General features: G+C 52.1%; 44 protein-coding genes and 5 tRNA genes (1 of these 49 running past the window's edge). 10 read left to right on the plus strand and 39 right to left on the minus strand.

Translation table 11 applies throughout. The features are described 5' to 3' along the window. Positions 1-213 precede the first annotated feature (213 nt). Both B4O97_RS02975 and B4O97_RS02980 read right to left on the minus strand, forming a co-directional pair. Positions 214-285: transfer RNA gene (locus B4O97_RS02975), tRNA-Pro, on the minus strand. Between the two features lie 34 nt (positions 286-319). After that, positions 320-393: transfer RNA gene (locus B4O97_RS02980), tRNA-Asp, on the minus strand. A 152-nt stretch (positions 394-545) separates the two neighbouring features. On the opposite strand from B4O97_RS02980, the gene B4O97_RS02985 reads away from it, so the two are divergent. Together B4O97_RS02985 and B4O97_RS02990 are read left to right on the plus strand one after the other, a co-directional pair. Beyond that, positions 546-2078, plus strand: a complete 1533-nt coding sequence (locus B4O97_RS02985) for a peptidylprolyl isomerase (RefSeq protein WP_083048198.1) — start codon at positions 546-548, stop codon at positions 2076-2078. 2 nt (positions 2079-2080) lie between these two features. Then, positions 2081-3673, plus strand: a complete 1593-nt coding sequence (locus tag B4O97_RS02990) for a 6-hydroxymethylpterin diphosphokinase MptE-like protein (RefSeq protein WP_083048200.1) — start codon at positions 2081-2083, stop codon at positions 3671-3673. Here the strand turns inward: B4O97_RS02990 and lepA are convergent. The 19 genes from lepA to nadC form a co-directional block, all read right to left on the minus strand. Then, entirely contained in the window at positions 3670-5481 is a 1812-nt protein-coding gene (lepA, locus tag B4O97_RS02995) for a translation elongation factor 4 (protein WP_083048202.1), read from the minus strand. The two genes, B4O97_RS02990 and lepA, sit on opposite strands and share 4 nt — an antisense overlap. A 33-nt stretch (positions 5482-5514) precedes the next feature. Next, positions 5515-7416, minus strand: a complete 1902-nt coding sequence (locus tag B4O97_RS03000) for a hybrid sensor histidine kinase/response regulator (protein WP_083048203.1) — start codon at positions 7414-7416, stop codon at positions 5515-5517. A gap of 33 nt (positions 7417-7449) precedes the next feature. Beyond that, a complete protein-coding gene (locus tag B4O97_RS03005) occupies positions 7450-8103 on the minus strand; it encodes a response regulator transcription factor (protein WP_083048204.1) in 654 nt (217 codons plus the stop codon). An 18-nt stretch (positions 8104-8121) separates the two neighbouring features. Further along, positions 8122-9915, minus strand: coding sequence for a PAS domain S-box protein (locus B4O97_RS03010; RefSeq protein ID WP_083048205.1), 1794 nt, complete (start codon positions 9913-9915; stop codon positions 8122-8124). Between the two features lie 6 nt (positions 9916-9921). Beyond that, on the minus strand, positions 9922-10998 hold the full coding sequence (locus B4O97_RS03015) for a protein-glutamate methylesterase/protein-glutamine glutaminase (RefSeq protein ID WP_083048206.1): 1077 nt from the start codon (positions 10996-10998) through the stop codon (positions 9922-9924). A gap of 27 nt (positions 10999-11025) precedes the next feature. Continuing rightward, on the minus strand, positions 11026-11910 hold the full coding sequence (locus B4O97_RS03020) for a CheR family methyltransferase (RefSeq protein ID WP_083048207.1): 885 nt from the start codon (positions 11908-11910) through the stop codon (positions 11026-11028). Beyond that, positions 11897-14029 carry a chemotaxis protein CheA gene (locus B4O97_RS03025; protein ID WP_083048208.1) on the minus strand — a complete coding sequence of 711 codons (2133 nt, stop codon included), beginning with the start codon at positions 14027-14029 and terminating at the stop codon, positions 11897-11899. Before B4O97_RS03025 ends, B4O97_RS03020 begins: the two co-directional genes overlap by 14 nt. Further along, a complete protein-coding gene (locus B4O97_RS03030; protein WP_158084126.1) occupies positions 14022-14300 on the minus strand; it encodes an STAS domain-containing protein in 279 nt (92 codons plus the stop codon). The genes B4O97_RS03025 and B4O97_RS03030 overlap by 8 nt, the downstream gene beginning before the upstream one ends. A gap of 80 nt (positions 14301-14380) precedes the next feature. Continuing rightward, positions 14381-16135: a S1C family serine protease gene (locus B4O97_RS03035; protein ID WP_083048210.1), complete on the minus strand. Its 1755-nt coding sequence runs from the start codon at positions 16133-16135 to the stop codon at positions 14381-14383. Between the two features lie 29 nt (positions 16136-16164). Continuing rightward, positions 16165-17772 carry a tetratricopeptide repeat protein gene (locus B4O97_RS03040; protein ID WP_083048211.1) on the minus strand — a complete coding sequence of 536 codons (1608 nt, stop codon included), beginning with the start codon at positions 17770-17772 and terminating at the stop codon, positions 16165-16167. Next, positions 17723-19627 (minus strand): ATP-dependent zinc metalloprotease FtsH, encoded by a 1905-nt coding sequence (gene ftsH, locus B4O97_RS03045; protein WP_083048212.1) that lies wholly within the window; start codon positions 19625-19627, stop codon positions 17723-17725. Before ftsH ends, B4O97_RS03040 begins: the two co-directional genes overlap by 50 nt. Continuing rightward, a complete protein-coding gene (gene tilS, locus B4O97_RS03050) occupies positions 19617-20999 on the minus strand; it encodes a tRNA lysidine(34) synthetase TilS (RefSeq protein WP_158084127.1) in 1383 nt (460 codons plus the stop codon). The genes ftsH and tilS overlap by 11 nt, the downstream gene beginning before the upstream one ends. A 19-nt stretch (positions 21000-21018) precedes the next feature. Further along, positions 21019-21627, minus strand: coding sequence for an aminoacyl-tRNA hydrolase (pth, locus tag B4O97_RS03055; RefSeq protein WP_158084128.1), 609 nt, complete (start codon positions 21625-21627; stop codon positions 21019-21021). Beyond that, complete coding sequence (locus tag B4O97_RS03060) at positions 21617-22255, minus strand: 50S ribosomal protein L25 (protein WP_083048217.1); 639 nt, start codon at positions 22253-22255, stop codon at positions 21617-21619. Before B4O97_RS03060 ends, pth begins: the two co-directional genes overlap by 11 nt. A 106-nt stretch (positions 22256-22361) precedes the next feature. Next, a tRNA-Gln gene (locus B4O97_RS03065) sits at positions 22362-22433 on the minus strand. 35 nt (positions 22434-22468) lie between these two features. Continuing rightward, positions 22469-22759 carry a septation regulator SpoVG gene (gene spoVG, locus B4O97_RS03070; protein WP_083048219.1) on the minus strand — a complete coding sequence of 97 codons (291 nt, stop codon included), beginning with the start codon at positions 22757-22759 and terminating at the stop codon, positions 22469-22471. Between the two features lie 33 nt (positions 22760-22792). Beyond that, complete coding sequence (ispE, locus tag B4O97_RS03075) at positions 22793-23683, minus strand: 4-(cytidine 5'-diphospho)-2-C-methyl-D-erythritol kinase (protein WP_083048221.1); 891 nt, start codon at positions 23681-23683, stop codon at positions 22793-22795. A gap of 42 nt (positions 23684-23725) precedes the next feature. Next, positions 23726-25285: an L-aspartate oxidase gene (locus B4O97_RS03080; RefSeq protein ID WP_083048223.1), complete on the minus strand. Its 1560-nt coding sequence runs from the start codon at positions 25283-25285 to the stop codon at positions 23726-23728. After that, a complete protein-coding gene (gene nadC, locus B4O97_RS03085) occupies positions 25282-26121 on the minus strand; it encodes a carboxylating nicotinate-nucleotide diphosphorylase (protein WP_083048225.1) in 840 nt (279 codons plus the stop codon). Before nadC ends, B4O97_RS03080 begins: the two co-directional genes overlap by 4 nt. Positions 26122-26201: 80 nt before the next feature. On the opposite strand from nadC, the gene B4O97_RS03090 reads away from it, so the two are divergent. Next, a complete protein-coding gene (locus tag B4O97_RS03090) occupies positions 26202-26678 on the plus strand; it encodes a chemotaxis protein CheX (protein ID WP_083048227.1) in 477 nt (158 codons plus the stop codon). An 83-nt stretch (positions 26679-26761) separates the two neighbouring features. Further along, the gene (locus tag B4O97_RS03095; RefSeq protein WP_198947009.1) at positions 26762-27043 is read left to right on the plus strand and encodes a hypothetical protein; all 282 of its coding nucleotides are present in this window, start codon (positions 26762-26764) and stop codon (positions 27041-27043) included. On the opposite strand, the gene rsfS is transcribed toward B4O97_RS03095, so the two are convergent. The 12 genes from rsfS to B4O97_RS03155 all read right to left on the minus strand — a co-directional run bounded on the left by rsfS (position 27022) and on the right by B4O97_RS03155 (position 41692). After that, entirely contained in the window at positions 27022-27387 is a 366-nt protein-coding gene (gene rsfS / locus B4O97_RS03100; RefSeq protein ID WP_083048229.1) for a ribosome silencing factor, read from the minus strand. The two genes, B4O97_RS03095 and rsfS, sit on opposite strands and share 22 nt — an antisense overlap. After that, positions 27365-28558: an LCP family protein gene (locus B4O97_RS03105; RefSeq protein ID WP_083048231.1), complete on the minus strand. Its 1194-nt coding sequence runs from the start codon at positions 28556-28558 to the stop codon at positions 27365-27367. The genes rsfS and B4O97_RS03105 overlap by 23 nt, the downstream gene beginning before the upstream one ends. Further along, positions 28555-29139 (minus strand): nicotinate (nicotinamide) nucleotide adenylyltransferase, encoded by a 585-nt coding sequence (gene nadD, locus B4O97_RS03110; RefSeq protein WP_083048233.1) that lies wholly within the window; start codon positions 29137-29139, stop codon positions 28555-28557. The genes B4O97_RS03105 and nadD overlap by 4 nt, the downstream gene beginning before the upstream one ends. Continuing rightward, complete coding sequence (obgE, locus tag B4O97_RS03115; protein ID WP_083048235.1) at positions 29136-30119, minus strand: GTPase ObgE; 984 nt, start codon at positions 30117-30119, stop codon at positions 29136-29138. Before obgE ends, nadD begins: the two co-directional genes overlap by 4 nt. 11 nt (positions 30120-30130) lie before the next feature. Further along, positions 30131-30385: a 50S ribosomal protein L27 gene (gene rpmA / locus B4O97_RS03120; protein ID WP_083048237.1), complete on the minus strand. Its 255-nt coding sequence runs from the start codon at positions 30383-30385 to the stop codon at positions 30131-30133. Between the two features lie 6 nt (positions 30386-30391). Further along, entirely contained in the window at positions 30392-30766 is a 375-nt protein-coding gene (locus B4O97_RS03125) for a ribosomal-processing cysteine protease Prp (RefSeq protein ID WP_083048239.1), read from the minus strand. Between the two features lie 18 nt (positions 30767-30784). Next, entirely contained in the window at positions 30785-31099 is a 315-nt protein-coding gene (gene rplU / locus B4O97_RS03130; RefSeq protein WP_083048241.1) for a 50S ribosomal protein L21, read from the minus strand. 87 nt (positions 31100-31186) lie between these two features. After that, complete coding sequence (locus B4O97_RS03135) at positions 31187-32644, minus strand: glutamate synthase subunit beta (protein WP_083048243.1); 1458 nt, start codon at positions 32642-32644, stop codon at positions 31187-31189. After that, complete coding sequence (gene gltB / locus B4O97_RS03140) at positions 32637-37172, minus strand: glutamate synthase large subunit (protein WP_083048245.1); 4536 nt, start codon at positions 37170-37172, stop codon at positions 32637-32639. Before gltB ends, B4O97_RS03135 begins: the two co-directional genes overlap by 8 nt. 265 nt (positions 37173-37437) lie before the next feature. Beyond that, complete coding sequence (gene argS, locus B4O97_RS03145) at positions 37438-39210, minus strand: arginine--tRNA ligase (RefSeq protein ID WP_083048247.1); 1773 nt, start codon at positions 39208-39210, stop codon at positions 37438-37440. A 36-nt stretch (positions 39211-39246) separates the two neighbouring features. Continuing rightward, on the minus strand, positions 39247-39987 hold the full coding sequence (locus B4O97_RS03150; protein ID WP_083048249.1) for a polyphenol oxidase family protein: 741 nt from the start codon (positions 39985-39987) through the stop codon (positions 39247-39249). Further along, positions 39971-41692 (minus strand): DUF5312 family protein, encoded by a 1722-nt coding sequence (locus B4O97_RS03155; protein ID WP_083048251.1) that lies wholly within the window; start codon positions 41690-41692, stop codon positions 39971-39973. The genes B4O97_RS03150 and B4O97_RS03155 overlap by 17 nt, the downstream gene beginning before the upstream one ends. A 298-nt stretch (positions 41693-41990) precedes the next feature. Here B4O97_RS03155 and ilvB point away from each other — a divergent pair, with 298 nt between their 5' ends. Genes ilvB through cimA form a run of 3 tightly spaced genes read left to right on the plus strand, consistent with a single transcriptional unit; the run spans position 41991 to position 45847 of the window. After that, entirely contained in the window at positions 41991-43739 is a 1749-nt protein-coding gene (gene ilvB, locus B4O97_RS03160; RefSeq protein WP_083048253.1) for a biosynthetic-type acetolactate synthase large subunit, read from the plus strand. Beyond that, positions 43736-44245 carry an acetolactate synthase small subunit gene (gene ilvN / locus B4O97_RS03165; RefSeq protein WP_083048255.1) on the plus strand — a complete coding sequence of 170 codons (510 nt, stop codon included), beginning with the start codon at positions 43736-43738 and terminating at the stop codon, positions 44243-44245. Before ilvB ends, ilvN begins: the two co-directional genes overlap by 4 nt. Before the next feature lie 24 nt (positions 44246-44269). Then, the gene (gene cimA, locus B4O97_RS03170) at positions 44270-45847 is read left to right on the plus strand and encodes a citramalate synthase (RefSeq protein ID WP_083048257.1); all 1578 of its coding nucleotides are present in this window, start codon (positions 44270-44272) and stop codon (positions 45845-45847) included. Between the two features lie 89 nt (positions 45848-45936). Here the strand turns inward: cimA and carB are convergent, their stop codons facing one another. From carB to B4O97_RS03195, 5 genes are all read right to left on the minus strand, one after another. Then, a complete protein-coding gene (gene carB / locus B4O97_RS03175; protein WP_083048259.1) occupies positions 45937-49155 on the minus strand; it encodes a carbamoyl-phosphate synthase large subunit in 3219 nt (1072 codons plus the stop codon). After that, positions 49155-50330 (minus strand): glutamine-hydrolyzing carbamoyl-phosphate synthase small subunit, encoded by a 1176-nt coding sequence (gene carA / locus B4O97_RS03180; protein ID WP_233142889.1) that lies wholly within the window; start codon positions 50328-50330, stop codon positions 49155-49157. The genes carB and carA overlap by 1 nt, the downstream gene beginning before the upstream one ends. Positions 50331-50433: 103 nt before the next feature. Beyond that, positions 50434-50505 (minus strand) — tRNA-Glu (locus B4O97_RS03185). Between the two features lie 6 nt (positions 50506-50511). Beyond that, a tRNA-Gln gene (locus B4O97_RS03190) sits at positions 50512-50582 on the minus strand. Between the two features lie 63 nt (positions 50583-50645). Beyond that, complete coding sequence (locus B4O97_RS03195; protein WP_083048263.1) at positions 50646-51188, minus strand: adenine phosphoribosyltransferase; 543 nt, start codon at positions 51186-51188, stop codon at positions 50646-50648. Positions 51189-51366: 178 nt separating this feature from the next. Between B4O97_RS03195 and B4O97_RS03200 the strand changes: the two genes are divergently transcribed. Genes B4O97_RS03200 through B4O97_RS03210 form a run of 3 tightly spaced genes read left to right on the plus strand, consistent with a single transcriptional unit; the run spans position 51367 to position 56841 of the window. Continuing rightward, the gene (locus tag B4O97_RS03200; RefSeq protein WP_083048264.1) at positions 51367-52326 is read left to right on the plus strand and encodes a tetratricopeptide repeat protein; all 960 of its coding nucleotides are present in this window, start codon (positions 51367-51369) and stop codon (positions 52324-52326) included. Positions 52327-52341: 15 nt separating this feature from the next. Then, complete coding sequence (gene greA, locus B4O97_RS03205; protein ID WP_083048266.1) at positions 52342-55035, plus strand: transcription elongation factor GreA; 2694 nt, start codon at positions 52342-52344, stop codon at positions 55033-55035. A 6-nt stretch (positions 55036-55041) separates the two neighbouring features. Continuing rightward, positions 55042-56841, plus strand: coding sequence for a vWA domain-containing protein (locus B4O97_RS03210; RefSeq protein WP_083048268.1), 1800 nt, complete (start codon positions 55042-55044; stop codon positions 56839-56841). Between the two features lie 33 nt (positions 56842-56874). Here the strand turns inward: B4O97_RS03210 and B4O97_RS03215 are convergent, their stop codons facing one another. Continuing rightward, positions 56875-57671 carry the 3' portion of a HEAT repeat domain-containing protein gene (locus B4O97_RS03215; protein WP_083048269.1) on the minus strand. Its footprint extends 547 nt past the window's final position, so 797 of the gene's 1344 nt are visible here — the last part of the coding sequence; its start codon lies off the right edge, out of view; the stop codon is at positions 56875-56877.

Consider the following 57671-nt stretch of genomic DNA (forward strand, 5'->3'; position numbering starts at 1 on the left):
GCGAATCCGTCAGGATTCTGCCGATAGTACGCGAAGAAGCCCGATAAAAAAAGCCTCAGCCCTTCCGTATATTCATTTGAGGGCTGGGCCCAACGAATCGCAAAGCGATTCGCAAGCCAAGCGTACGGCAGGCGAATCCGTCAGGATTCTGCCGATAGTACGCGAAGAAGCCCGATAAAAAAAGCCCCATCCCTTCGGATGAGGCTTTTTTTATCGGGCTGGGGGGATTTGAACCCCCGACTTCTTGATCCCGAACCAAGCGCGCTCCCACTGCGCTACAGCCCGATTTTCCCTGTTCCTGGTCCAGGAAAAAAGGATACGGGAGTGACGGGACTTGAACCCGCGGTCTCCGGCTTGACAGGCCGGCGCGATAACCAGCTTCGCCACACCCCCGTAATTATGTGTGAGAATATATAGTATGACGAAATACCTGTCAAGGGCGGCCTTTTTTCAGAGCGGCGCAGCTAAATCGATTCATTGACAAAGGATAGGGCCCATGATACCGTTGTGCGGTTAAATAACAACTTGATTGATGAGGAAACTTTATGGCGAAACGGGATCCGCAACACGGCACAAAGCGGAATACTGAACTGGGCGGAAAAGATCATCCGCCAAAAAGCCGCATGCATCCCTGGATGTACATCTTCAGCGTAGCAATTCTTGTTATAATAGTGGTTACCTTCATCGGCGGACCGCTTGTTGGCAGTACAGCCGGTGGCGGCGGTATTGTGTTTGGAAGCTATGACGGTGAAGACATTGAATTTTATCCCGGGAACTACCTGGCACGACAGCGGGACACCATAGCCGAACGTATTGCCCAGTCCGGTATGGATACGAACCTTGAATGGATAGCATATCAGGTCTGGCGAGGTGCATATCAGAATACCGTTGTGCATACCGCCGTCCTTCAGAAGGCGAAGGAGAGCGATTTACAGATACCCGGCGAAGTGATTGATCAGGCGCTAACTGCGTATCCAGCTTATCAGGAAAACGGAGAGTTCAGCCCGGCCAGGTATCGCGACACCTCAAGAACCGAAAAGGCTTCCATTCGCAAGTATTACAGAGAAGAGCTTGTAAGCAGCCAGGTCAGGAGCGATATTCTCGGTGGGGTTAATTCTTCCTCCCAGGCCGTGGATTTTATCAAGAATATGGCAACTCCGGAGCGCAGTTTTCTCTACAGCAGAATCGGATTCTCCGCCTTCCCGGATGAAATGGTGGGAAATTATGCGGAGGAGAATGCGGATCTTTTCAGAAAGATCAATCTGAGCCGCATAACCATCCAGAGCAGCGAAGAGAGTGCAAAAACCGTACATCAGCAGTTGCTTTCCGACCCGAGTCTCTTCGACGAGATTGCACGCAACCAGTCGAAGGATGCATATGCGGAAAACGGAGGCTATATCGGACAACAGTATTTCTTCTCCCTCTCCACTGAACTGGAATCCGAAGAGAAGGCAGAGGAGATATTTTCTCTCAGCAAAGGCTCGATATCAGAGATAATGTCAACTCCCTTCGGATGGGTCATCTACAAATGCAACGAAGAACCCGTTGCGGCGAACAGAACCAGTGATGAGGATATCGATACCGTTCGCAGTTACATGGAGCGCTTTGAAAAGGGCAGCATCGAGGATTACCTCATTGAACGGGGACAGGCACTTCGAGCCTCGGTCGGAGAAAACGGTCTCAGCGGACTCGAAGCTGAGGGCTGGGAAGACGGAGAGACCGCATCGTTTCCTCTGAATTACGGTAATGTGGAAATCTTTAAAAGCGTGCGTGACGCCAATCAGGATTCCGGAGCCTTTGAGGGTGCGGCCTTCAACGAGTCTTTTCTGGAAACCCTCTTTTCGCTGGAACAGGGAAGTATCAGCGAACCTCTGGTTTTGAACAATATGATCTATCTTTTTGAACTTAAAGAAGAGACCGAAATTTCAGATGAGAATCTCAGCATGCTGGAAAGCTATTACCCCTATCTGGGTCAGCAGTATGCAGAGACTGATATGAGGGCCCTTATCCTGTCCTCCGACAAGCATGAAGATAATTTTGATGCGGTATTCAGCCGCTATTTCCTGAACGGCGAGTAAGAATGTCCACTCCCCGACAATTAGATACCGGGTCGGGGATTACCCTGGAATATCAGGGTAGATTGCTCTATTCGCGGGTCGATCCGAAATCAAGGCCTCTTCGGATTGCCCGCGAAACAGAGCTTGAACCCGAAACCCTCTATCTTATTCCATCCCCTCTGCTTCTCTACGGAATTGAAGAACTCCTTGTACGGCTGCCCGCAAGCTCCTTTGTAGTGCTGCTGGAAAAGGAAGAGTCCCTGGAACAGCTTTCAAGAGAGGTGCTTTCTGGTAAGAAATTAAAGAATTACAGATTTCTCTTTGCAGAACGGAAAGATGCTGAAGGAATAATCGATACCCTGAACGGGCTTTCTCTTTGGCCTTTCAGACGTGTCAAACAGCTTCTTTTAAGCGGAGGGTATAATCTTAACCGTGAATACTACTCCCAGGTTTTCAAGACCCTGGAAGAGGCAGCGCGTATATCCTACCAGGACAAGCTGACGCAGGTCTTCTTTGCCCGCCGCTGGATGAAGAATTTCTTTGCCAACCTCTTCAGCTATGAGAGCCCCCTTCCCTATACCAGCCTGCAGAGTGAAAGACCGGTGCTTGTAGCGGGGGCCGGCGAATCGCTGGAAGCTAACCTTAACCAGATCAAAGAGGCCCGGGACAGGATTTTTCTGCTTTCCGTTGACACGGCCCTGCCTTTTCTGGCCGCAAAGGGTCTTGTTCCGGATGCAGTTGTCGTTCTTGAATCCCAGTTTATCAACCTCAGGGACTTTTACGGGATTCCCACAAAGGACATCCTGTTAATCGCTGATCTTTTTTCCTACCCGAGGGTGTGGCGTCTTCCCTGGAAAAAGAAAATCGCCTTTTTCAGTCGTTTTGCACCCTTACGCTACTTCAATACTCTGGAAAAACATGCCCTGGAGGAGTATGTGCTGCCCCCCTATGGGTCGGTTGGTGTTGCTGCAGTTGCAATAGCGGCATCCATCAGTCAGAATACCGTCTACTGCAGCGGTATCGATTTTTCCTACAGGCTCGGCAAAAGCCATGCCAGGGGGACCCAGTTTCTGTTCGAGGAACTCTGCTCTTCCACCAGGGTATCTCCTGCGGGTTTATTTGTTCCTTTCTTCAAGCGTCCCCTGCTCCGCACCACGGGGAAGGTTTCGAAGGTCCTCAGCGACCTGATTCTTCTCAATTACCGTTTGACCCTCAAGAATTTTATCCGCGGGTCGGAAAATATCTACGACTTGAATCCCCTGGGTCTGGATATCGGGGCAACGTATACGGACAGGATCGATGTTTCGGAAGTCTCCCCACAGACTCCGGTATGCAGGGAGACTTCCTTCAGAAATGTTTCGTTCAGCTGGAAGTATCTGCTGCGACAGGAGCATGATATGCTCTCCCGTATATACACCAGCGGGCTGCGTTACCTGAAGGGAGAATCAGTGGATACAGACTTTTTCGGCCTCATCGAAGAACGGGATTACCTGACTGCCCATTTTCCGGACAACCTGCACAAGCTGCCTCGAAATCCCGCTTTTGCCAAACGCCTTCTGCTGGCCGTTGAAGGGTACCGGATTTATCTGTCCAGGCTGCTCGGCATACCTTCCTAGGAGTCATCGTCGGCTTTCAGTACCGAAAGAAACGCATTCTGCGGCAGTTCCACGTTTCCGACCATCTTCATGCGCTTCTTACCCTCCTTCTGCTTTTCCAGAAGCTTCCGCTTGCGGCTTATATCTCCTCCGTAACATTTTGCGGTAACATCCTTTCTGAGGGCCGATATAGTCTCCCGCGCAATAATCGTCGCCCCGATAGCTCCCTGTATAGGAATCTTGAACTGGTGCCGGGGAATTTCGTCCCTCAGTTTTTTGCAGACCTTCCGGGCACGATATGCGGCGTTCTCACGAAAAACCAGCTGGGACAGAGCATCCACGGGATTCCCGTTTATGAGGATATCCAGCCGCACCAGGTCCGTTGGCCTGAAATCGGTTATCTCATAGTCAAAGGAGGCGTATCCCCTGCTCAGGGACTTGAGCTTGTCGTAAAAATCAAAAAGGACCTCCGCCAGAGGCATGGAATAGACAAGCTCGACCCGTTTTTCATCCAGGTATGTCATGCTCTCCTGGACACCCCGTTTCTCCAGACAGAGATTGATGATGGGCCCCACATATTCAGCGGGGGTAATAAGGGTGGCTTTTATATACGGTTCTTCCGCATGCTGAATCTGTGACGGATCCGGAAACTCAAGAGGATTGTCGATGGACAGTTTTTCGCCGTTGGAAAGGGTAACCCTATAACGTACAGAGGGAGAGGTAAACACAATCGAAAGGTCGAACTCCCGTTCAAGCCGTTCCTGTACTACCTCCAGGTGAAGAAGTCCCAGAAAGCCGCAGCGAAATCCAAAGCCCAGAGCAACGGAAGAGTCTTTTTCGTAGATCAGTGAAGCATCGTTAAGCTTGAGTTTCTCTATTGCCGACAGGAGATCCTCGTAGTCATCCGAGTTGACCGGATAGATTGAGGAGAACACAACGGGTTTTACTTCCTTGAATCCGGGCAGGGGTGTGGTACATCCGTTCCTGGCGCTGGTAACGGTATCTCCCACTCGAACCTTCCCGATATCCTTGATACCGGCAATAATATACCCTACCTCACCGGCCCTCAGTTCCTCACGCTTTTCGTTACCGATACGGAAGACTCCGGTCTCCTCGATGACGTAGCGGCCCCCGGTAGCCATAAAAAGGACTTCCTGTCCCAGCTTGATTCTACCGGCCATAACACGTATATGAACAACGACCCCGCGGTAGGGATCATAGTGGGAGTCGAATATCAGGGCCTGAAGCGGATTGTCTATGAGGGGTTTGGGAGGAGGAACAAACTGCACCAGGGCTTCAAGCAGCTCATCAACCCCCTGACCGGTTTTGGCGGATATGGGTATAGCAATATCCATATCCAGTCCCAGATCATGGTCGATCTGTTTTTTTACAAATTCGATATCCGCACTGGGAAGGTCTATCTTGTTAATGACCGGAAGGATTTCAAGATCATGTTCAATGGCCATATACATGTTGGCCAGCGTCTGGGCTTCCACTCCCTGGGAGGCATCTATTATCAGGAGTGCGCCTTCGCAGGCGGAGATAGCCCTGGACACCTCGTAGGAAAAGTCGACATGACCCGGGGTATCAACAAGGTTCAGATGATAGGTTTTTCCGTCCGAAGAGGTAAACGGCAGAGAGACCGCCTGGGATTTTATGGTAATTCCCCGTTCCCTTTCGATGTCCATGCTGTCGAGGATCTGGTCTTTATACTCCCTTTCAGAAACAAGCCGTGCTTTTTCTATAAAACGGTCGGCAAGGGTGGATTTACCATGATCAATGTGCGCAATTATGCAGAAGTTGCGTATTAATTCGGGTTCGTATCGCATTGAGGGTACTATATCCTAACGAGGCCGGTTACTTCAATCCTGGGAATCGAGAACAGTGCGCACCAAGCGTAATAATTCTTCTGGTTTGAAGGGCTTGGACAATATTGCATCCGTTTCAAGTTTTTCGGAATTCACCCTCTTCATGTATCCGGACATTATTATACTCGGCAGGCCGGGAACGATACTGCGCAACCTGAGAATCAGCTGATCCCCCGTCATGTGGGGCATTATATAGTCGGTAATGAGCAGCTGTATTTCGGAGCCATTCTGCTCACAGATTAGCAGGGCTTCTCCGGCGTTTCCTGCTTCGACTACCGAATACCCCGCCCTCTTCAGAATACTCATTGCAACGGCTCTGACTGCGTTGTCATCTTCCACCAGAAGGATATTCTCGCTGCCCACATATTTTTCTATTTCGGGTATATCAATCTGCTCCTTTCTCAGCAGTTTGTCGGTAACCGGGAAAAAAATCTGAAAGCTGGTCCCCTTGTTTATCTGACTCCGGACGTTGATAAAACCCCGGCTCTGCTTTACTATCCCGTATACCGTCGACAAGCCCAGGCCCGTACCTTTATCTGCCGGTTTTGTGGTAAAAAAAGGTTCGAATATGAGACTGAGCTGATCCTCAGGAATCCCCTTTCCATTGTCTTCGACTTCAATCACGCAGTAATCTCCCTCGGGGATCGAACCAAGAGGGCTGGCTATGGGCTCCGTCAGCCGCTCATTACGGCTTTCAATGGTCAGTTTTCCCCTGGCGCCCATGGCATCCCGTGCATTAACCACCATGTTCAGAAGAACCTGTTCGATCTGTCCGGGATCCACATAAATCTTAGGGTTTTCGGCAGCGGCAAATATGCTTAAGTTTATGTCCTCATGAACAAGGCGTCGAAGCATTTTTTCCAGATCGTTTATCAGCACGTTTGTATCAACGACCTCGGGATTAAGCACCTGCTGCCGTGAAAAGGCCAGAAGCTGCCGTGTCAGCCGAGTGGCTTTGCCGGCCGCTGTTCTTATACCTTCCAGTTCGTTCTCAAGAGGCTCGTTTTCCAGATACTTTTCGTTGACCAGGGTAATGTACCCCAGTATAACCGTAAGCAGGTTGTTGAAATCATGGGCGATACCCCCGGCCATTCTGCCGATGGCTTCCATCTTCTGAGCCTGCCTCAACTGTTCCTCGAGACTCTTTATCTCGGTGGTATCAATTAGATATCCATGCAGATTCTGAAGATTTCCCTCTTCATCAAAATTGCCCACCATATTTCCCAGAACCGCAGCGACGCTTCCGTCCTGCCGGAGGATTTCGAACTCCTGCAGCCGTATTACCCCTTCTTCTCTTAACGCTTCCCACCGCTCTTCATGACGTTTCGTCTCAGAAAAAAGAGTATTGATATTAAGTCCAAATACATCTTCCCTGGACCTGAATCCGAAGAGAGACAGAAACGCTGGATTACAGTCCAGAATTTTCCCCTCTCCGTCGGCAATAAAGTCCCCGGACAGGTCTTCTTCAAAGAGCCTCCGGTATCTTTCTTCGCTTTCGTGAAGTCTGACCTCCATCCGATGTCTGTACAGGGCCATTTCTATGGTTGTCTTCAGTTCCCGTTCATTAAAGGGCTTCAGGATATAGCCGAAAGGTCCGCTCATCTTTGCCCTGTCCAGGGTCTGGTCATCCGCAAAGGCTGTAAGAAGAATCACCGGCCGATGATACTTTTCTCTGATAATCCTGGAGGCCTCGATACCATCCATATTGCCGTGTATCTTGATGTCCATCAGCACAAGGTCGGGAACCTGTCTGTTAATCTCGCTGAAAGCTGCTTCTGCAGACGAGACAGGTCCCATGGTCCCGTAGCCGAATCGTAAAAGATGGTTTTTTATATCAAGAGCAACTATTGATTCATCTTCAACGACCAGAATGACCGCAGTACCGTCCTTTTTCATTACATCCTCGAATTATAAAATATTTTTATCTGTTCAGCGAACATTCGTCAGATACCATTCCACGGCGTACTGCATCAATTCAGTGCTGTTTTTTAAGGAAAGTTTCTGTTTCAGATGAGATTTATAGGTCTCGATAGTCTTGATACTCAGGTTCAGATCTTCGGCAATGGTTTTGGTGCTTTCCCCGCGGCCAACCGCCTGCAGCACCTGCAGTTCCCTGTCGCTCAGATACTCTTCAATCTTTTTATCCTTTCGCAGGTTTCCCCCCGATGTTATGGAATGCAGGAGACGATTTCGCATACTGTCACTCAGGTAAATATCACCCCGCAAAACCGCGCGTATGGCCGTCATGACATTCTCGGTCGCTTCGGCCTTCATGATAAAACCCTTTGCCCCCGCCCTGAGGGAACGCTCTGCATATACTGATTCCTCATGCAGAGAGATTACGAGCATCAGAAAGTCGGGATAAATCCGGGACAGATCCTTAATTAATTCTATGCCGTTGGAATTCTTTAAAGACAGATCGATGAGTGCCAGATCAGGTTGTAATTTTTCAATCAGTTCAAAGGCCCCGGCAGCATCTTCAGCCTCACCCACCACAATCAGGTCGTCCTCCTGATTGATCAACTGTGTAAAGCCCTGTCGGACAATGGGATGATCGTCAATAATAACAATCCTCTTTTTCACGCCCTTACCACCTGCTTATTACTGTGTTATAGGGACCCTGCATATAACAGCAGTACCCCAGCCTTCGTTACCTATTATCGACAGGTGTCCCCCTACCATGTTAGCCCGATACTGCATGATTCTCAATCCCAGACCGGACGTGCTTTCTTCTGATATCCCATTGCCGTTGTCACGAATTGTCAACACAATCTCCGTTGTATCCTGCTCCAGGGAAACGATAATGCTTGTTCCGCCGGCGTGCTTGATTGCGTTGGTTAAGGCCTCCTGACATATATGATAAAGCTGAACCTCCGCAATGGGCTGAAGGTCGACAGGATCACGATGACCTTCAAAGGAGGTTGCCACACCGTACATTGACTGGCAGTAGAGACTCAGCTCCTGAAGAGCTTCTACAAGTCCGTTGGTCTGCAGTGTTACGGGAATTAGCCCCTTTGCCATTTCCCGCGTCTGTTCCACCGTGTTTCTCACAATCTGCTGAATATCCCGGGCATCCTCGACACAAGTACTGTCCTTCTCTTTCAGAAGTTTACCTTCCAGTGCCTTTACCCGAAGAAGGATACCCGTTAATTGCTGTCCCAGGCTGTCATGAAGATCCTGTCCTATCCGTGATCGCTCGCGGTCCTCGATTTCCAGGATTTCCTTTTCCAGCTGTTTGCGCTTGCTCATGTCCCGGGCGATAAGCGAAACTGCAATCAGGTTTCCCCGGGAGTCCCTGATGGGAGAGATCTTTACAGACATGTCTATAATACCCCCGTCCTTACGGGCCCGCAGAGTTTCGTAATGGTCAATAAGCTCTCCATTGCGTATTCTGTCGAGCATTTCGGGGATCTCGTTGGGGTAGAAATCGGGAACGAGAATCGAAAGATTCTTACCCCGGACCTCGCTCTGATCGTATCCGAACAGGATCCGGGCTCCCCGGTTCCAGCTTATTATGGTGCCTTCGGGCGTTGAACCGATTATTGCATCTTCGGAGGTCTCTACAATGGAGGCAAGACGTGACTGCATCTCCTGAACCTGGTACTCCTCCTCGATGTTGCGAAGAATCACAATGTATCCGGAAATCTTCTCATGTTCATTTTTCAGAACTGATACGGTACAAAAAACGTGGAAACGGCTCTGCTCCAGAACAAAGAAATATCTTCCTGAGACTTCTCCGGTATTCTCATAGGAAGAAAAATCCAGGGGATCCGGAGGATTCTCCTCGAAAGTGTTCTCTATTCTGACAGGCAGGTCCCGGGTCGAACGCCCCACATAATCATCCTGTTTTAGATCGAGCATTCTGCAGGCGGCTATGTTAATCAGCTGGATCTTCCCCTCTTTATCGCAGGAAATGACTCCGTCGGAGATTCCGCTGAAGGTGGTGGAAAGCAGGCGTTCGCTTTCAAGAATTTTCTTTTCCATATCATGACGGTCCAGAGCCATCTCAATGGAGAAGAAAAGATCATTCTGGTCAAAGGATTTGATGATATACCCGTAGGGACGGGTATTCTTTGCACGGGAGAGGGTATCCACATCAGAATAGGCAGAAATATAGATAACAGGGATCCTGTGCGTCTGCTGGATAATCTCCGCCACCTGTATTCCGTCAAGTTCTCCCTTCAGGTGAATATCCATCAGGATAAGATCGGGTTTGACTTCATTCAGAAAACTCAACACTTCCGGACCGTTATCCTGGGTATCGAGTACGATATACCCCAGGGAATCCAGAATATTGCAGATATCAATCGCCAGAATGGCTTCATCTTCCACAACAAGAATACGAGGAGGATCTGTCCTGGGTTGAATCTCTATATTGTCATGATGCTCCTGCATAGAAGATTATTTCCGCTTATCGCTTTTTAGAATTTCCGCCGCAATACGGTTGAGGGGCAGAATAAGATCTACGGCGTTGCGTTTAACAGCCTCTTGGGGCATTCCGTAGACGACACAGCTCTCCTCGTCCTGGGCAATTGTATAGGCTCCGTTCTGATGCATTTCAAGCATCCCGCGGGCACCGTCATCACCCATTCCCGTCATTATAATGCCTATTGCATTCTTTCCGGCATAACGGGCAACAGAGCGGAAAAGGACATCCACTGAAGGACGGTGACGACAGACAAGAGGTCCGTCCTTTACTTCCACATAGTAACGGGCCCCGCTGCGCTTCAGAAGGGTATGTTTGTTTCCCGGGGCAATGAGTACCCGTCCCCGAAGCACAGAGTCATTGTTTTCCGCTTCTTTTACACCCACGCTGCAGATGGAATCGAGACGCTTGGCAAAGGCGGCGGTAAAGTGTTCAGGCATATGCTGGACAACCACCATCCCCGGTGCATCCACCGGCAGAGCCTCAAGGACCTCCCGCAGGGCTTCGGTACCACCCGTAGAGGCACCCACCGCGACAACCAGCTCGGTTGTTTCGATTCTAACATGCTCTTTTCCCAGCGGCAGAACAGCATCGGCGGTCAGTTTGGCAGACACCTCAGGTTTGGGCTTGAATTTTCTGGTTTTTGCCATGTGGGCAGCCCGGACGACGTCCGCAATGCGAAGCCGTGATTCAGTAAGAAACTGTTTTGTTCCCAGTTGAGGTTTCCTGATTATTTCGACAGCTCCGTAATCAAGGGCATTAAGAACATTCTGGGAGCCCTCTTCAGCTTTACTGGAGCAGATAACCACAGGAATGGGAAACTGCTGCATCAGTTTCTTCAGGAAGGTGAGGCCGTCCATTCGGGGCATCTCAATATCCAGAATTATTACATCGGGTATCTCTTTTTCCAGTTTCTTGGCGGCAATAATCGGATCCGAGGCCGTCCCCATAATTTCTATATCTTTCTCCGATCCAAGAATCTCGGACAGAGTCTGCCTCACAACCGCTGAATCATCGACAATTAAAACCTTTATACTGGTGGCTTCAGACATTTGTTAAAATCTCCCGATTGTAAGGACTCATGCAAGTTTCCGGAAATTGTTTTTAAGGGCATCGGAGCTTTTTTTATATACAGTAGCCGCAACGTTATGAAGGTCAGTTTCGATTCCGGTCAGGGATTCAGAATGCCCGAGAAAAAGATACCCGCCGGGTTTCAGATGTTCGCAGAGTTTAGATATAATCTTTTGTTGAGTCGGCTTCTCAAAGTAGATCATTACATTTCTAAAAAATATCACATCGAGATTCTTTGGCAGGGGGTACTTTTCACTGAGAAGGTTCAGTTGATAAAATCTGATTTTTCCCCGGAGTTCCGGCTTAATTCTGACCTGACTCCTTGCACTGTCCCGGCTCTTCAAAAAGTATCTCTTTATAAGATCCATGGGCAGGTTTTCAATTCTTGGATATTCATAAATACCGGAACGGGCGTTTTCAAGAACACGGGAAGAAATATCGGACGCGAAGATTTCGTAGACAAAACGCCGGTTCTGCCGAAAGTACTCCTCCATGACCATTGCGATCGTGTAGGGTTCTTCTCCCGTCGAACACCCGCACGACCAGATCCGAAAAACCTCGCCGGATGCAGCGGAGAACTTCGTCAGTACTGAAGAAGACAAAAAATCAAAGTGTCCGGGTTCGCGATAGAAATCAGTTTTGTTTGTGGTAATCAGATCCACAAACTCCTGGATGTGTTTTTTCCCCTCGTTGCTGTCAAAAAGAAAATCACAATAATCGCTGAAACCTGATTTTCCAAGCCTTATAATATGCTTGCGCAGTCGGGACTCAACCATAACCTGCTTTGCCGCGGGCAGACGAATACCAAGGTTTTTTTCAACATAGGTTTTGATTCGAAGAAAGTCTTTACTGCTCAGTCCCGGCAGGGGAGCTAATGTATTACCCTGCTGCATCTTTTTCCAGGACCTCGGTGTCCATGGTACTGACCAGGCCGTTAATATCGAGGATCAGAGCGATAGACCCGTCCCCCAGAATCGACGCACCGGAGAAGCTCTTCTGTCCCTTGAACATGTTTCCCAGACTCTTTATTACCGTCTGATGATCTCCAAGAACCTCGTCGACCATAATTCCCATGCGCCCGTGACTGGTTTCTATAACCACCATCTGTTTACGCCGGCTGTCCTGTTCCGGAATATCCAGGAACCTCGCCAGATGAACGTAGGGTATCAGGCTTTCCCGGTAGGAAATCAGGCGACGGCGGGTATCAACCTCATCGATGCGTATTTCCATACATGATTCAACTGACGCCAGGGGAATAATAATGGTCTCGGTTCCCACGGAAACCGCAAGACCGTCGATTATGGCCAGGGTAAGAGGAAGGGTCAGAATGAAGCTTGTACCTTTTCCAGGTTCGCTCTGGATTGTCACAGATCCGGACAGGGACTGAATATTTTTTTCCACAACATCCAGTCCCACTCCGCGACCGGATAGATTTGTAACCGCTTCAGCGGTAGAGAAGCCCGGAGCAAAAAGCAACTGGTAAGCATCCTCATCGGAGATCTGCTCCCCGGCGTGGATCAGACCTCGCTGAACAGCTTTCTTTCGAATAACATCCGGATCGATGCCCCGTCCATCATCTCTGACGACTATCATGACTGCAGCCCCGCTGTACTTTGCTTCCAGGGTGATGGTTCCAGTGGCTGACTTGCCGGCTTTCATTCTGACTGCCGGGAGTTCGATGCCATGGTCAGCGGAGTTTCTTATTATATGGACCAGGGGATCATGGATCTTATCAAGCACAGTCTTGTCCAGCTCAGTCTCTTCTCCAATGGTCTTTAACTCAATCTCTTTTCCAAGATCCACCGAAAGGTCCCGGACCATACGCCTGAACTGGCTGAAGGTACTCCCAATAGGCAGCATCCGAAGGCTCATGGCATTGTCCCGCAGATCGTCGATCAGACGTTCCAGCTCTTCGCTGACGGTCAGAAGATTTTCTTCCTCCATCTGGGCCGATATCTGTCCAAGCCGTGCCTGTACGGTAACGAGTTCTCCCACAAGATCAATGAGCTGATCGAGTCTCTGGGAGCTCACCCGAAGGGTGTTCGAGACCTGCTGGGTCTGATTCTGTGTTCTGGATTTCTTGAAGTGCTCCTGAACATGAAGGGCCGACTCAATCTCCGACTTGTCCGCCAGACCCGCATCTTCGATTCTCTGTCCGATAAGCTTCTGGCTCTCAAGCAGGGATTTCAGCTCCTTGGGATCAAGGATGCCGCTGTCCACCAGGATTTCTCCAAGCCGCTTGGGCTCTCCCCGTGAATCGATATAATCGGAACTTTTCAGTTCCTGAATGATTATATCGGATTCGGATTCTACAAAGATAAAAACATCCCGCAACTCATTATATTCGCAGCCTCCGGTCAGGAAGATTTCCCATCCCAGGTAGAGGGTCTCCGGATTAATTTCAGAAAGACGGGGAATCTCTGCAATATTTGCAAAAACCGTAACCTTTCCAAGATCATGGAGTTCCCGGATAAGAAGCAGCGGATTTGCCCCGCTGGCAAAGATATCCGAGCGGGGCTTGAAGCTGATCCGGAAGGTCGCTTCTTCCTTTTCCAAACCGGTCCCGCCGGCGGTGTCGGAAACGACCGGGGGAGCCTCGTTATCTTCAGATTCCCTTTCCATGCCGGAGATCCTGGAAAGTTCCTTCAGGATAGTCGAACCCTTCTCTTTCAGAGCAGCGTTCCCGGATCCTGTTTCGTTATTCCGGGTCGCATCGAGAAGATCCCGCAGATGATCCTTTCCCCGGAGGGACAGGTTCATCAGTTCCCGGTTGATTTTGAGGGTTCCGGAACGGACCTCGTCCAGCACCGTCTCGAAGGCGTGGGCGAATTCGGAGATCTCCTGAAAACCGAACATGGCAGCGGAGCCTTTTATCGTATGGGCGGCGCGGAATACAGCCTGGATATGCCCTTCGTCATCCGGTTCAGCTTCGAGAGCCAGAAGTTCCTTCTCCATGGAATCCAGAAGTTCATAGGATTCTTCAATAAAGGTTTCGATGAAGCGTTTATCCATTAATCTGTTCCCCGTATCGAACCCCGCTCAACTGAAATTGTTCCAGAACCTTTTCGTTCATGGGGCCCTTGAATTTCAGTGGAATTTTTCTTTTTTCCACCTCGTTGAACAGAGAGACGAAGAGTTGTATTCCTGCGGTATCGATCTCTTCTATTTGAGATACATCCAGAAGGACTCCCTCGGAAGACTCGTTCAAGGCTTCCAGTAATGAGGATTTCAGGTCCTTAACAGTATCAATAACGCATCTGGTTCCAATGGGCACAGTAAGCACAGCTTCCTCCACACCGACAGCAGTTCCTGTTACACTGAAAGTATAGCAGACAGGAAAAGCAAACGCAAAAAAGGGCTCTTTTAGATAAAATAATCGACATCTATATAGGATGCAAGCTGAATGGAGGATTCCAGAAAACCGGCCTTTCGTTTTTTAATAACCATGCGCAGCAGGGCTAGCTTGTTTTCCGGATCGATCTTGAGTCCCCGCCAGTAGAAGGGATCATTTGGGGAAAGACCTGTCTCGTCGGCAATAGTACCGGGGTACACCTTCTCCACTACATAACTTTTTTCCCACAGTGCAGCCCCTGTCTCCTGAATCTTCATACCGAACAGGGGGAGTACAAGTTCCTTTTCAGCTCCCATCCTGTGGGCTTCCAGCACCGGGGAATGGGGACGTTCAGCAAGCACCATATATACCGTTTCCCGTGTCCCGCCCTGTTGTTCCCATAGGGTTTTGAGCAGATTTCCCGGTCGTTCCCGTACAAGTATGGCGTTTACTTCCCGTAAACTGCTGACTGCCTGTCCATTCACCGAAACCAGGCGGTATCCCTCTTTTATCCGTGCATTATCAGCAGGGGATCCCGGGACTGTATACAGATTGATCAGGCCATCTGCCCCTTCATGCAGTGCAGAGCCTATCCAGGAATGCCGGACCTCTCCTCCCGCATACATTTCAGAAAGAATGGCCTGGAGCCAGTAGACGGGAACGGCGAAATTGATCCCCTCAAAGAATTCAATCCCCGCAAAGACTATTCCCACAAGGCGGCCCTGTTCATTCATGAGCGGCCCCCCGCTGTTTCCCTGGTTTATGGGTACATCTATCTGCATGGCCTCGCCAAGCTGAAGAAGACGACGCTCAGTAGCAGAGACAATACCCGAAGTGATGGTTTTTTCCAGCCCTCCGGGACTACCAATGGCATAAATGGTTTCACCCAGACGCGGTGTCCGTTTACCGGGACTGAATATATAACCGGGAGTGATTTCCGCTTTCAACAGGGCAAGATCCAGTATAGGATCCCAGCCCACTACCCGGGCCGGAATTCTGGGAGAACGACTGTCACCCCTTCGAATAAACAGGCGGGAGTATCCTTCGTATTCCGGATCAACCTCGCTGGCTATTACATGGTAATTGGTTATAAGGTAGCCGTTTTTATCGACAAAGAAACCACTGCCTATAACCCGGTCGGGGTATCCCATTCCTCCCTCGATCCGGATACCCCTGTTTACCCAGATCGTTACCGTGGAATCAATTATGCCCGGCAAATCTCCGGTTATTTTTTCCTCAGGATCATCAGGCTCAGCCTCCAGGTATTCAGACCATTCCCGGTACCCTGAATTCCTTGCAGCCTCAGCAAGAAAGCCCAGATCGTCATATCTTACAAGCCCTGAGGAAAGTGCCTCTGCGGCCTGGGCGAAAGCCGGAATCAGCATCTCCTTTTCTACCAGTCCATGAAGCATGTCCAGGTACAGTTCTTTTCTATCAGGGCCTTCCTCCAGAGACAGCTCCAGTAGTTCCGCCGCCCGGGAAAGACGCAGGGCCGCGTTGAAATCCGAGGCCTCAACCGCCTTATGGAACTCCTCGGAGATCATCTGGTCAATTTCTTTACGGTAGGTACTGTGTTCGTCTCTTCCAATGAGACCGCGCTTGTGCAGAATATCAACGGTTTCCAGGGCCCGGAGGGGTTCCCTGCTATCCATCAGACGCTGCAACTCCTGAAGATTGATTTCCCGTACATCCGGGATTTCCGGGAGGACAGGTCCGCTGGCACAGGATACGAGAATAAGAAGAATAATCAGTATGGATACGAACTTACACCGTTGAATAATAAGCATGCTTTAATCGTCCTTGCTCGTTAAGGGCTTCAGTTGCCGTTATAACTTTGATAATCGATTTCTCCGTCCTGATCCCAGTCCCATTCATGCAGCCCCCGGGAGGGATAATAGAGATATTCTGATATCCCGTTCTCATCCTGATCAAGATAAACTCCATAGAGGGAATTGTCACGGTATATTTCACGTATCTCCGGTTTTCCATCCCCGTCGAGATCCCGTTCAATGCGCTTATCGCTGCCTTCCGTCAGGCTCCTGATGCGTGTGCCGTTCTCTTCCCTTACAGTCATCCCCGAAGCATCACCCCGGGTAGTTCCGCGGGCGTCATTCTCGACATAACGGTAGGCAAGTTCCCGCAGTTCCGTATCGGCGGGGATTTTCCCTGAATCTGTCCCGACGAAGGGCGGGAGATGCTCATGGTCCACAACATCCAGGTTGAGAACCGATTCGGCGAAATTGAACTCCCATACAAGATCGGAGTTGTCTATTTTTATCCCCCGGACTTCAGGATACCTTCCGTATTCAATGGTATATCTTCTGTCATCTTTCAACAGAAAAAGGGTTTCAGGCTCTGATAAAACTTCACGGTTTTCAGTAAACTCGATGATAATCTCCTGCACGGCATCCTGATCCAGGTCTTTTCTGACCTCTGCCAGCTGCCCGTCTTTCAGGATATACATGCCGTCATCGTATTCATCGCCGTTCCGGTCTTCGTATACGACAATGCGCCGATGAGCGCAGAAATCCCGGAACTCCTCCAGCCGTTGTGCGTCTTCGAAGAGAAGGTATATCTGGCGAAAAACAGATAAACGCCTCAGGTTTTTCTCTGTCAGCAGGACGCTGATGTCCGGACTGCTTTCTTCTTCACCTTCAGTCGTGCTGAAATCCCGGAGAATAATAATTCGCGGATCCCCATAACCAAGGTCCAGGTAACGCTGCAGAAGCTGCATTCTCAGATCGCCGGTGGATTCGAGGACAAGAGTACGAAGCAGGAGTTCCGAGGTCTGGCTGCCCCCCGGAGCCAGGGCTTTATCGATCAGGGAGCGTCTGTAAGCCGGGTCAATTTCGGATCTCAGGGCTTTGATCTCCTCATGCCTGGGGAACAGTCGGGTTCCCTTCCTGGCAAGCTCGCCGGCATCATCCAGCCGGCCTGTGGCTAAGGCGGAGCGCAGGGCGAAATAGTACCAGCCTCCGTCAGTCCTTTCGGACTCAGTCAGCGAATGCAGCGTGTTCCACATATCATCGTAACGCATGAGTTGATCGTACTGTTCAACCAGGAGGAGCAGCGCGCTTGCCGGATCCGTAAAATGCCAGGTATCGCTGTCCAGGGCGTTTTCCAGTTCCTCCGCGGCCTTTCGTATTGACGATCCCTCTTCCAGTATTCTTCGGGCCTTGAGATACCGCGCGTCGGAGTTATCAGGATCAAACTCCAGAGCCGCCTCTATAAGCGAGGAGGCGGCGTCCGTCTCCGTACTCAGGTCAAGAGCAACCTGAACGTAGGCTCTGGAAAGAGCTTTGTCCCTGTCAAAGCCCGACTCTGTAAACACGGAAAAAGATCCCGCCAGAAGCAGTATCAGGGAGAACAGGGCTTTAAACCTTGCCGGGAGGCTCCAGAAAACTTGTCTGTTTGCTATTATCATCAGGAAACCCCAATAGTTGCCGGATTTCTTTATCGTCAAGACTCTCTTTGGCCACCAGGTGCTCGGCAAGCCTGGTCAGCTGATCTTTATGCTCGCTCAGGAGTTTGGTCACGGAATCAAGACAGGATCGCAGAATATCATGTATCTCGCCGTCTATTTTCTCGGCGGTTTTTTCAGAATAGTCCTGGTGTCTGGCTATCTCCTTGCCGAGGAAAATGGGTTCCTCCTCTCCCCCGAAAGTGACAAAGCCGAGGGAATCACTCATGCCCCATTCACAGACCATTCGCCGGGCTATTTTTGTAGCCTGTTCAATGTCGTTCTTTGTTCCTGTGGTCGTCTGATTGTAAATCAGCTTTTCGGCCACATAACCGCCCATGGTAATCTTAATCCTGTCCAGCAGCCAGTTTCGGTTGCGGGAGTAGGTCTCTTTTTCGGGAAGACTCATGGCAAGTCCCAGAGCCTGCCCGTGGGGAATCACCGTAACCTTGTGGAGAGGATCGGCATTCTCCAGATAGTAATGAAGAAGAGCATGGCCTGCTTCGTGGTAGGCGGTCATCAGCTTGTCTTCCGGAGAGATAACCCGGGATCTTCGTGCAACCCCCAGGAGGAGTTTATCCCGGGCCTCCTCAAAGTGCTTCATGTTAACGGCACTGGAGTTCTCCCGGGCGGCAAAAAGGGCTGCTTCGTTTACGAGATTTGCCAGATCGGCTCCCGAGGATCCCGGTGTGGCCCGGGCAATCCGGTTTATATCCACATCCTCGGAAAGAGGGACCTTGCGGGAATGTATATTGAGTATCGATTCCCGCTCCTTGATATCCGGCATATCAACAACAACCTGCCTGTCGAAGCGTCCAGGTCTGAGGAGGGCGGGATCAAGAACATCCGGACGGTTCGTCGCAGCCAGAATTATCACCCCGTCCTTGGTGTCAAAACCATCCATCTCCACCAGCATCTGGTTGAGGGTCTGTTCACGCTCGTCATGACCGCCCCCGTAGCCGGCTCCCCTGGTCCTGCCGACGGCATCCAGCTCATCGATAAACAGAATGCAGGGGGCATTCCGCCGTCCCTGCTCAAAGAGGTCCCGGACCCTGCTTGCACCGACGCCGACGAACATTTCAACAAAATCCGAGCCGGACATATGAAAAAACGGTACCCCCGCCTCCCCTGCGCAGGCCTTCGCCAACAGGGTCTTTCCCGTTCCGGGCATACCAACCAGAAGCACTCCCGTTGGAATACGGGCTCCGATTTTGGTAAATTTCTGGGGGTTCTTCAGGAAGTCCACAACCTCCTGGAGTTCGTATTTTGCTTCGTGCTGCCCGGCAACGTCGTTGAAGGTAATCTTTGAATCGTTTTCCAGGTACTGCTTTGCCCGGCTTTTTCCGAAGGAGAAGGCTTTGTTTCCACCTCCCTGGACCTGTCTGAACATGAACCATATAAGGAAAAAACCGATAAGCCATGGCAGGGACTGAAGAATGATCATAAACGGCGAAGGTGATTTCCGTCCCCCCCGGACAATAACTCCGTTGTCCCGCAGAAGAGGCATCAACTCCTCGTCAGGATAGGGTATCCTGGTAATGAAACTTCTGTTCGTACCATACTCGCCGCCCCGAAGGGTACCCTGAATCTCGTTGTAATCCAGAATCGTGACGGTATCTATCTGTCCATCCGTCAGATACCGGAAAAAAGTGGAGTACGGCAGCTCCATGTCGCTGTTCCCTGTATCAAACAGAAAAATGAGGGCAAAAAACACAATGAGACTCGCCACAAAAATCAGGGCAAAGCGGTTATTGTTAAAATTGAAAGGAAACCAGTCAGGTCCGCCCTGACCGCCTCCCGGCTTTTTCTTATCGTCCAATCCCTGTCTCCATCCGTTGTATACTCAGTACATCCCCTGCCTGCGGGGCCGGAAAATCCTGATAGCCCTCGGCAAGAACATCCCGGTATCCGAAAAGCGATCCGAAGACGGCCGCGACCTCGTCTCCAACCTGCAATACCGGTATTTTATCCCGGGAATCCTCGGAAACACCGAGTTCCCTGTATATGTCCTTAAGTCGTTTGCTTCCCCCGGGGGTCCGAATTGAATCAGACAGCCGTCTGCTTCGCAGGAAAAGAGTCTTTCCGCGACTGCTCTCCGTCAAGGCAAGTGCAGTCCCGTGCCCCTCAGCAGGCATCCGGGACCCCCAGGAATAGCGGAACTCAGCAATGGTACCGTCACTTCCCCGGAATATTCTCTTAACATATCGTGTTTTAACGGGAAATACAACCGAGGGGACAAAGATGAGTCGGGCATCCTCTTTGCGGAGGGTAAAACCGTGGCCCCGGAGCAGAACAGCATTTTTTCTGTAGTATGAAAGCTCCTTTACGGAAAGAAAATCCCGGGGCACCCGGGAGCTTCCTGGCAGATAGTAATGAATCAGCGATAATAGACTCCTTACCCGCAACGCTTCAGGGGCGGAGAAAAAAACCGGGACATCCGTCTCGGCCCTGTTCTTACCAAGGGACCAGGGGATTCTTCTGAGCGCCTCCTCCTGTAAAACAGCCTCTTCCTGGCGGAAAAAGCGGGCCGATTTTCCCAGACTCCCGGCCATGGAGGGAAACTCCCGGGCCAGCACTGGTATGAGTTCGTTTCGAATCCGGTTTCGCAGATACCAGTCCTCCCGATTGCTGCTGTCCTCGCTGAAGGGCAGCCCGAGCTCCCGGACAAGCTCTCCCAGTTCTGCCTTGCTGACTTCAAGAAGCGGTCGGATTCTGTTGCCGCGAAGGGGGGGAATACCGTGTAAACCCGAGACACCGCAGCCCTGAAAAAAACGCATAATCATGGTCTCCACCAGATCATCCAGGGTGTGCCCCAGGGCGATGTATCCAAGATTCAGCCTGTTCAGCCAGACATCAAGGGCTTCATATCTGGCCCGGCGTGCCGCAGCTTCCACACCTTCGTGCAGCGCGGAGGCGGATCGTGCTATGTCATTCTCCGGAACATCGATTCGATGTACTGGTACCGAACACAGCCGGGCTGCCGCGCGCAGTCCGCTCCAGTCTTCTTCTATCTCTTCTCCGGTTCGAAGATTGTGGTTTACGTACAGGGCATGGAGAGGCAGTTCCTTTTTGTTGAAGTCACGGTAGCGGGCCAGGGCAGCCATGAGGGCGGTACTGTCAATTCCGCCCGAGGCAGCTATGAGAATGCCCTTCGCGGGATCTATATTCCAGCGTTTGAAATAGACGGACACAGCCCTGTATACTTTCGAACTACTCTTTAGCGGTTCCATTATATTTATTCATTACCCGGTCAAGGGGAAGTCGGGTCATTTCCAGTACAGCATCCGCTGCTCTGCTGATACCCTGCCTGAATTCGGAAAGCTCTTCCCCGAGGGGAGCCGACAATACCCAGGAGATAACCTCTTTTTTCTGATCCGGTCTGCCTATTCCTACAAAGAGGCGTTTAAATTTGTCCGTTCCCAAAACGGAGATGATGGACTCGAGCCCCTTCTGACCGGCGGAAGATCCCCTTTGTTTTATCCGTATAATCCCGGCGGGAAGATCAAGACTGTCGCAAACGACAATTATCTGTTTTGGTGCCGCCGTATAACGCTGCAGAATATCGGGGACCACCTTGCCGGAAGCGTTCATGTACGTCAGGGGAGCTGCAAGTACCAGGCGACAAAAGCCTTCCCCGGTTGTAATATCGGTACATGCAGATCGCCACGGACGAAAAAAGGGCTTGGTAAACTTCAGGGAAAGCCTTTCTGCAAGTTCTTCCAGAACAAGAAACCCGGCATTATGCCGGGTTTTCTCATATTCCCTTCCAGGATTTCCAAGTCCGAAGACTATCAGCACATCTCGGGGATTACTCTTCACCCTCACCTTCTGCAGATCCAGCCGCCACTTTGGCTTCAGCAGTTTCTTCCGCCTCCTCTGCTGTTTCTACGGCACCGACCTTAACAGCGGTAATAGCTACAATGTCGTGATCTTCAGGAGTCAGAATCCTGACGGAATCGCTGACAGGTATATCGGAAACATGAAGGGCGTCACCGATCTGCATTGCCGCTATGTCGAGGACAAAAGACTCCGGGATATCCTTGGGAAGGCACTCGATCTCCACATCGTGAAGCTGTACTTCGACAATCCCGCCGTTCCGCACACCCTGGGGCACACCTTCAAAATGGACAGGCACGTTGGTACGCAGAACCTTTCCCTGCTCGATTTCGTAAAAATCGATATGAAGAATACGGTTCTTGATCATATCTTCCTGGTAGTCCTTGACCAGAACATCGTATTTTTTGCCCTTATCTACCGAGATGTTGATAATTGTGTTTTCACTGACATTGTGGAATTTCTTCTCGAATTCCTTTGAACTTATACTTATGCTGACAGGTTCGCTGTGTCCGTAAATTACTGCGGGGATCATGCCTTCATTGCGCAGCCGCCGGGTTACGGTTTTCTTTGTGTCGGGCCGCTGGTATCCGGCCAGGGTTTTCTGTTCCATGAATCGTTCTCCTCATTGCTATACACCATTTAAGGCGTTCTGTTTTCAATATCATTCTACGCCAGCAGATCCTTTTCGAGGATCCTGACGGTGCAGACTTGTTATCCTGGGACGGCAGGAATCGAACCTGCGAATGCCGGAACCAAAATCCGGTGCCTTACCGCTTGGCGACGTCCCAAATATTTTAAGATTTTAGACTGATAAGCAGCGGAATCAGCTGTCTTCGTCTTCGTCGTAGGCCGGGCTGCTGTCAGCCTGGGCCTTATATTCTTCCAGAATGCGTTCCTGCAGTTTTCCCCGGAAATCCGAATTAATCGGATGCGCCACATCCTTGTACTCACCGGTTTTCGTCTTTCTCGAAGGCATGGCAATAAACGCGCCGTTCTTCCCCTCGATCACCTTCACATTGTGAACAACAAAGGAGTCATCAAAGGTTACGGTTACGTAGGCCTTAAGTTTACCGTCCGCTTCGACACGCCGAATCCGGATATCCGTGATTTCCATACTTTCCTCCACTCATGTTGCATAAATATTACGTCATTGTAATATGCTATCCGGAAATATAGCAAGTGTTTCTATTGTAAGCACTTGTTTTAGGTTTTTTTTACCTTTTAGAACTAATGCCGCCCTCCGGGCAGCGGCTTCATCGGTAAAAACACCAAAGATGGCAGAACCGGAACCGGAAACATTCGCGTACAGGGCCTGCGAGGAGAGCAGGGTATCAATCAGCTGGCCAATCAGGGGATATCGTTCCCGTAAAACCGGCGTAAAGGAGTTGAAGAATGTCCATTTATCCGGAGTGCGTTCATACAGGGAGGCATAATCACTGCCGGCAGAAAGCATCGGATAATCCCCTCCACGCTTTTCATCCAGCCATCGATATGCATCCGCAGTGGAGACCGGGAAATCAGGCAGAACAAGGACCAGAGGAAGAGTGCGGGGTTTGTTCAGGGGAAGCACCTTTTCACCTCGACCGGTGACGAGAGCCAGGGGACTGCGGCAGAAAAACGGGACGTCGCTCCCCAGTTCCGCAGAGATCCGTGCAAGTTCCGCATTATCCACAGGAACGGAAAACAGATCCCTCAGACTTTTCAGCATTGTCGCAGCATTGCTTGATCCGCCTCCCAGTCCGGCCCCCTCGGGTATGCGCTTTTCAACAGTGACTTCCACGGAAGTCTTGAGCCCGTAACGCTCCGAGAAGAGCCTGTATGCCCTGCATATAAGATTATCCTCAGAAACACAGCTGAAACGGCCGTGAATACTGCAGGTATTGTTAGAATCTTTCAAAGAACGTACCGTGATCGTATCCGCAAGGGAGACAATCTGAAAAAGAGAGCACAAGTCATGAAACCCGTCGTTTCGTCTGTCCCCGATCTCGAGATGCAGATTCACCTTGGCCGGGGATTGAAGGGTTACGGCCCTCATCATAATGCTGATGTATTATACATATCTGCCGCCGTCTGTCAAACCCTAGCCCTGCAGATAATGGCAGCCGATGGACTGTCCGTTGTTAAGGGCTGATCGGGTAACCACAAGGGCGCTGATAATTGCATTTCTCAGCTCGACAACGTCCCTGCGCAGCGTGGCAGAACGATAGAAGCGCTCAATTCGGTGGTTAAGGTAGTTCAGGTCCGCAAAGGCCCGGGAAAGCCTTTTTCTGGTCCTGATTATACCCACATAATTCCACATGGTACTCTGAATCTGGTTCAGATCGCTCCGTATCAGCACCGGATCGAAACTGGTTTCCCCGGGGGGAGATACCCAGGGGGGTATACTGCGGATAAGACGGTCGGCCAGGTCACTGGAACAGCAGAGAATAGCATCAGCGGTTCGCACCCCGTAGTAAAGCCCCTCCAGCAGCGATACTGAAGCCAGCCGGTTGGCCCCATGCACCCCGGTACAGGCCGTTTCTCCCACAGCGTAGAGTCCTTCCAGGGAAGTCCGCCCTTCGAGATCGACCTTTATCCCTCCGCAGGAGTAGTGGGCGGCGGGAACCACGGGAATAAGGTCCTTTCGGATGTCGATATTCACGGCGGCACAGGCCGCGAATATAGAAGGAAAACGCTCCTTCAAATCATGGTCCCTGATGCCCCGGGCATCCAGATAGACGTATCCCGCCTTGTCCTTTTCTATCTGCCGGTAAATTCCCCGGGCAACCTCGTCCCTGGGGGCCAGGTCCTTCAGCCGCGGGGCGTAACGGGACATGAAGTACTCCCCTTCCCGGTTTAAAAGCTTCGCTCCCTCGCCCCGTACGGATTCGGAGATCAGAAAGCGATCGGAATCCCGGTGAAACAGGGTCGTTGGATGAAACTGTACAAATTCCGCATTTATTATCTCTACGTTGGCCCTGTACGCCATGGCCATACCGTCACCGACCGCACCCCTGGGGTTGGATGTATGCTGGTAGATGTCTCCCAGTCCCCCGGTGGCAAGAACCACGGCGGAAGCGAAAACAGGAAGAACCTCACCGCTCTCGTTGTTCAGAAGATACATGCCGAGGGCACGGCTCGGTTTATAGCGAACCTGGTAATCCACGGAATGGTGTGTCGAGGTTATAATGTCGATGGCCGTGTAATTTGTCAGACGGCTTATACGTTCCTCCGCCTCGGCAGCCCCGGCCAGGTGCTCCATGATCGAGCGTCCTGTATAGTCGTGAACGTGGAGAATCCGCCGTACAGAATGGGCCGCCTCACGGGTCAGCATATATCCGGATTCATCCCGGATAAAAGGCACCTCTAATTCACGGGCGAGAAAATCGAGTACCAGATCGGGACCTTCGGCGGCGAGAGTCTCCACGGCCTCGATGCAGTTTATGCCGTCTCCGGCCTCGAGGATATCGTGCTTCAGCAGTTCTGGGGTGTCCCCTTCCCCCCTGGCGACAATACCACCCTGGGCGTAGCGGCTGTTGCATTCCAGGGGATCCGCGCTTTTTGAAACCAGACAGACGTCGGCACCCTTCCGCGCGAGCCGGATGGCCGCACTGATACCCGCTATTCCTCCCCCAATGACAAGGGCATCAAACCGCATCATGCTTCAGGTCCTGCGATTTTCAGAGAGAAATCGAAATTCTTAACTGAATGGGTCAGTTTTCCCACGGAAATATAATCCAGACCGATCTCCATATACCCGGCAATCTTCTCCAGAGACATGTCGCCGGAGGCTTCGAAAGCAACATCTCCTCTTCGCTGCCCCAGGCATTCCGCCGCTGTTTTTGCGTCCATATTGTCCAGCATGATAATATCCGCCCCCGCATCCAGAGCTTCACTGACCTCTTCGGCATTGCGGCATTCCACCTCTATCCTGTAGCGACTGCCCCATTTGTCCCGTACCATGGAAACAGCCCGTTGAATGGATCCGGCTGCATCGATGTGGTTGTCCTTGATCATAACCATGTCATAGAGTCCCATTCGGTGATTGGTTCCACCCCCCACTGAAACAGCGTACTTGGCAAGTTCCCGGTACCCCGGCAGGGTTTTTCGGGTATCCAGTATCCGTGTTTTACCCCGCTGCAGACGGGAAAATTGCTGCGTTACTGTGGCAATACCGGAAAGATAGCCCAGAAAATTGAGGGCGATCCTTTCAGCAGTCAGGATGGAAAGGGTTGATCCCCGAAGCTCTGCGACGATATCTCCAGGCTTCAGGCTGTCTCCATCGCTGAACAGGCATTCCACCTGCGTGGACGGATCTATGCGGTGAAATACCCGGGTAAAAAAATCAGTGCCCGCAAGAATTCCCGTATCCTTGCTGTGCAGCCGGGCAAGGACCTGATCATCCCCGAAAATCGCGCGGGATGTAACGTCCCCCGCCTCGGCGAGGTCTTCTTTTATCGCCAGTTCCAGCAGAACCTCAAAGCTTGTCTGTTTCATGGGCGAAATAGTACGCTAACTTTATGCTATTTTCAACTCTCATTTGACTTTTCAAGAATTACCGTCCTATACTGCTTTCTATGAGCGATTATTTACAGCAGTTTACCGGTGCCCTCAGGGAAGTTGTACGGGAGATCGGTTTTGAAGATACAAGCATTTCCGTGGAGGATATCGATCCATCCTCGGTGGAGCTGGTCGCCAGTGTCGGGATAACGGGAGATCTCCACGGCTTCATGATGCTCCGTGCGGATATGCAGAGCGCTCATAATTTCGTCTCCAAGATGCTCATAAATATGGGCATTGAACCTGAAGAAGAAGAGGGGTTCGGCCAGTTCCACAAGGAGGCTATTGGAGAGATCGTGAATCAGGTTTCCGGTCGATCCACCATGATGCTGGCGGATCAGAATATCGACTGCAATATTACTCCCCCCACAATTATCTCGGGGCAGAGTATCTACTCCGACATAGCCTCCTGCGAGTCCTCCATTTCTCATATTCTGAGTGGAAATTTCGGGAAAATAGGACTTTTTGTAGGCATAAAAAACAGCTCTCTTTAATAATAAACAGTTGACATAGTATTCACCCCTGACTTAGATTAGCAGTATATCGCGTTAGATTTTTAGGGCGGAGAGGAAACCGGATGGAGTATTACGAGTTGGAGAACGATGATATCTATCCAATGTCGATGGATGACGCCGACGATGACGAGAACGGGTTCTACAACGACAACTTCGATGATTACGACGACGAGTTCGATGATGATCTGGATGATTTCGACGATGACGAAGATCTGGATGACGACCTTGATGATGATGACATGGACGACGACGAACTCGAAGAAGACGATTTTGAAGACGACGACTACATCGAAGACGACTATGACTTCGACGACGGCCTGGATTACGAAGATTTCGACGACTGAAAAACAGTTTCTCCGGAATACCACAGTTTTTCCAACTCGTAGAAATTCCGGGTATCCCCGTCCATGAGATGGACAACCATAAAACCGCAATCAATCAGCACCCATCCTTCCTCATGAACTTTTTTATGACGATGGAGGATGGGTATATCGTTTTCCTTGAGAAATATCTGTATGTTTCGCACAAGCCCCTTGAGATGTCCCGTGCTGCGAACTGTGGTAATTATAAAGTAATCCGTCCATGAACTGACCTGAGAAATATCCAGGACCATGGTTTCAATCCCCTGGTGATCCTGAATGAACTCTCCCAGATCCTTTGCCAGTTTACTCTTTACAGTAGCGTCCATCAAAATCCTTTCCTAATATGATTAATACATCGATTCTGGTATCAATTTCATCTTCGAACTCTTCGATACCCGTCTGAATCAGGATATTATTGCACTTTATGACATCCGCCACCCGTTTTACGGCCTGCTGATTACCCATACGATCGATAATTACTGTTTTATCGTAGTTTTCTTCCGCGTTTCCGATACGGGCTACGTCATAGCCGAAACTCTGATAAAGCTGAGAGGTTCTGCCGGCCAGACCGGTTACGGAAGTTCCGTTCCTGATCTCCAGAGCCACCTGGAGATCTCCCTCCGAGAGGACCTCCTCGCTTTTGAGACTGTTGATAGTCTGCGCTATTGTCTCCCGCAGCAGACGTCCGTCGGAATGGGGAAAGAGGAGCTCCTGGTCGTCGACACTGCGGGAGGTACCCCGCAGCCTGAGCTGTACCATATTCTGTACATCCAGCGCCTCCATGGCTCTGGTAAGGGTTACAAGACTTCTCTGGGAGAGGTTAGTGGTAAGCGATTCCTCCAGAACCCCCGCAACCTCCGGATTAGAGATACGCTGTGCGGAGTTCCCCAGACCGTCGAGCAGGCTCTTCAGAAAGCTCTGAGCCCTGGATACTTTTTCGGATTCGCTTTCTCCGGGATCCCCGTAACGCAGATAAATCGCAGCCTTACTCCCATCCATAATAAAACCGCCGGAGGGCAGCAGGATGTATTTTCCGTCTATCTCCGTGTCCACCGGATTGGGAATGAATGTTTCAACCCCGCCGACCAGGTCAACGACTCTGCCCAGGTTTTCAAGATTCATAATGAGATAAAAAGGGATTTCCAGCCCCGAAAGGCCGCCGACCATGTCCAGATAGCTCTGGGGGTCCGCAGAATCGAAGAGAGTCTCTATACTGCCTATTTTTTCATACCCGGGAAGCAATGCACCGGTATTCGCCGGAATATCGATGAGCGCGCCTTTTCCGGTGGATAACTGGTACAAAAAGACCTGGGATGTCAGGATCTCCTCCCCGTCGGTTATAATCAGCATCAGGGGAACCGGCTCTTCCTGGTCAAAGGCTCTTTCAAGCTTGTTTACCCTGACCTTTCCGTATAGAAAAACCCCGGTTGCGGATAGAATCAGTACCATTATAAAAAGCAGAATAATTCCGGGATCGAAGATCGATGTTTTCTTCATGATGCAACCCCCGGCTGTTTCGAATAGAGACCACGATCTCTGATATACGATTCAATTTCAGGCGGTACAAGAAAACGATACGGACGGCCGGAGGCAACCCGCTCCCGTATATCTGTAGAGGAGACGGGAAAATCCGGATTCCCCAGCCGCGTGTAGCGTATATCCTGACGGTCTGTTCTTTCCGGTCCCCTGCGGGCCAGAAGAAGATCGACCTTTGAAAGAAGCTCGCGGTAACGACGCCACTTATGGAAGCCCGCCAACAGGTCTTCCCCAATGACAAGCCCCACCCTGCCTGAAGGTTTGTAGTGTTCCGTAAGGTACTCTATGGTATCGATGGTGTAGGAAATTCCGCCTCTGCGTATTTCACAGTCGCAGGTTTCAAAACCGTAGGCCCCGGCAACCATGCGCACCATGGCAAGGCGTTCTTCGGGAGAATCTCCCGGCACAGGATCCTTGTGCGCCGCAATATACGCCGGAACAAGAACAACCGTGTCGTATCCGGCGGCGACGCATTCATCAGCGAGCTGCAGATGACCTAAATGAAGGGGGTTGAAACTGCCCCCGAGCATGGCTAATCTCATTTTTCCCGTATTACACGTATAAATTCTTGCTTCAGCGCATCAAGACCGAAACTGGTATAGCTGGAAACGGAGACAAGCCTCTCTGCACCCAGTCTGGTCCGGAAGGATTCAAACTTTTCCCCCGTCTCATCCAGGTCCGCCTTGCTGGCCACCACGATATGGGGCTTTTCCGTCAGATCCTCATTGTACTGCTTTAGTTCGTCCTGAAGCGTCCCGTAGGTTGTCGCAGGATCTTCATCCTCGATATCGATTATGAAAGCCAGCCCCTTTGTCCGGGATATGTGCTTGAGAAAACGAAAACCCAGGCCCGCTCCATGGGATGCACCCTCGATAATTCCTGGTATGTCCGCCAGGATACAATCGGTAAAGCCCAGATCCACCACGCCGAGGTTGGGTATTTTTGTTGTAAAGGGATAATCCGCAATCTTCGGATGGGCATTGGTCAGGGCGGCGAGAAGACTCGATTTTCCCGCGTTGGGAAATCCTACGAAACCGATGTCCGCAATGATGTTCATCTCGACCATCAGTTCCCGTTCCTGTCCGGGCTCCCCCTCCTGGGCATAACGCGGGGCCTGTCGAACGGAACTGCGATAATGCCAGTTCCCCTTCCCTCCATGGCCGCCTTCAATAAAGGTCCATTCACCGTCGAGGCCAAGGTCTTTAATAACTTTTCCGCTTTCTTTTTCCCGCAGGACCGTTCCCGGGGGGACAGGGATAATCACATCCTCACCATTGCGGCCGTGTTTTCTCCGTCCCTCACCGTTACGTCCGTTACCGGCCCGGTATACGCGGGTAGATTTTAAACGGGCAAGGGTTTTCAGGTTTTCCTTGACCTTGAAAACCACGCTGCCGCCGTTTCCGCCGTCGCCCCCGTCGGGTCCGCCCTTGGGGACATACTTCTCCCGCCGGAAAGACACGCTTCCGTTTCCACCCTTGCCGGACGAGACGACTATTTCAGTTTCATCTACAAAGCCAGTCACCGAAGGTGATCTTACGCCTCCGTCTGGATTACAATGTATTTACGGCCCAGGCGCTCAGTAAACTGAACGACTCCGCTCTCCTTTGCAAAGAGAGTATCGTCTTTTCCTCGACCTACATTGGAACCGGGATGGAATTTGGTTCCCCTCTGGCGAACCAGGATTTCTCCCGCTTTTACAGTCTGTCCACCGAAGCGCTTTACACCCAGACGTTTGGACTCGGAGTCGCGTCCGTTTTTGGAACTTCCACCGCCTTTTTTATGTGCCATATCAGTTTACTCCTTGCTATTTTCCCGCTGAACGTCATGATGAGTTTTGAGACATCCCTCTGACACCTCAAAACGACACAGACGCGGATTCTCACGGCTCGCAGCCTCGAGACCCCGGATCAGTGTGTCCAACACTCCCCGGGCCCTATCGAGGGGCGCCCCGTCTCCATACCGTACATAAAAACGGAGCACTCCGGGTCGCGGAGCGCTTCCGTCAATTTCAAGATCATCAAGATCCTTCAGAGCCTGGGACGAACTTCTGCACAGCAGACTTACCGCGGCGCAGATTGACGCGTCCTTTTCGGCACCCTTGCTGGCATGACCTTCCGCCTCAAGACTGAGCAGAAGCCCCGAATCGACCTTGAGCCGTACCCGGATCATACCATTACACCGGACACATTATGCGCCGACAATATCCTTGACTTTGATCACCGAATACTGCTGCCTGTGACCCTGCTTCCGCCGATAGCCTTTCCGCCGCTTGTATTTGATGATGGTAACCTTGTCACCCTTTGTGTGATCCTCGATTGTGGCGGTAACCTTTGCATTCTTGACATAGGGGGCACCCACATTGACGCCCGCCTCGTCGCTGGTCATCAGCACCGAGTCGAACTCAACATCCGAGCCGGCATCGCCTTCGAGCTTATCAACCTGAAGCACAGACCCTTTTTCGAGCTTGTACTGTTTTCCTTTAATCTCTACCAGTGCGTACATTACGACAACCTCAACTCAATCTACTAGAAAATTCGTAAGCGTCTATATACCATAGGGATACGGGTATCGTCAAGGGACACAGCCCTATTAGGGCAGATAAGTCCTTCCCATAAGGTACCTGTCCACCTCTCGTGCCGCTCCGCGTCCCTCATTTATAGCCCAGACAACCAGGGATTGTCCCCGACGCATATCGCCGGCGGAAAAAACTCCTTTTCTGGAGGTGGCAAAACGGCCGTATTCCGCGGCGACCGTGCCGGTTCCGGTCGTATCGATGCCGAAACTTTCCAGAATCGGTTTTTCGGCGCCGATAAAGCCCATGGCCAGAAGAACAAGATCGGCCCTGAAGATCTCCTCGGAGCCGGGAACTTCACTCATCTGATAGCGCCCGTTTTCATCCTTTTTCCACTGGACCCGAACGGTTTTTACAGCCTCTACCCTTTCATCCCCGATGAACTCTTTTGTAAGGATATTGTACTCCCTGGGGTCCTTTCCGAAGCGTTTGATGGCCTCCTCATGCCCGTAGTCGACCTTGAGGAGCTTCGGATACATAGGCCAGGGAAACTCGTCAGTCCTCTCCGTGGGCGGCTGGGGCAGCAGCTCAAAGTTAACCAGCCCCGCACAGCCGTGACGCAGGCTTGTCCCGATACAGTCGCATCCGGTATCTCCGCCTCCGATCACTATAACATGTTTTCCCTCTGCGGATACAGGGGCCTTTTCGCAGTTTCCGGTATCCAGTAAAGTTCTGGTATTCCCGGTAAGAAAATCCATGGCGTAATGAATGCCCTCCAGCTCCCTTCCGGGCACCGGAAGATCCCTGGGGACGGTGGAGCCGCAGGTGAGTACAACAGCATCAAATTCCGCCTCCAGCGCTTCCGCCTGAATATCGACCCCTACCTCGATACCGGTGCGAAACTCCACACCTTCCTCTTCCATGATACCGATTCTGCGAAGAACAACATTTTTATCCAGTTTCATATTGGGGATACCGTACATCAGAAGCCCCCCGGGACGGTCTGCCCGTTCGAAAACCACAACCCTGTGGCCGGCCTGATTCAACTGGTCCGCCGCTGCAAGACCCGCAGGGCCCGATCCTACCACCGCGACCTTCTTTCCCGTACGGAGGGCAGGAGGATTGGCACTGACGTAACCTTCGGCAAAAGCCTTTTCTATGATAAAGTATTCGTTGTTCTTTATGGTGACCGCCGGTTCGTTGATGCCCAGCACACAGGCTGTTTCGCAGGGGGCGGGACATACCCGACCGGTGAATTCCGGAAAGTTATTGGTCTTCATAAGACGCTTGAAGGCGTCTTTATCCCGTCCCCGGTAAACCAGGTCGTTCCACTCGGGGATAAGGTTGTCCACGGGACATCCGAAGGAGGAGTGACAGAAGGGTACGCCGCAGTCCATGCAGCGGGCTCCCTGCTCCCGTCGCTCCCCGTCGCTTAAGGGAACAAGAAATTCGTTATAATCGCCGAGGCGTCTGTCTGCGTCGGCATACGGTACAATCCGTCGTTGATACTCCATGAATCCTGTGGGCTTACCCATGTACAGCCTCCATTTGTTCGGCTTTCTGTTCTTCCAGTACCCGCTTATAGTCCCGGGGCATGACTTTTCTGAAATTCTTCAGGCAACTTTCCCATTCCTCCAGAACCCTGATGGCGAGGTCGGATCCGGTATATTCACAGTGCTGTTCCAGCATTCCCCGCAGATATTCGGTATCGTCCTTATCGAGGTCGTCCAGATCCACAAGCTCCCGGTTTATCCGTTCATCCAGCTCCATACGGGGGTCATAGACGTAGGCTATTCCTCCGCTCATGCCGGCGGCGAAGTTCCTCCCCACCGATCCCAGGATGACGGCACGACCGCCGGTCATATACTCGCAGCCGTGATCTCCCACACCTTCGATTACCACCTGGGCTCCGGAATTCCGCACGCAGAAACGCTCGGCGGCCCGTCCTCGAATAAAGGCGCTACCGCCGGTTGCCCCGTAAAAGGCGACATTACCGATGATTATGTTCTCCTCTGCCGAAAATAGACTCTCTTCAGGGGGATGAATAACCAGGGTTCCTCCGGACAGTCCTTTTCCGACGTAGTCGTTGGCATCGCCCTCGAGGCTGAAGTTAACCCCCTTCGCAAGCCAGGCGCCAAAACTCTGCCCCGCGCTGCCTTTGAAGTTAACCGCAAGGCGGGTCTTCGGAAGTCCGTCGTTACCGTAGCGTGAGGCGATGGCATTGCTGAGGATTGTTCCCACGGTGCGGTCCGTATTGGTTATGGGATAACTCAGAACCAGGGAACTCCTGCCGTCCAGGACATCCTCTGAATCTTCCAGAATACGCCGGTCAAGGACGAACTCCAGGCCGTGGTCCTGCTTCCGGGTACAGTATACGTCTGCCTCCGGATAGGGCTTGCGGGCGGACATCAGCAGGGGCGCCAGATTCAGCCCCTGGTCCTTCCAGTTCAGTACCTCCGGATCGGCCTCCAGCATATCCGTATGCCCGATCATATCGTCCAGCCGGGTAAAACCCAGGGAGGCCATGACCTCTCTCACCTTTTCCGCGAGATAGGTGAAATAGGTTACCACGTCTTCCGGACTTCCGCGGAACTTTACCCGGAGTCTGGGGTCCTGGGTGGCGATACCCACGGGACAGGTGTTCTTGTGACATTTGCGCATCATGATGCATCCCATGGTCACCAGGGCGGCGGTGGCGACGCCGAATTCCTCGGCCCCCAGCAGGGCTGCGATGACGACATCCCGGCCGGTCTTGAGCTGTCCGTCGGTCTGGAGCACCACCCGGCTCCTCAGGTCGTTCATAACAAGGGTCTGATGGGTCTCAGCGAGCCCGAGCTCCCAGGGAAGCCCCGCGTTTTTGATGCCCGTCAAGGGGGAAGCACCGGTTCCGCCGTCGTGGCCGGAAATGAGGATATGGTCCGCGTGTCCCTTGGCGACCCCCGCGGCGATGGTACCTACGCCCACCTCCGAGACGAGTTTGACGCTTATCCGGGCCTTTTCGTTGGCGTTTTTCAGATCATAGATAAGCTGGGCCAGGTCCTCGATGGAATAGATATCGTGGTGAGGCGGCGGACTGATAAGTCCCACCCCCGGGGTTGAGTACCGGGTTTTTGCGATAAAGTCGAAGACCTTGTGACCCGGAAGCTCTCCCCCTTCGCCGGGCTTTGCCCCCTGGGCCATCTTTATCTGGATTTCGTCGGAGTTTGCCAGATATTCGATGGTCACCCCGAAGCGTCCCGAGGCGACCTGCTTGATGGCAGACCTCTTTGAATCACCGTTGGGCAGGGGTTTGAAACGCTCCGGATCCTCTCCTCCTTCGCCGGTGTTCGACTTTCCGCCGATGCGGTTCATGGCGATGGCCAGGGTTTCGTGGGCTTCCCGGGAAATCGAGCCGTAACTCATGGCCCCGGTTACAAAGCGCTTCATGATGTTTTCTGCGGGTTCAACCTTTTCAAGGGGTACCGACTCAGCCTTTTTGAAGCGCAGCATACCCCTCAGGGTAGACTGCTGAGTTGAACGGGCATCCAGACGTTCGCAGAACTTGTCAAAAAGGTCCCGCCGTCTGTAACGGGTGGCTATCTGCAGGTTTGCAATGGATTCGGGGTCCCACATGTGCTTTTCCCCATCCGTCCTGAAGGCATAATCCCCGTTATTGAGAAAATCCTCCCATACCGGTGCGTTTCCTGAGGGGTAGGCGGTATCGTGACGCATCATAGTCTCCCGGGCAAGAACATCGAAGCCTGCGCCTTCGATGCGCGACGCAGTTCCGGCAAAACAGCGTTCCACTACCGGCGAAGCGAGGCCCACGGCCTCGAAGATCTGGGCCCCCTTGTAGCTCTTCAGGGTTGAGATTCCCATCTTGCCGAAAACCTTCCTCATTCCCTTGGCCAGGGCTTCCCGGTAGTTTTCCACCAGCTCCTCCTCGGAGAAGCTGCCGTCCAGGTAGCCTTCGCTGTTCAGGTACGAGAGACTTTCCAGGGCAAGGTAGGGGTTTACCGCGTCAGCCCCGTAGCCCGTGAGAAGACAAAAATGGTGAACCTCCCGGGGTTCCCCGGTCTCCAGGACCATACCGATCTGGGCCCTTTTTGCCTGCCGCACCAGATGATGGTGCACCGCTCCCTGGGCAAGCAGCATACTGACGGGAACCCTGTCCCCGGAGGCTGCACGGTCGGAAAGAATGATCAGGGCGTAGCCTTCCCGGATGGCCTTTTCCGCTTCAGCGGTTATCCTGTCCAGCGTGGAGACTAGTCCGGCCTCCCCCTCTTCCCGGGGATAGGTTACGTCGATGCACAGACTCCGCCAGCCGCGATGGTCCATATTCTTGAGGGCCAGGAGCTCCCGATTGCTCAAAACCGGCATGGGTACATGCAGACGATGGGCGTGGGACTCTTCCACGGACAGCAGGTTTCCCTCGGGACCGATAAAGGAGTCCAGGGACATGATTATCTCTTCCCGGATTGAATCGATGGGAGGATTGGTGACCTGGGCAAAGAGCTGCTTGAAATAATCGTAGATCAGTCTGGAACGGGATGAGAGTACCGCCAAAGGGGAATCATTCCCCATGGACCCCAGGGGCTCCTTATGGTCCTCCGCCATGGGCTTGAGGATCACCTGAAGATGCTCAATGGTGTAACCGAAGAGCTTGAGCCGCCGGGTAATATCCGCCGCATCGAGGCCGGGTTGCTTTTGGGGTGCGGGCAGCTCTGAAAGGGAGATCTTCTGCCTGTCCAGCCACTCCCGGTACGGGCGCTTACCGCTTATTCTCGATTTCACCTCTTCGTCGTCGACGATACGGCCTGCTTCAAAATCGACGAGAAACATCCTTCCCGGCTCCAGGCGTCCCTTCAGGACAACCGTCTCCGGAGGTACGGGAAGAACACCCACCTCGCTGGCCATGATGACCAGGTCGTCCTGGGTAACGTAGTAGCGGGAAGGCCGCAGACCATTGCGGTCAAGAACCGCACCGATTACCCTTCCGTCGGTAAAGGATATGGAAGCGGGACCGTCCCAGGGTTCCATGATACAGGAGTTGTACTCGTAAAATGCCTTTTTCTGGTCTCCCATCTGACCGTGATTCTCCCAGGCCTCGGGAATCATCATCATGACCGACTCTTCCAGGGCGCGGCCGTCCAGGTAGAGCAGCTCCAGTACGTTGTCAAAGGTCCCGGAGTCCGAGAGGTCCGGTTCGATAACGGGAAAACTTTCCTGAAGGACAGGACCGAAGCTGTCGCTTTGCAGGGTTCCTTCCCGGGACCGCATTTTGTTTATGTTTCCCCTCAGGGTGTTGATCTCTCCGTTATGGCTCATATAACGCAGGGGTTGTGCCCGGTCCCAGCTGGGGAAGGTATTGGTGGAGAAACGGGAATGGACCATGGCCAGGTGGCTCCTGTAGTCCGGGTCACGCAGATCCGGAAAATACCGGGGCAGCTGTTCAGGGGTAAGCATTCCCTTGTAAACAAGGATCTTTGTGGAAAGACTGCAGACGTAGAGGTAATGATCGGGATCGTACTCTCCACCCCGCATGGAGTTGATCAGTTTTTTACGCAGGATATAGAGATCCCTGTCAAAGGATTCCTGATCGGAGTCCTCCCTGCGGGCGATAAAGACCTGCTCCATCCAGGGTTCACAGGCCAGGGCGCTGGGCCCTATCATGCTGTTGTCCCTGGGGACCGTTCTCCAGCCCAGGAGGGTATGTCCCAACTCTTCGCAGAGATCAGCGGTCTTTTGCCGAATCACTTTGCGGGAATCTTCCCTTTCCGGTAGAAATACAAGTCCCACGGCATAAGAACCGCGTTCAGGGAGCCTGGTACCGAGATCTTCTTCGGCTACCCGTTCCAGGAACTTCCAGGGAACCGCTGTCAAAATGCCGGCACCATCGCCGGTATTTACTTCGCTGCCCACCGCGCCGCGATGGGTCATATTGATGAGGATCTCCTCCGCATTACTGATAATCGAATGGCTGGCCTGTCCTTTCATGTGGGCCACGAATCCGACACCGCAGTTTTCATGTTCAAACTCGGGACGATACAGGCCGATTGGCCCGGGTCTCTTTTTCAGGTGCATAGAACCTCCAGGAGAGTATGGCTAAGTTAAATATGCAAGATTCATGCCACACATGGTCCTGAAGACACACAGAGAAAAAAGAGATTAATAATTGACTGAGGATTACCGTATATCTTGTTGCACTACAGATACTTACACTACCCCTCCCCAGTCCCTGCAAAACACGAAAATATTGAAAGCGGGGAATCCGGGAGGGAGAAACATGCAAGTCCTACTTTTTCGTAGTGCTCACGGCGGCAGAGACTACGAAAAAGTAGGAAGGTCATTACATTTTTTCCACGAAGGGAATGTTCAACAGGTACATACCGTTTTTCAGCACACAGAGTACAGCGGAAGCCAGGGCAAGACGGCTCACGGCGGTCTCCTTTTCGCTGCCGGTCAGAATGGGAGTCTCATGGTAATACCGGGAAAAGGTCCTGGCAAGTTCGTACAGGTAAGAGGCCAGAAGGGATGGATTATACTGGTCCGCCGCTGCTGCGATTACTGAAGAGAAATCGGAACAGAGCTTGATGAGTTCCCGTTCTTCCGGGGTATTAAGCAGCTCGGGCTTCGCCTCAATTCCTGTAAACTCATCCCGGCGCTCCTGAAATTTCCTCCTCATTGAAGAGATGCGGGCTCCCATGTACTGCAGGTAGGGACCGGTATTTCCGTTGAAAGAGAGAGACTCCTTCGGGTTGAATATCATGTCCTTGTTGGGAGAGACCTGCAGAAGATAGTAGTGCAGTGCAGCCAGTGCGACCTTGCGGGCGGTCTCATCCACCGATTCTACCTCGTCCTCCCGTTCTTTCTCCCGGATTTCCGCCTCCGCCATGGAGGTCAGTTCCCGGATCAGATCGTCCGCATCTACCACAGTGCCTTCCCGGGACTTCATCTTTCCTTCCGGCAGATTAACCATACCGTAGGAGAGATGATACAGGTTTTCAGCCCATTCGAAACCGAGTTTAGTCAGCACATGGAAAAGCACCCGGAAGTGGTACTGCTGCTCGCTTCCCACAACGTAAACCAGACGGGTAAAATGCCAGTCCTTCTGGCGCTGGATGGCGGTTCCGATATCCTGCGTCAGGTAGAGGGAGGTTCCATCGCTGCGGAGGAGCACCTTTTTGTCCAGTCCGATCTCTTCAAGATCGACCCAGATGGATCCGTCCTCTTCCTTATAAAAGACTCCCCTCTCCAGTCCTTTCAGGATCTCGTCCTTGCCCAGACTGTAGGTCTGACTTTCGTAGTAGATCTGGTCGAAACTGATTCCCGTAGCCTCATAGGTCTCTTCTATTCCCTCGATAGCCCAGCGGTTCATCAGTCTCCAGAGGCTGTTTACCTCGGGATCGTTCTTCTCCCAGGCCACCAGCATTGACCGGGCATCTTCCTCCGCCCGGGGATTCTCTTTGGCCCACTGATTGAATTTAACGTAGTAGTCTCCCACGAAGTGATCGCTTTTTTTACCCGTCGATTCAGGAGTTGATCCGTCGCCGAACTCCCGGTAGGCGAGCATGGATTTACATATATGTATGCCCCGGTCATTGATAAGGTTTACCTTGCGCACATCCGCTCCGGCGGCCCGAAGAATCCGTGAGATACTCTCCCCCAGGGCATCGTTTCTCAGATGGCCCAGATGGAGGGGTTTGTTGGTATTGGGACAGGAGAATTCCACCATAACGGGCACTCCCTTCAAATGTCCGCTGGAGCCGTATGCCTCCGGCAGATCCCGGGTGGCAGCAAGAAGCTCCGCTGCGATGTTTCCCACACCGATAACGACATTGACATAGGGTCCGGCGGTTCTGACTTCTCCGGAAAGATCGTCACGATTTCGAAGCCCCTGGGCAAGTTCTTCCGCCAGGGCCTGGGGAGAAGTCCGGAATACCTTTGCGAAAGGGAACAAAGGAAAGGCAATGTCCCCCATTTCACTCTTCGGCGGCACTCCCGGAACAAGGTCCTTTTCTTTCAGCGCCGCGGGGTCATCTCCCCGGCGGTCGGCAAGGGCACAGAGCTCCTCAAAGACCGCCTTTTTCCAGTTTTCCCGTACTGCCTCAATTCCTGTCATGAAAACCTCTTGAATCGGTGTGGAATGCTTAGAAATCTATTGAAAATAACCAATCAGTGCAAGCATGGAGCTGAACTTTTGCGGACCCTGCCGACGGAAGGAACCGAACTCCGGGTTGCAGCAGGTGCAGGGATTGTAATAATACACAGACGTGACTTCAAGCTTTTCAGCAATACCAAGGTTCGCCTGCAGAAGAGAAAGAAAATAATGCCCTTCTTCTTCCCTGACAGCTCTGCCGCCGAAGGACGCCCGGAACAGATTATACCGTTCCCGGTCGACCTGGTAACAGCAATCAGCTATGGAGGGACCCAGAAAAACTGTGATCTCCTCTTTTCGTTCCCGGGGAGAATAACGAAGAAGGGCTTCCGCGAGGATTCCAGTCCCTTTCCAGCCGGAATGAAGCAGTATAATCTCTCCGATTTTTCTGTGCCATATATATACGGGCATGCAGTCAGCGACGGTCGCCGAAAGGAATCCCGGCCCCCGGGGCATGCGAAGACCGTCCCCGGTCTGAACAGGGGGATTCCGCAGTGTCTTATCAGATACAGGATTCACGAGCTTTGTATGCTGCTGCAGCTGGGCGTGGACGGGCACCTCTATTCCAAGATTATCGTACAGGCGCTGCCGGTGTTCCGGCCCCCGGGAATCTTTCCAGCTCATGGAACCGGCTTCCACGGTGCTGAGGGCAAGAAAGGGAGCGTCATCACCATCCGAGAGCAGTCGGAACTCAATGTGGTCCCGGTTTCTGAGGACCGAGGATTCAGGAAGACCGGGCATAATTTTCTTCCAGGCTTATCATGTCCGCAAGAATCCTGCGTCCTTCGGAGACAATATGTGACACGGATCCAAGCTCCTTTAAAAAGGCTTCGTTATTACGTCCGCCGATGTACCCGAGGTTCGAAAGGGTATCGAAGCGTCCGCCTTTTTCCCCGTGGAGGATTCCCTCCAGTACGGAAGACAAAAGAGATATGTGTTCGAGACCGGTATTCAGAATGCGCCTGGCCCGCTTGTCCGCATCGACGGCCACTTTGGCGGCTTTTTTCTGCCGCAGGGTTTTGGACGGTACATCGGAAGCTATGGAGACAAGCAGCCTGCCACCCTCCCCGGCGGGTGCAAGATAATCACTGGGTTCGGATATGTTTTCCGCCAGCAGATGGAGACCATTGTAGGCTTCCGAATAGTCCTCGCTGTTCTGGGCCTTGTAGAACTCCCCGTCAATCAGCAGCTGTTTGAGCACAATGTTGATCTTTAACGAAAACAGGTGATCCAGGAATTGGGCCAGAAAGGCGATCGAACCTTCATGAACAAAGTCCACGGGCACGGGGAGAACGCCCTCCTGATAATACGCCAGGGGCGTAAGTTTCTGTCTGCCGACCAGCAGTTTCGCCTGATCCATGGTGCTCTCATATTCCCGGGAGAGCAGATAACGCCGGGCTTCCCCTTTCAGTTTCTGCTTCCAGAAGGAACGAAAAAGTCCGATCCATTCCTCACCGGCGGATACGGGTTTCAGAAAAACATTGGCCTTTCCCGAGGCAAGACGAAGGATATCGTAGAGGGGAATGGATCGATAGAAATTCCGTATTCCCCTTAAGCCCTCGCTTGCCTGGGCTATCTCTTTTTTCAGGTCTTCCAGGACGGAACCGTGGTCGGCCTCCTCCTGGTCGGGCCGGGTCACGATAAAGAGAGATTCGATAAGGCCCGGCGAAGCGGAACAGTTCATGCTGTGGAAAATCCGCATCAACTGACTCAGGGGTTCCCGAATTTCAGCCGCCGGGCACCCTTCATCCTGCCCGGCAGCTGCATATTTATTCTTGATCTTTTCATAGGGAAAATAGACAAGTTCACTCAGAATCTGCAGACACCTCGAGTCCTGACTGAGCTTTGACTTTTCCTCGGGGGTCAATTCAAACAGAATATCTTCGAACTGATTATAGAGCAGCTTTGCCAGCTCCTTTTCGTCATCATTGTCCAATTCGGCGGCGAACTTTTCCGGGACGCAGGTATCCCGTATACGCTGATCGACATGGGGAAGATCCTGATTGATAATGAGGGCAAAGAGTTCTTCTTTTTTCTGAACGCTAAGACGCGAAAGAGGCAGCATGAAGACCTGCACCGCTTTTCGCAGCTTTTTTACTTCTTCCAGAAAAGCACCGCTCAGGGTACTTCGGGAATAATCGTAAAGCCCGGGAAAAGCGGAATCCACCTCATGGTAAATCCGGCGCATTACCGTATCTTCAATTACCTCAATCCTGGTAAGGGGAGTAAAAAGAGTCCTGAAAAAAACGATGAGCTTCTGGAAAAAGGTGAAGGAGCTGTATTCGCTCTCGAGATTAACCGTCTGGGGTTCATCTTCCAGGGCATGAACCGGTTCCGCTTCACTTTCGAGCATCTTCGTAAGGCGCACCAGCATGGCCTGGCGTTCTTCCCGGGATAATTCACGAACAAGACGATCGAAGCCGGATGTACCCTGCTCTGCACGCATGAGCTTATTCTAGGTTATCTGGCTGGACTGGTCAAGTTCCGCATTTTTTGCCTTTTTTAAAACTTTTTCCTTGACAACCCCTGAACATTAGGGTATCTCATTAACAATGCTTTTTAATATTCTAAGCCTTATTATTATTCTCCCCATTATTCTGATTATCAGCCCTCAATCGCGGGGAGAATATGCCTAGGGCTTTTCAATAGCCGATAACAGGCCGTTCTTCCTGCGGGAAGAACGGCCTTTTTTTTTCAGGGACCCAGAGCGACGGGTTTTCCCATCCGAGAGAAAGGAGCAGTGCTTGAAAGGTACGGAAGTCATTGTAGAAGCATTAAAAAAGGAGCGGGTCGAAATTGTCTTCGGGTATCCCGGAGGGGCGGTGATCCCGCTCTTTGATCAGTTGTACGGGGAGAAGTCTATCCGGCTGGTCCTGACCCGTCACGAGCAGGCTGCAGTCCATGCCGCTGATGGTTATGCGCGATCCACCGGCAGGCCCGGCGTCTGTATTGTAACCAGCGGCCCGGGAGCAACAAACACGGTAACCGGTCTGGCAACGGCTAATTTTGACAGTGTTCCTCTTGTCTGTATTTCCGGACAGGTTCCGCGACAGATGATCGGGAACGACGCCTTTCAGGAAGCTGACACTGTAGGCATCACCCGGCCGGTAACCAAGCATAATTATCTTGTGACGGATGTGGACAAGCTGGGAAGAATTGTGCGGGAAGGCTTCTTTATTGCCTCTTCCGGCCGTCCCGGTCCGGTTGTAATCGATGTCCCCAAGGACATCATGACCTCGGACACCCGTAAAGCAATTCCGGAAACCGTTCATATCCGGGGTTACAACCCGGTAACCAGCGGACATGCTGTGCAGATCAAGCGTGCCGCAACGGCAATCAATAAAGCCCGTCGGCCCCTGATTTTTGCCGGCGGTGGCCTGCACATTGCCAATGCCGCTGAGGAACTGAAGGAGCTCCTGGAAAAAATCAGCGTTCCAATGGTTACCAGCCTTATGGGCATAGGGGCCGTTCCGGCGGACCATCCCCTGAACCTGGGAATGATAGGGATGCACGGCAGCTATGCTGCGAACATGGCTGTCCAGAAGGCGGACCTTCTTCTTGGCATAGGCGTACGTTTCGATGACCGGGCCACCGGAGATCTCTCCCGTTTTGCGCCTGAAGCACAGATTATCCATATCGACATCGACCCTGCGGCAATAGCCCGGAACGTTCCGGTATCGATACCCATAGTCGGAGATGCGAAACAAACCCTCACCGATCTTATGCCTCTGGTGGAACGCAGGGCCCCGGAGGAGTGGCTTGCTGAAGTCCGGAACTGGTCGAAGTACTACAAAAGCCTGGACGAGGTCAGTACAGACAACTCCGATGACCTGACAGCCAGACGAACCATTCAGCTTCTGGGAAAAACATTTCCCGATGCGATTGTCTCCACCGAGGTCGGCCAGAACCAGATGTGGGCCGCCCAGTTTTTTCCTTTTACCAGGAGCAGAAGCTGGCTTACCTCCGGGGGCCTGGGTACAATGGGATACGGATTTCCCGCCGCCATCGGCGCACAGGCAGGCAACCCCGACCAGAAGGTCCTTGTGATTGCGGGGGACGGATCTATACAGATGAACATCCAGGAACTCGCCACTGCGGTTCTGGACGGATTTCCCGTCATTATCGCGATCCTGAACAACGGCTACCTGGGAATGGTACGCCAGTGGCAGGAGCTTTTTTATAACCGGCGTTACGCAAAAACCTGCCTCGAAGCCGGTATCGACTGTCCTCCGGACTGTTCGGATCCGCGGGTTCCAGGGGCAGGCTGCCCGCCCTATGTACCGGATTTCGTCGCTCTGGCTGAAGCCTACGGAGCGGTGGGATTACGGGCGGCCACTGTCAGTGAAGCAGTGAAGGCAGTAGAGACTGCTGCGGCAGAGAAAGACCGGCCGGTAATCATCGATTTCATCATCCCCAGGGAGGAGAACGTCTGGCCCATGGTAGCCCCCGGTGCGGCACTCCACGAGATGCTGGGAAAAGGAGGCCCCCTGTGAAGCATACTATATCTCTTCTGGTGGAAAACCACGAAGGAGTCCTTTCAAGAATAGCCGGACTGTTTTCCGGACGGGGCTACAACCTGGAAAGCTTTACCGCGGGACCCTCGGTGGATCCCAGCATGACCCGCATAACCCTTGTCTGCGGCGGGGACGACCAGATAATCGATCAGATAAAGAAGCAGCTGAACAGGCTCATCGATATCATAAAGGTCGTGGATTTGACCGAAAGTCCAACCGTAGACAGGGAACTCGCCCTGGTCCGGGTAAAAGCAAAAAGCGGTGCCAGGGGAGAGATTTTTCAGATCGCGGATATCTTCCGCGCCAAGGTCATGGATGTAGCCAGCGAATCCATCATGCTGGAACTGACAGGTTCGTCGGATAAGATTGACGACTTTATCGCTCTTTTGGGAGACTTTTCCATCCTCGAGTTTGCCCGGAGCGGAATCGTATCCATGTCCAGAGGTAAAAAGGAACAACGCGGCCCCTCAGCCGCTAAACAATAGCTGACTTTTTTCAGGAGATTCAGGATGAACAAAATTACAGTGTATGATACGACCCTTCGTGACGGTATGCAGGGAATAGAGGTAAGCTTTACCCTGCAGGACAAACTGGCGATATCCCACGCCCTGGATGATATCGGGGTCGACTATATCGAAGGAGGTTTTCCCCTTTCCAACGAGAAGGAGGAGGCCTTTTTCAACCAGGTGAAAAAGGAGAAATTCAGTCACGCGAAAATTGTCGCCTTCGGCTCCACCCGCCACGCCGGAAAAAAGGCTGCCGAGGATGCCCATATCCAGGCCCTGCTCAACGCAGAAACCGAGACTGTTGTGGTGGTGGGTAAAACCTGGAAGGCTCACGTGGAAAAGGTCCTCCGTACCGATACTGAAGAAAACCTGGAAATGATCCGGGACTCCATATTCTACCTTAAATCCAGGGGCAGGGAGGTATTCTTTGACCTGGAGCATTTCTTTGACGGATACCGGGATGATCCCGACTACGCCCTTCGGGTTCTGCAGGCCGGTTCCGATGCAGGAGCGGATTGCCTTGTCATGTGCGACACAAACGGCGGAGTGCTGCCCCATGAAGTGGAACAATTTATCCGGGAAATTCCGCGGGATAAGCTTGCACCCCTGGGAGTACATTTTCATGATGACTCCGGTGTCGCGACGGCAAACAGCCTGACAGGAATCCGCTCCGGGGCAATCCACATCCAGGGAACCATTAACGGATGGGGAGAGCGCTGCGGAAACGCAAACCTCTGCGTTGTCGTGCCGAACCTGGCCCTTAAATGCGGGTACGAAGTGAACATGAGCCGTAATCTGGAGCACCTGACCTCCCTATCCCGTTTTGTGGCTGAAAAAGCCAACATTATCCCGGAAAAACGTCAGCCCTATGTGGGGATTGCGGCCTTCAGCCATAAGGCAGGCCAGCATGCGGATGTCATAGCCAAGGCGCCGGAGCTCATGGAGCACATTGACGGGGCAAAGGTTGGAAACGAACGGAGAATACTCCTGTCGGAACTGGCGGGAAAATCATCGGTCCTTCCCAAGCTGAAGAAATACGGAAAGTTCGACCGGAACTCCAAGGAGGTCCTCTCCATAACAAAACTGCTGAAAGAGAAGGAAAACCAGGGCTACGAGTACGAAGCCGCGGAAGCATCCTTCGACCTGCTTGTCCGCAAACATCTGGACCGCTATCGGCCGATGCTGGAACTGGACAACTACCACCTGGAGAGCTACAAAACCGGGGATACCCCCTCAAAGACGGTGGGCAGAATTTTCATGCGAATTGACAGGCGCCAGGTTATGGGTGCCGGAGTCGGTATTGGACCGGTGGAAACCCTGGACGCCGCCCTGAGGGACGCCCTGCTCCCCTTCTACCCCTTCATCGAAAAGATCAGCCTTATAGACTACAAGGTGCGTGTATTGAATCCCCAGGAAGCTGCGGCTTCAAAGGTCCGGGTATTTATAACCTCCACCGACCACAAGGAGAACAGCTGGGATACCGTGGGGGTTTCCGAGAATATAGTGGAGGCCTCCTGGGACGCCATCGTTGAGAGTTTCGAGTATTATTATAATACGTATATGGATAAACATAAGACCTAGGGGAACTTCTGCAGCCGCCGGATTTCTCAAAAAACAAGAAAAGGAGCCTGGCCGCAAGGACGGCTCCTTTTCTTATGTTCTCAACAGTATTACTGCCCGGTAAACCCCTCCGTCTCCAGAGGCCGGACCATAACCTCGCCGCCCGAAAGGTACTTTATCCCTTCAATTGCCGCCAGGGCAGCTGATGTGGTGGTCGTGTAGGGTACCTTGTGCCGGACCGCCTGGATGCGGATGTCATGGTCCCCGTATTGGGAGTTCCTGCCCAGAGGTGTATTGATAATCAGGGAGAAACGCCCTGATTTTATGTGGTCGATAACATTGGGGTGTCCTTCGTGAATCTTCAGGACCACCTCGGCGAAGATCCCCCGGCCGAACAGGTAATCCGCCGTTCCCCGGGTGGCGGCAATCTCGAAACCGCATGCTTTGAGTTCCCGCACAATGGGAAGTATGGTCTCCCGGTCGTTCTGGTGGACTGAAACCAGGGCTCTGCCGGTGGTGGGAAGCACACTGCCCACGGCGGCCTGGGCTTTCGCGAAAGCCTCGCCGAAGCTGGCGCCGGTACCGATAACCTCTCCGGTGGACCGCATCTCCGGTCCCAGCAGGGGATCCACCAGGGCAAAGCGGTCAAAGCTGAAAACAGCCTCTTTTACAGCCCATCCGGTGATGCAGTGTCCTTCGCCCATGCCGTTTTTGCAGAGACCCTGCTGTTCAAGATCGATCCCCTGCCACAGCAGCACCCCGGCCTTGACCAGGTTGACCCCGGAAGCCTTCGACAGAAAGGGAACCGTCCGGGATGCCCGGGGATTTACCTCCAGTACATAGAGCCGATCACCTTTTACTGCGAACTGAATGTTCAGAAAACCCTTTACCTGAATCTCCCTGGCAATCTTCGCCGTCGCCTCTTTCATTTCCGAAAGGATTTCGGGGCTCGATTTATAGGGGGGAAAAACGCAGGCTGAATCGCCGGAGTGAACCCCCGCGGCCTCGATATGCTGCATGATCCCTGAGATATAGACGTTTTTGCCGTCCGACAGGGCATCCAGATCATATTCAAAGGCGTCCTCCAGGAACTGATCCACCAGGACCGGCCGTTCCTTCGACATGGGCAGTTCCTGCTTCAGGAACTCCTCCAGTTCATCCTCGCTGTAGGCAATAAACATGCTTCTGCCCCCCAGCACGAAGGAGGGACGAAGCAGCACCGGGAAACCGATCTCCCTGGAAAAGCGTTTTACCTCCGCCGCATCCGCGGCCATCCGGTTCTCCGGCTGCCTGAGTTTGAGTTTTTTCAGCAGAGCAGTAAAGAGTCCCCGGTCTTCGGCATCGAAGATACTTTTTACGCTGGTTCCGACGATGTTGGCTCCCGCCGCCTCGAGCTCTTCAGCAAGATTCAGGGGAGTCTGTCCGCCAAGCTGTACCAGCACATCCCTGACCCCTTCTTTTTTCATGATGGATTTAACATGCTCGGCGTTCAGAGGTTCGATATACAACCGGTCGGAGATATTGAAATCCGTGGACACCGTCTCGGGATTGGAGTTTACGATAATCGATTTTACTCCCTCTTCGCGATAGGCCAGGGAAGCCAGGGTACAGCAGGTATCGAACTCGAGACCCTGACCTATACGGTTCGGTCCGGAGGCAAGTATTATTACCCCCTGCCCTGTCACCGCTTCGCCCTCGTCTATTTCTCCATAGGTGGAGTAAAAATAGGGGGTCTCGGCGGTGAACTCTCCGGCACAGGTATCTACAAAATGATACCCCGCCTCAATCCCCTCGGATTCCCGTTTTTTCGCCACCTCCGTCTCTGTCTGTCCGCTTATGGTGGCGATACGTTTATCCGAGAGACCCATGCGTTTGGCCCTGAGAAGCAGGTCGCCGCCAAGGTGGCCCGCCGCCAGCTCATCCTCCAGTTCCACCTGCTTCAGCATATAGTGCAGAAACCAGGGATCGAACATGGTTCTCTCCTGAAGCCGTTTGAGAGCCCGTTTTCCTTCCCGCTTGAGTACCGTGAAAGCCGCGAAGATCCTCCGGGGGTGCAGGGTATCCAGCATGGCATCGAGTCCGTCGTAACCGATGGAAAGTTCCTGAAGACCTTCGACCCCCAGCTCCGCGGAACGCAGGGCCTTGTTCAGGGCCTCAGGAAAGGTCCGTCCCAGGGCGAGGGATTCGCCCACGGATTTCATCTGGGTCCCCAGCTGTTTGTAACCCAGGGGAAACTTTTCCAGCTCGAAACGGGGAACCTTTACAGCCACGTAGTCCAGGGCCGGTTCGAAGCAGGAGACGGTTTTTCCGGTTATCTCGTTGGTTATCTCGTCCAGGGTATAACCGACGGCAAGCTTCGCACTGCAGCGGGCAATGGGAAATCCCGTCGCCTTGCTTGCCAGGGCGGAAGAGCGGGATACCCGGGGATTCATCTCTATGATCACCAGCCTCCCGGTATCGGGCTTGACGGCGAACTGAACGTTCGATCCGCCGCAATCCACCCCGACGGCCCGCAGGGTCTCGATGGAGGCGGTTCGCATAATCTGGTATTCCCTGTCGGAGAGGGTCTGAATAGGCGCTACGGTTATGCTGTCCCCGGTGTGGATACCCATGGGATCAAGATTCTCGATGGAACAGACAATCACTGCGTTATCCATCCGGTCCCGCATGACCTCCATCTCGAACTCCTTCCAGCCCAGAAGGGACTCCTCCACCAGGGCCTCGTGAACAGGGCTCTCTTCAAGGGCCCTGGAGACAAGGTCGTCAAGTTCCTCCATCTCGTAGGCGATGCTGCCCCCCATTCCTCCCAGGGTGTAACTGGGTCGTATGATCATGGGGAGTCCCACCTCCTCGGCAAGCGCCCGGGCTCCGGCCAGGTCTCTGGTCATTACCGAACGGGGGGTATCCAGTCCGATCTTTGTCGCCAGGTCCTTGAAGCGTCCCCGATCCTCCGCCAGGCGGATCGCTTCCACGGTGGCCCCGATCAGCTCGACCTTGTACCTGTCCAGGATTCCCCGGTCGTAGAGTTCCAGGGAGAGGTTAAGCCCGGTCTGGCCGCCCATGGTCGGCAGCAGTGCATCGGGACGCTCTTTTTCTATGATCTTTTCAACGTACTGGGGTTTGAGAGGTTCGGTATAGATAACGTCGGCGATGCCGGGGGTGGTCATGACGGTCGCGGGATTCGGGTTCACCAGAACGACCCGGTACCCCTCTTCCTTGAGGGCTGCCACTGCCTGGGTTCCGGAATAGTCGAATTCACAGGCCTGGCCGATTACTATAGGACCTGAGCCTATAATCATAATGGTGGATAAATCTTTCCGTGCCGGCATTAAGCTTCTCCTCCTGTCTCCGTTTCAAAGCGCTGCATCTCGTCGTAAAAACGCCGGAAGATCCACAGGGAATCATGGGGTCCCGGCGCCGCTTCCGGATGAAACTGGCTTGTATAGATTCGCTTTTCGTCATTGATGATGCCTTCGATTGTTCTGTCGTTGGCGTTCCGGAACCAGACCCGGGTATCCCCGGGCAGACTCTCTTCGTCCACATCGAAGCCATGGTTCTGACTCGTTACAGCAACACGGCCGGTAAGCTCGTCCCGTACCGGGTTGTTGCAGCCGTGGTGGCCGAACTTCATCTTGCGCGTTCTGGCCCCCAGAGCACTGGCTATGAGCTGATGCCCCAGGCAGATGCCGAAAAGAGGTACCTTTCCGACGAGTTTTTTTATCTCTCCGATAAGACCATCAAGGGTCGCGGGATCTCCGGGACCGTTGGAAAAGAGAACCCCCTGGGGAGACAATTCCAGTATCTCCTCCGCAGAGGCACCGGAAGAAAGCACCCGTATTCCCACGCCGAATTTTTTCATCTCCCGAAGGATGTTGCCCTTTGTCCCGCAGTCGACGGCAACCAGCTTCAGGTCCCCGTCGCTTATTATATTTTCGTCTTCCGTAATTCCGACTTCGGGAATACAATTCCTCCCCTCCATGGAGGGAAAGGAGTTCAAATAGCTTTTCACCTTTTTCAGTTCCCCGTCGTCCAGGGAATCTTCCGCGGCAGGGCGTACTATTATTCCGTTCCGGCTGCCTGAATCCCGCAGATGGAGGGTCAGAGCCCGCGTATCAAGACCGGCAATTCCCGGGGTACCGTACTTTTTCAGAAATTCACTGAGGCTCAGACGCCCGGGCGGTACGGGCCCGTCATAGTATTCCCTCACCACGAAGCCCTGGGCTTTGACCCGGGGTAAAAGCCGGTCTTCCGGTCCGTTCTCCGACCATGAATCGTCGGTGCCGTAATTACCCATATGAGGGTAGGTCATGACGACAATCTGTCCGGTATAGGAGGGATCAGTCAGGATTTCATGATAACCGGTCATGCCGGTATTGAAGACCACTTCTCCAACACCTTTGGAAAACTCATGTAATTCCGGCAGATCATCTACCTTTGGGGGATCGGCACCGAAGGAAAAACCGGAAAAACAGGAACCGTCATCAAGTATCAGGTAAGACCGCACTTTCGACCTCCTCGAGAAAGCGACATATGGATACTTATGCAGTATTAACTGCATAAATATACATTCAAGATTTAAAAAAAAGCCGGCAGATTGCCGGCCTAATTAGTCCCTAGGGGAATCGAACCCCTCTTTGAAGAATGAGAATCTCCTGTCCTAGCCGATAGACGAAGGGACCACTAAGCAGCCCGAGAAGGATTTGAACCCTCACAAACAGAACCAGAATCTGCTGTGCTACCGTTACACCATCGGGCTTTGTTCTTGGCGGGAAAAATACTATATCTTTCCTTTACTGTCAATAGAGGCAATCCAAAAAACTTATTCGCCCAGGTAATCCACAAGGGTGGTGATCTCAAGATCCTGAAGCTTATCGCTATAGTTCAGAAAAGGGAGCCCCACTACACCGAACAGGTCGCTCACTTCACCCCCTGCTTTGCGTATGAGGGATGCAGCTCCGGACAGGGTGCCGCCGGTTGCTATAAGGTCATCCACCAGCAGGACCCTGCCGTTTTCCGGAACATCCGTCAGGTGAACATGAAGCTCGTCTTCTCCGTACTCGAGACTGATTTTCTGACTTATCGTTTCTCCCGGCAGCTTTCCCGCTTTACGTATCAGAATGAGCGGCAAGCCTCTGTGAACCGCAAAAGGCGCGGCAAAGACAAAGCCCCTGGCTTCAATGGCCGCTACAGCGTCAAAGTCATCCTTCTGATACCTCTGATCCATGGCATCGATAACCAGCCTGAAGGATTCCGGATCTGCGAGAATACTGGTAATATCGTAAAAAAGAACCCCGGGTTTTGGAAAATTCGGAACCCGGCGGATAACCGCATCCAGTTTCGCGGCGATATCGGCTTTATACATGGGGGTACTACTCCTTCCCTTTCTGTTCTATCTGCCGTTATCATTTATACATCGCAGGGACAGGTATTTCAAGCACATGGAACCGGCAATAGTAACTCTTATCTTGTCAAAGGATTACCACCTCTAGTATACTCTGCGGCTTTCTCCGCTGATTGACTAAAAAGCTCAGGATGATATAATGGAAGGATTGATGGACGGCAACACACGGCACCGCTCCGGAGAGTTAAAAGAGTTGCTTTCCGCTGCTTATACGCGTACCAGGGATGGAGACTTTGCAGGCGCCGAACTCAACCTGGAAGAGGCCCTGCGAACCGATTTTGAAGATGAGGAGGTTATTTCCTCCCTTAAATGTGTCCATTTCTGGAAAGAACGCTTTGACAGGGTTGACGAAGCGGCAAATGATTTCGAAAAAGGGGATTTTCTTCTACGTGAATGGAAGGCGTTTCTCCTTTTTTTGAACCGCGTGCCCGGAGCTGTGGAAGAGTGCCTGTATGCTCTCCGGCATTGTATTTTTGGCGCAGCCCTGGCTGCATACAGACGATTTGCCCAGAACAACGACGGCAATGACCCCGAGCTGCAGTATCGTATTGGTCTTTGCCTGAAAAGGATGGGGGATTACCAGAACGCAGCAGAATATCTTGAACTCGCATCCGCAAGGGATGGCGAGAATGCCGGATATCTTGCTGAGCTGGCGGATTGTTACGCATTCCTGAACGAAGTAAGGGTATCAAAGGTCTTCTTTAGGGAGGCCTTTTATATTGACCCCCAGGGGATCGACCTGCAGAGTCTCGAATCCCTGCTGATTCGCCGTCTGATAGACGAGGTGGGCAAAAAAAACTACCCGCCGCCGGTAGCACAGGAGTGGATTCCCGTGTTCGGTGTAATCTACGGCGTTTTCTCGGTCAAACGGGAGCTAAGACCCCTGGAGCTCGGAAAGCTGCGGCAGGGTATTTTCTCGCTGGAAAAGCGTGTTCTTGAGGAACCGGAAAACGATATTCTGGTTCCACGACTTATAAACCGTTATTTCTGGCTGATCGATCATTATGTTAATATCAGGGATTCCCGTCCTAAAATAGACGAAGTCCTTGAAAAAATTAAGGCATTAGACCAGCAAGTCTACGAATTATATGCAAACTAGAATGGAGTTTGAAAGATGTCTACCCAAAGCGTAAAAGCTGTGAGCGAGCTGTTGAATGAAGAAAAATGGACAAGGGCTACCCTGAACAGCTATGGAATAAATAACTTCCAGGAACTGGACGCAGTTATTGCCGATGTAGTCGATGACGGCAGTGAAGAAGAGGTGCGGGAAATCTGTGAAGAACATCTGAAGCACACAAAGAACAGTATCATTGCCCTCTACATAGCAGGAATTCTCGCATTACGGCGTCAGCTGGTTGATGATACAAACCTTGTGATGATTATAAATATCTTCACCGACAACCGCAAATGGAATATCGTCGAATACCTGTGCAAGCGCATCCTTGAGTTCGGCGAAAACAAGTTTGCCCTGCGGACCCTGGCGGACTGTTACGACAATAAAAATGAAGACGAAAACAAGATAGAGATCTGGGAACGGCTGATCAAGGTTGACTACGAAGAAGCCGACATTGTCCGCCAGCTGGCTGAATTCCGGGAAGAGGAAAAAGACATTGAAGGCGCCATCGACTACTACAAGAAGGCGATCCATCGGTACATCAACAAGAAGATGTTCACCAACATCAAGGATATCTGGGACAAACTGGTGGAATACTGTCCCGAAGAAACGGACTTCTTCTTTAATGTAGATAAAAAAATTGAGAAGATGATCAGCCCCGAACGGGCCTCCCAGCTGCTGGAAAACCTTTACGGATATTATCGGGAAGCGGAGGACTGGGACAAATCCATCGATATTTTGAAGCGAATCCTCGATTACGATCCAAAGAACGTATGGGCCAGAAAAGAAATTACCGAATGCTATCGACAGAAATTCAAGGACCACAGCCAGTTGGCCGAGTATATCCGGATTTCGAACCTTACCCAGAGCTGGCGGAACGTTCACGATGCAATCGCGGACTTTGAAAAGCACATCTCCTTTGACTCCGGCAATTTTGTCTGTCACCGCTCCTGGGGAATCGGACGTATCCGGGCAATCGATGGCGATGACATAACCATAGACTTTACCAGAAAGCGCGGTCATTCCATGTCACTGAAGATGGCGGTAAACGCCCTCTCCTCCCTCCAGCGTGACCATATCTGGGTTCTGAAGGTAACCAAAAGCAAGGACGAGCTGCGCAGCATGGTGAAGGAAGACCCCTCCTGGGCACTTCGTACCATCATCAGGAGTTTTGACAATGCGGCCAACATGAAACAGATCAAGGCCGAGCTTGTTCCTTCCATCCTGACCCCCAGCGAGTGGTCATCCTGGAGTACCAATGCCCGCAAAAGACTCAAGGAAGATACATCCTTTGGAAATCTTCCGGACAAGATCGACGTCTTTGTCGTACGGGAACAACCCATCTCTGTGGAAGAGAAGGCTTTTAACCGCTTCAAGGCGGTAAAAAGCTTTTTCGGCAAGGTCGCGGCACTGCGGGATTTTCTCGGAAGCGCCAAGCCCGAATCCGAATATTTTTCCGAGATGTTCTCCTACTTTGTGAACATTCTCAAAGCCTATGCCAGCGTTAACGAACAGGTTGTAGGCAGCTTTCTGCTGGTTGAGCATATTGTTGAGGACTATCCCTACCTCAATCCGGGACTTGGAATCACCTTTAAGGACCTGATTGAAGAGATCGATGATATCATGGCCCTCTTCGGCAAGATCGAGGATTCGGAACTGGCGAAAAGATTCCTGGCGGAACTCAAAGCTCTGGATGAATGGCCGGAGTACTATGTAAAGATATTCCCCACCAGCCTTTCAAAGTACATTATCGACGAGTTATACGCTGCGGGCCACGATGACCTGGTCCAGTCCCTCTTTTCCGATATCATTGAGAAGTACCGGGAAAACAGGGAGGCCTTTATCTGGCTTGCCAAACACTATGAAAATGATCCCCGGGTTGCCGAGTACGGCATTGAATACGAGAAGATCCTGATCAATATGATTCACCTGGTGGACATTACCTTCCGGGAGATTACCAACCGCAGGGACGTCAGCAGTAACCGAAAACTGAATCGCCAGGCCCAGAATTTCCTTTTCAAGGAAAAACGCCTGGAGAATTATCTCATGAAGGCCGACGAGGACTCCATTCACCGGCTGTACACCCTGGTCTCCGACGTTAAGGATCTGGATCCCTCTATTTCAATTGAACTTAAACATAAGATTATCGAACGTTTCCCGAACTTCAAGTTCTTCGGCGAACCCGCTCCCGCCGCTTCAGTCGGACGGGTCAAGATAAAGGGACTCATTGTTACGGCGTCGAGTTACCAGAGAAAGCAGGATGAGCTGCGTCATATTATCGATGTCGAAATACCTGAAAACTCCAGGGAGATAGGAACGGCTTCGGCCCTGGGCGACCTTCGGGAAAACGCCGAGTACAAAGCGGCGAAGGAAAAACAGGAACTCCTTAACCTTAATGTCAGCAGGTTGAAGGATGATCTGGACAAGGCACAGATTTTCGACAAAAACCAGGTTGATACCGAGCAGGTCTCCTTCGGAACCAGGGTTGAGCTTCTCAATAACAATACAGGCAAGGTTGAAACCTACGCCTTTTTCGGACCCTGGGAATCAGACCCCAATAAAAATGTGATTTCCTACCAGTCCCCCTTCGGCATGAAACTGTGGGGATTGAAGGAAGGTGAGCACATTGATTTCTCGATCAACGAGAACCACTACGACTATACGGTAAAGAGTATTGCAAAAGGAGATTTTTAAGCATTCATGATGAAACGTGCCGTTCTCATAGTATTCATAATCCTCGCCGCCCTCAGCCTGGCGGCGGAACCGATGGATATGATTGTTCTGTTGGACGTATCCCAGAGTATGTTTCCATACTTCGACGATACCATCAATTTTCTTCTGAAAGATTTAATTGACGGACACCTTCAGACTGGGGACGGTTTTCATTTACTGAGTTTCGCCGGGTCACCGGAACAGGAAATACACCGCGTAATAAACTCAGAAAGCGATATGGAAGCTGTACTTGCACGTATAATGCTTCTGCACCCTCTGGGCCGTCATACGGATCTGCTCTTTGCCATGAACTATCTGTATGATTATGTCTCCCGCCTTCCCCTTCGTACCAGCAAGAATATTCTCATCCTGACCGATGGTATCCATGACCCTCCCCCCGGGACATCCTACCCGGCTGAAACAGCGGCGCAGAGAGAAAACAACAGGGAAGAAGTGGTGCGGGTGGCCACAAAAATGAAGCGCGAAGGCTGGCAGGTCCGTCTTATACAGTTCCCCAGAGATCTTTCTTCGGCTGCGGATAGTGCAGGGACCGGAGAGGGCTCATTGGCTGAGGAACAAATCGATACTTCCGGGGAGATACGTTCTCCTGAAGAAAAACCGAAGGATTCCAGTACTTCCTCGATAAACGAATCGGGTCCTTCCGGAGAGAATGATTCGAACCTTTATGACTCCATTTCAGAAGCCCTGGGCGTCGATATTATCGAATACGAAAGCGGCCGGGAATTGAGCCATGCAGCCACAGGGGCACCGCATCTTCAATTCCCCGATAATCTCGGGGCCGTGGCGAGAAGCTTCACGGTTCCCTTCACGATAACAAATTATATCGACAACTCGATTCTCATAAAGCTTAACCGGATACAGACGCGGGGAATAAATATTCTGGATGAACCTGTTCAGCTTAAGCTTGGTGCTGAGGGCTCCGGCACCCTGAACGCTCACATGACGCTGCCCGAGTCCTTTGAACCCGGGGAATACCGTCTCGATGTTGAACTGTTCTTTTCAGATGATCTGCGTATTTTCCCCCGGAAGGGAGAACTGATTTTTGAACTGAAAAGTCCGGTAAACCTTGCCTGGATAAAGATCGTTCTGTTTGTAATCCTGGGACTTGCCCTTCTGTATTTCCTGCTGTTTTATATTATCTTTCCCTTGAGCCGGCATATTGAACATAACGCCGGAGCGGATAAGACCTACGTCAGCCTCCAGGCAGCCTCCGGTTCAGATCGAGACCCCGCAGCCCTGCAAAAGGCCGGACACGCTGCTCAATCAGAACCCGTGCACGCTAAAGGCAAGGTTCCGCTCCTTGAAGCTTCCCATTATACTCCCGGGGGGAAAATCCCCCTCTCCCAGATATCCTCATCCCAGACAGCAATTCTTCAGGATATGAAACCGGGACACCGTCCCATCGAATTCCGGCTTTCCGGTCAAAATCCTTATAACGGCGGTCGCAACATTCGCTGGGTGGGAAAGAACAGCAGATCCGTCGGCGGCGGCGGTTCGTTCTTCCTGATATTCCTTATTAAGGTTCCGGAGAGAATAGCTGAAGTCACCTTTACCGAAACCGGCCTGCGTTTTACGCCCATCCGGGAAGAGTTCTTCCCTTCCCTTTCAGGGCCGATTGAAAACTGTCTGAACAAGCCTGTTCTGCTGGAAACTGAATACGGCAGTTTTACAATGGTTTTCAGGGAATGGATATCCCCGCTGGAAAGGATAAACCACGTTCTCCACCTTACCGACCATCCCGGGGTAACTCCGGAAGATATGGTATAGAGTACCGGCGGATCGTACCGGGCAGCTTGAGGATCACAGTTTTTCCAGTGCTTCCTCAGCTGTTTTTTTTATTGATGAAGAGGTATTGCTTTCGCTCAATGTCTGCACCTTGTCCCGTAATCCGCTGAAACGGTTTTCCCCTATACCCTTCAAGGCCATCAGAACAACAGAAACATCCCCGTGGGTCAGAAATCTTTCAAAGTAGTCGGCAAGCCTCGGGTTTTCTTCCTGCGACATGGCCTTTACCAGCTCAATAAAGATACGGGAACCGGGTTGCTTTTCCTCTTTTTCCAGAATCGTATCTATAAGACCAAAGGAGTTTCCCAGATCATTTTTTACAAGTTCCTGTAGCGCTACGATTCTGGAGGCCTGGGAATAGCGCTGATTCCCGGCCAGGTCCCGGAGACTCCTGTAGGATCTCCCGCCGATCTTTCCGAGGGCCTGGATCGCAGCGATTCGGATCCTCTCTTCAGGATCCCGGGTAGCCTTGTATACGAGAATATCGATGGCATCTTTCTCTTTTCTCTCCCCCAGTGTCTCGACTGCCGCAAGACGAACCCTCCAGAAGGAGTCCCTGAGAGCTTCCATCAGGTAATCCAGGACTTCCCCGCTTTCAAAGGTCGTCAGGGCCCGTACAGCGTAGGTACGGAGAATTGTATCATCGTCGTTCAGTAAATCAGCGAGCACGGGCAGGACCTCGGGAGTTCCGATTTCTCCCAGGGCCTGACAGGCCCGCCAGCGGTAGGATCGTTCCTGGCTTGCATCGGTGACGATTTCTTCCAGAAAGGGAATACTCTCGCTGTCCTTGAGCATTCCCAGGGCGCTTAGCG

The organism is Marispirochaeta aestuarii (assembly GCF_002087085.1).
In the GTDB taxonomy this organism is placed as follows: Bacteria; Spirochaetota; Spirochaetia; order JC444; family Marispirochaetaceae; genus Marispirochaeta; species Marispirochaeta aestuarii.

Bases quoted from the DNA above. Each gene is read 5' to 3' on its own strand.
- rpmA (WP_083048237.1), bottom strand. From the start codon at position 30,385: ATGGCACATAAAAAAGGCGGTGGAAGTTCCAAAAACGGACGCGACTCC.
- B4O97_RS03015 (WP_083048206.1), bottom strand. From the start codon at position 10,998: ATGTCTGAAGCCACCAGTATAAAGGTTTTAATTGTCGATGATTCAGCG.
- B4O97_RS03095 (WP_198947009.1), top strand. From the start codon at position 26,762: ATGGAGTATTACGAGTTGGAGAACGATGATATCTATCCAATGTCGATG.
- B4O97_RS03125 (WP_083048239.1), bottom strand. From the start codon at position 30,766: ATGATCCGGGTACGGCTCAAGGTCGATTCGGGGCTTCTGCTCAGTCTT.
- B4O97_RS03210 (WP_083048268.1), top strand. From the start codon at position 55,042: ATGATGAAACGTGCCGTTCTCATAGTATTCATAATCCTCGCCGCCCTC.
- B4O97_RS03150 (WP_083048249.1), bottom strand. From the start codon at position 39,987: ATGCCCGGTCTTCCTGAATCCTCGGTCCTCAGAAACCGGGACCACATT.
- cimA (WP_083048257.1), top strand. From the start codon at position 44,270: ATGAACAAAATTACAGTGTATGATACGACCCTTCGTGACGGTATGCAG.
- B4O97_RS03025 (WP_083048208.1), bottom strand. From the start codon at position 14,029: ATGGATAAACGCTTCATCGAAACCTTTATTGAAGAATCCTATGAACTT.
- B4O97_RS03195 (WP_083048263.1), bottom strand. From the start codon at position 51,188: ATGTATAAAGCCGATATCGCCGCGAAACTGGATGCGGTTATCCGCCGG.
- rsfS (WP_083048229.1), bottom strand. From the start codon at position 27,387: ATGGACGCTACTGTAAAGAGTAAACTGGCAAAGGATCTGGGAGAGTTC.
- argS (WP_083048247.1), bottom strand. From the start codon at position 39,210: ATGACAGGAATTGAGGCAGTACGGGAAAACTGGAAAAAGGCGGTCTTT.
- spoVG (WP_083048219.1), bottom strand. From the start codon at position 22,759: ATGGAAATCACGGATATCCGGATTCGGCGTGTCGAAGCGGACGGTAAA.
- lepA (WP_083048202.1), bottom strand. From the start codon at position 5,481: ATGCGATACGAACCCGAATTAATACGCAACTTCTGCATAATTGCGCAC.
- carB (WP_083048259.1), bottom strand. From the start codon at position 49,155: ATGCCGGCACGGAAAGATTTATCCACCATTATGATTATAGGCTCAGGT.
- B4O97_RS03000 (WP_083048203.1), bottom strand. From the start codon at position 7,416: ATGAAAAAGGACGGTACTGCGGTCATTCTGGTCGTTGAAGATGAATCA.
- gltB (WP_083048245.1), bottom strand. From the start codon at position 37,172: ATGCACCTGAAAAAGAGACCCGGGCCAATCGGCCTGTATCGTCCCGAG.
- greA (WP_083048266.1), top strand. From the start codon at position 52,342: ATGTCTACCCAAAGCGTAAAAGCTGTGAGCGAGCTGTTGAATGAAGAA.
- B4O97_RS03040 (WP_083048211.1), bottom strand. From the start codon at position 17,772: ATGATAATAGCAAACAGACAAGTTTTCTGGAGCCTCCCGGCAAGGTTT.
- B4O97_RS03090 (WP_083048227.1), top strand. From the start codon at position 26,202: ATGAGCGATTATTTACAGCAGTTTACCGGTGCCCTCAGGGAAGTTGTA.
- B4O97_RS03200 (WP_083048264.1), top strand. From the start codon at position 51,367: ATGGAAGGATTGATGGACGGCAACACACGGCACCGCTCCGGAGAGTTA.
- B4O97_RS02985 (WP_083048198.1), top strand. From the start codon at position 546: ATGGCGAAACGGGATCCGCAACACGGCACAAAGCGGAATACTGAACTG.
- ispE (WP_083048221.1), bottom strand. From the start codon at position 23,683: ATGATGAGGGCCGTAACCCTTCAATCCCCGGCCAAGGTGAATCTGCAT.
- B4O97_RS02990 (WP_083048200.1), top strand. From the start codon at position 2,081: ATGTCCACTCCCCGACAATTAGATACCGGGTCGGGGATTACCCTGGAA.
- B4O97_RS03035 (WP_083048210.1), bottom strand. From the start codon at position 16,135: ATGCTTATTATTCAACGGTGTAAGTTCGTATCCATACTGATTATTCTT.
- nadD (WP_083048233.1), bottom strand. From the start codon at position 29,139: ATGAGATTAGCCATGCTCGGGGGCAGTTTCAACCCCCTTCATTTAGGT.
- B4O97_RS03135 (WP_083048243.1), bottom strand. From the start codon at position 32,644: ATGGGTAAGCCCACAGGATTCATGGAGTATCAACGACGGATTGTACCG.
- B4O97_RS03060 (WP_083048217.1), bottom strand. From the start codon at position 22,255: ATGGAACAGAAAACCCTGGCCGGATACCAGCGGCCCGACACAAAGAAA.
- rplU (WP_083048241.1), bottom strand. From the start codon at position 31,099: ATGTACGCACTGGTAGAGATTAAAGGAAAACAGTACAAGCTCGAAAAA.
- B4O97_RS03105 (WP_083048231.1), bottom strand. From the start codon at position 28,558: ATGAAGAAAACATCGATCTTCGATCCCGGAATTATTCTGCTTTTTATA.
- nadC (WP_083048225.1), bottom strand. From the start codon at position 26,121: ATGAAACAGACAAGCTTTGAGGTTCTGCTGGAACTGGCGATAAAAGAA.
- B4O97_RS03020 (WP_083048207.1), bottom strand. From the start codon at position 11,910: ATGCAGCAGGGTAATACATTAGCTCCCCTGCCGGGACTGAGCAGTAAA.
- B4O97_RS03010 (WP_083048205.1), bottom strand. From the start codon at position 9,915: ATGCAGGAGCATCATGACAATATAGAGATTCAACCCAGGACAGATCCT.
- B4O97_RS03155 (WP_083048251.1), bottom strand. From the start codon at position 41,692: ATGCGTGCAGAGCAGGGTACATCCGGCTTCGATCGTCTTGTTCGTGAA.
- B4O97_RS03080 (WP_083048223.1), bottom strand. From the start codon at position 25,285: ATGATGCGGTTTGATGCCCTTGTCATTGGGGGAGGAATAGCGGGTATC.